This window comes from Mycoplasma todarodis (genome assembly GCF_004335995.1).
In the GTDB taxonomy this organism is placed as follows: Bacteria; Bacillota_I; Bacilli_A; order Mycoplasmatales; family Metamycoplasmataceae; genus Mycoplasma_K; species Mycoplasma_K todarodis.
Genome location: NZ_PSZP01000002.1, coordinates 1 through 57,671 on the forward strand (window position 1 = coordinate 1; position 57,671 = coordinate 57,671).

The window sequence follows — 57,671 nt, forward strand, 5'->3', positions numbered from 1 at the left end:
AATGAAGATATAAGCCAGACAGTGCATATATATACGTATATATCCACCGAGGTACAAGATCAAGAACTAGTACGCTAGGTCTTGGTTTTTTATTTATTCGTTTTAGAAGGTAGATAAAACTATGGCGTTAACAACAATTTAACATAGAGAAAATGATATAAATAAGTTATAGAAGAACTATATAAGGCAATACCAAAACTTAGGAAAGTAATAACTAATGCATCTTTAATAACGATAAATTTCTTGTTGCATATTGCTTTACCAGTCATACTTTATTTTATATTGACAGCAAACATGCAAAAACAAAGTGAGTTATTTATTGCCTTTGGTGTTTGGATGGGAATAGGTGCTTTAGATTTATGTCGTATATTTATTGCATCTAGTTATAAAGGGGTATATGAAGATTACATGATACCTTTATATAAATCTGAAAAAAAGAAATTATTATTAGAAGTAATGAGAACAGGGACTCCACTTCTATATGTTGATGATATTAATTTTCAAAACCTAGTTTAAAAGATTATATTGCTTTATCTATAGGTTATCTAATAAAATAGATATTGATGATTAGTCTTCTTTCCCTTAGTATCTGGTTTTAATTTAAATTACTATTTAGGATGTTATTTCAATACAATAAGAATTCAAACTCGAATGAACAATATATATAATGTTGTGTCTTACAATAGATATTGAATACCTGATGATATAAAAGATTTAGCCGATAGTGCTATAAGAAAAGAAGGATGATTAAACTCTTAAAAGCATAAACAAAACAAGGATATAAGAATGTTAGTATTAACCAGTATTCTTATATCCTTGTTTTTAATAATTCTAATTCTCATCCTTGTCATCATCTTTATCTCTAAAAGGATTCTTGGGATCTTCGAAGAATCATCATAAACCCGAACAAAAGAAACACAAATGAAAGAATAGGAAGACAAATGTGACTATTGGAAAGAAGGGATAATAAGGAAATGATCTGTCTTTACCTTTAAAAATAAATCTTATAAAGAATAAATCTCACACTTCGTTGCTTAACTCTCATATTAAGACTCAAGAACTACCAAAGATTATGGTGTTTTGTTTTAAGGTTATTCCGATAATAAAAGGTATGAATCCAATCAGTAATATTAATATTCATCTTAATATACAGCTTAAAGAATTGCTCTTGATTAAATAAATATTCATTATTTTAAAAACGGTTATTGATATCGGGAAAAAGAAAACTCAAAATCATTTTTGTTGCCCCTCTGCAATTAAGGGTAGTGTTAAATAGAAAAATATTGTTATAAAGGATATGTTGAAGAATATAAAAGTATTCTTTAATCAAGGTTTATAGTTTCACTTCAATTTAGTGAAATAAGCAAAGATCAACGTTGGAATAAGTAAAATCGCACCAGTTACTATTGTTAAAATAAGTCTTAGTGTAAAGTAATTACTATTCCACTCTATTATGTAATCTTGAAGGAAGTAAGAACCAATAGAAAAGATAGTTGCTATTAAATATATAAAACAAGTTAATAGCTTGGAATCTCTTACTTGTTTATTTTTATTTTGATCCGGTTGTATTAACACATCGTAGTCTTCTTCAAACTCTTGCAAATCATTTTCAGTGAAATATGTTTTTTTCATTAGTCCTCCTCCTCCTCCTTGGTTAATCATTTATTTTATACCACTATGCAAAACGATTGATTGTAATTGATAATCATTTTTAGCATATAAAAAGTGAACTCATTTATAAGGTTCACTTTGTTACCCATTCATACAAATTCTTAGTTAGATTCGCTTGCTTCATCATCTTTAGAGACTTCTTCATTTTTCTTAACTCATTCATATAGTTCTTTAACGGAAAATCGTGCGCCCTCTTCTGTAAAGTCTCAGGCAACGTGTTCCCTTACACTGTATCCTTTTATGTTTGCATTAAGTTCACGTATGAGAAATAACAAATAACCATATATAGAAGCTATTTGATTATTAGTTACATAATCAGGAGCTATGGAATCTAGTTCGTTTATAAAAGAATCTAATTCATTAAATGTGTTTAATAAAAGTTTAGAACTATAGTGTTTTAATTTTTTAATTTTTCGTTTGCCATTTACCATTTTGACTTCAACTAGCTCAGAAGTTAGAATTTTAGTTTCTCATAAATATGCTATTTTACTATAATCAATTCTTCCATTGGCTTGAATATCAAATATCTGTTTGTTTGCTATTTTTCTTAATTCTTCTAACTTATCGTTGTTTGTATGATTCCTTTCGTTAATTAGTCTTTCAATTTCTTTAAGCACAGTGCTATAATCTTGAACAACCTCAACTAAATTAGAAAATTTTTCTACTAAAATATCGCTGTAATTAGTTAATTGAATCTGGAAATGAGATTTCCTTTTTACTTTATTTTTTAATCGTCACCCTAACAAAAATACCAACAGCGAAATAATTGCTGCTGCCAAGGAACCTAAAAATGATTGTCAAAATAAATTCATAAATAAATGGTATCAATAATTGCTGTGGAAATAACATCAGCATTATTGGATTTGCTTTTCCAAATAATTATTTTATAAAATTTAGGGTTAGATTATCTATTGGAAAGAATAAAAATATAACTCGAATAAAATTAAACTTTACTACCAACCATAGTTGGTGGTAAAAAAGAACTATGGTTGTGATAATTAATACATGAAAAAAGAAAATACAAATACAGATATAAACGAAGCAGTAATGTTGGAAGAAATCAGGTCTTTACTGGGTTTAACGATAGAAGATTTTGTTTACCAAATGGAATGGCCTAACTCTAAATACTATGATTACATTAAAAACGGAAGGCGTAGACCTGGTGAAACAGAAAGAAAAAAAACTCACCCTACAATCCATAAAATTTTCACGGGAATTAATAAAGCCGTTAACACTTATCCTCTTTGAGAAGAAAACTCAATTGCAATAACCGCTATAGTAGTTAAACACTTAATGAAATGAGAACAAAAAAACTAGTTGAATATTTCATCTAGTTTTTGTTTGTCGTATTTGACATATTTTATATTTAATTGTTCTAATAGACCCTCTTGTATAGAGTCTAATGTTTCAACACCTACATAGATCTTTTTATATTCAAGATTCTCAGCAGTATGGATTACCTTTTTAAACTTATGTTCATAATGAAGTAATTGCCCGATTGCTAAATACAATGCTGGGTAAGATTTTATTTCAATTATTTTAAAAGTTTGTTCTTCTTCATTGAAAGAAGTTAAATCAGCATGAGAATTTTCTTTTCTTAATTGGATCTCATGAGTTCTTGCGTAGGCACCTATTGCGTTCATCATTAATGTGTGATTGTAACCTTTATTTGTATTGGTTGATATTGTAGATTTTTTTGATTCTTTAGGTGGTTTGAATTCTTCTTCTTTTGAAGATTCTTTTTTTGCTTTTCCCAATTCAAAAGATTTTGGTTTATGATTTCTTCTTATTTCTGGTATTTCATTTGTTTCCACAAATTTCTTTCAGGCTTTTATTGCACTTCTACGTCTTTTGATTACATCTTCAGAACTTTCCTTGTCAATTCTCTTTTCTTCTTTTTCAAGGAATTTAATGGTTGCTATTTTTTTGAATTTTTCTTTAGCTTCTTCAACGTTATAAACATAGAATTCTTCTTTTATTTTATACTCGCCAGATCTTGAAGTTTTTCTAAAATCAGCAACACCCAAAGATTGAAGTGCTTGATTATAATATTGCCCTTGCCTTGAAACATATCCTATTGTGTTTGCCGTATCTTTATTTGTGAATCATTCTTCATTAGAATAAGTTACCCAAACTTTGAATAAAATATTTAGATTATTTGCTTGGATTGTAGTGTTATTCATAATTCCTCACAATCACTTCTTCAACTTTTCCTCGACCACCACCATTTGAATTAATGCTTCTTCTAGCCTTAACTATATTTACTTCAAATTCTTCATATAGATTTCTTATAAATCTTGTATTGTTATTTGAAAGCATAAACTTAACACCCATGTCATCAAGTTTTTTACATAACTTAGCCAATTTAATTTGACCTTTACGTCCGAACCCACCTTTTTGATATGCATCAAATCCATTGACACCTTCTTCATAATCATAGGGAGGATCAAAGTATACAAAATCACCGGGTTGAATATCATGTAAGGCTTTAGCGAAATCAGTATTTCTTATTTTTACTAGTTTCTTATTACCTTCTTTTCTACTTAAGTAATTAGATACTTTTTCAATATTAGGATATTCATATGTTTTAACCTTGTCTTTCTTACCAGATGGTACATTGTAGTATCCAGATGAATTAACTCTGTACATACCGTTAAAACCCGCTTTATTAAGATATATAAACCTTGCCGCACGTAATTGTTCTGAAAAATTATTAAAAATCATTCCTCGACCAGTTTCTTCTGATAATCTATCTAAACTTCTTATGTCTTTAAAGAACTCTTCATTATGTGCAGTTTCCATTAGTATTAATAACTCTAATAGTCTAAAGTACTTCTTATGACTATTAAGCATCTTATATGCATGGATCAATTCCTTATTCATATCGTTGATAACAGCTTTACGTGGTTGAAAATCAAATAATAAAGCTCCCCCTCCAATGAAGGGTTCGTAATATGTGCCAATTTCTTCACGTTTTGGCATTAGTTTTCTTAGCTCGGGAAGTAGTTGTCTTTTACCTCCAGCTCATTTAATAAAAGGAACCATGGTTCTATTATATACCAACTATGGTTGGGTAAGAAAAGTAAGTGTTGATTGATCAATAAAAAAAACAAACGTAATCACATTTGTTTAAAAATAGTTTTTGGGATTTAGTATAGAATTTTTTTGTAAAAATTTAACTATAGAATCTGTTCTTTTACCAATCATTTCTATATTTCATATTTGTGGAATGGATTCGAAAGCATCTAACATTTGCTCTTTAAAAAGTTTTGAATCATTAAGTGAATGGGTTTTCTTTTTTGAAAAACTTAAATAGTCTTCACTGTTTAATTTGTCTAAGTAAGATTTGTTAGAAATACCTTTATTTATGGAACCACTAATAATAAAAATATTCCCTATTTTCTTGTTATGTTTTTGTAATAACTCATCATCGCATTCTTTTGTGATTCAATATTGAGTATCTTTTGGCAATAAGTGTTCAACATCTATATTTCCATCTTCTATTAACTCAGTGCTTTCTCTGAATGTATTTTGAGTTTTGAAATTATTGATTAATTTATATAATTGCAAGATGTGTTGACGTTTATCAAAGTCGGTGTTTGTGAGTGGTGAATAAAGTTCTTCTATTTTACCTTGAACATTCCTTAAAGTTCACGACATCAATCTTTTATCTAATGTTTTAAAGATGTTTTCTATATTCAAAGCATTGTTTTCTATGTGATTATTAATATCAAAGATTATCCTTGGTATTTCCCTATCGATCTCTTTTGAAGGTAAATTATTAATGGTGAAGTGTAAAAATGCTTGTTTTTCTAAGTAATTAATGACTTTTGCAAAGACATCTTCATTTACTAGTTCTCTTTTAAATAAATCAGCAAATAATAAAAATAAGGGTTTGTAAATCATTGGTGAAGTAAGAAAAGCTCTTTCTACATCGTGTTTGATTTTTATTTCTTCATAAGTCGCTGTCTTTTGAATGAAATATTCTTTATAGGTGTTGGCATAACTAGAAAGCATATCTAATAATGATTTAGCTTCTAAACCTTCCTTTATTTTTGTTGAATATTCATTGAATAATTCTTTCTTTTTGATGTAGGACTTTTTGTCAATCATCATAACTCACCTGAAAAAATTTGTAATTGTGGCTGAATTTATTTTCTCACCCTCTTTAATATCATCTATGATCGAGTCTCATAAAGCCTCTTTGTTAGAAGTGTTTGATTTAGATAATTCTTTTAAAAATAAATTCTTAATCAAATCTGATTGAGATAATGCCATACCTCTAGAATTTAATTTTTCAAACAAATCAAACGCCATAGATTCATCATCAACTAATACAACACCCAATTCGATTGTCAATAAACCATATAAGGTATAAATTTTATCTGTATTTGTCAATTCATTCACTTCTTTTATTATTTTTTGATAAGTCTTAAAATATCTGGAATTATTATTAATTTTTTGTTCAAATTCTTCAGTAGTTTTAGATTCATGAAGAGCCTCTAGAGCTTCTTTATCCAGTTTGTTGAGCGAACGTATTGAAGGAGATATTTCACCAGTTGTTCCATCAAAAGTTAACGTTCTAGAAAGTAAATTTCAAATTGTTTTGAAGGGGGCTCCTTTTAGAATGTTGGCATCAACATCATTATTAATTATTTCTTGTTGGATATGTTGGAATACTTTTAAAAATATATAAATAGTAGTTAGACGTTGTTGACCATCTATTATTTGAAAAGGTTCATCATTTTGTGTTTTTGTTATTACTATATTACCCAAATAAATACCCGATCTCTGTTGTTCAAGACTATTTTTAGAAAATAAATTAATGTTTCCTCCATTCGCAAGCATATATTGATAGTCATGTTTAAAATTACTAATGAAATCTTTAAGTTCTTCGAAGATAAAATCAATATTTTTGTCCTTCCATTCGTAACGCCTTTGGTAGGTTGGCACTTCTAATTGTCCGAGATTAACTTCCAGTCGTTTATCAGAGTTATTATTTTTACTGTTGAATTCAAAAAGCATCCTTTTATGTATGTCTAATTTTGTCATTTTTATCCCCTATTCTTATTTATTTTAGAAATTAGATCATACATTGTTGATTACACAAAGGATCCATGGTTGAAAAATAATATAAGAAGCATATAATTTGATGAATAAAGAGTAATTCAAGGAGAGTAATAATGAATAAATTGAAAAAAGAAAGGGTTGAATTAAATGGTGAGAATTTTCTTTCTGATTTATGAGGTGTAAATCACGAAGAGATGGAAAAATTTGGAATTTTTAATAGAGATATTATTTTTGATGAACCAAAATATATTAATATTTATAATTTGAAGAAAGGCGAAAATCGTTTCTTCAAGGAATCCTGAGAAAAGTTCGTTCTTAAATTAGCTAAATTATTCAAGAATGCAAAAGAAGGTAAAACACATTGAGCTATCAATTATTTTGAGAATTGCAAGGAAGCAAAAGAGTTGGGGTTGGGTATTGGTTTTTTTGCAAAGGATGGAAAAGGAATAGGTAAAAAAATAGCTAAGCAATTAGTGGGAACTGTTTTAGAATATTTAGAACTTAAGGAAGAAGAATTTAATGATGAAGAAATTTTTTGAATTTTAGGGTGTTTAACCAATAACATAGGGAATGATAGGATGACCGATATAATTTTCCACATTATTAGAGATGAGATTGTTGCATATAACATCTATGCATATAATACTTTAACTGGTAATAATATAGAAGATGAAAATGGGTTACCTGAAAATATACATGGAATAAAACAAATGAGTTTGCCGATCGAGATGCTTTCGGATATCCCTGTTTTTAAGAATTTTCAAGATTTTATTCAGAATATCGGAGTTCTTATGGAAGAAAAGATTCAAGTGGAAACAGAAATCAAAGAAAGTGTTATGAACATCATTGAAATTCAGAAACGAAAAGATGAATTAAATAAACAAAAGAATAAAAATAATGAAAATAGGGAAATTATTAAAATGAAACAAAGTGAAAAGATTGAAATTGCAAAATCAATCAATGAAAAGGTTTTAAGTGAAGCATTATTGTTGCAATCTGAAATTCAACGAGACAATATCGCGAAAAACGAACCTAGACATTTATTAAAGGTTCAAAAAATCCCTAAAAATATTAGTATGAATAATATTATTTCAACAATTGAAAATATTATAGAATCACACACTAATTACAATACTATAGATCAATTTTATAAAAATGAAAAATCATTAAAAAAAGAAGTGCTCATTGCAAAAGAAATAGCAAGAGAGTTACAAAACCACTTTCAATCCTTGGAAGCTAAAATTTATTTGGAACCAGAAATAGGCAGAAACAGGTTTGATCTTATTATTAATTACAATAATAAGGAGTATTTAATTGAGTTCAAAACAATACACAATCAAAAACTTAAAGAAGGTTGGAATAAACAAATGAATCAATATAAAAGAGTTAAAAAACCTTGTGAAGTAGGGTATGTAATTTTTTCTGTTGATTATGATAACCGGTCACAATCAATAATTAATAAAGAAGGAGAAGTAGCAACGCACATTTTGGATAACCCCATTGATGATGCTCATTTTAAAATCATCAATTTTAATAAGTCGAAACCAGCTTCCAAATAATAAAGTTAAGTGAAGACATATCAAATTTAAATATTAAAAAAATATCTAGAAACAAAACTGAGGTGCAATATTTAAAAATACTTATTTGTTCTATTTATGACTACTTTTATTATCAAAATAACATTAGTTTTTTTTGGATATATAAATTAAAGATACATATTCAGAAAGGAGGCGCAATGACATCAGTCACTAATACACCTTCTTTCCTTAACAAAGCTTGCTAAAACAAGTCCTAATTTGAGGAATAAGCCAGACAGTGCATATATATACGTATATATCCACCGAGGTACAAGATCAAGAACTAGTACGCTAGGTCTTGGTTTTTTTATTTATTCGTTTTAAAAGTATTGAACTCCTGCTTGAATCAAACTAGATATATTTATTACCTTGTATCAAAAACATCTTAAAACAGCTTCAAAAGTAATTTTAGTTAGGGTTTAGTGTATTTATACAAGAGGTATATTTTTCTATGTTAAAAAAACAAAGAAAAAATAATGAATGAACTTAACGAATTCAATAAAGATATGAACTGGGGTAAGTCACATACTTCTGTGAACTTAGCGAAGTCAATCACTTTAGAGGATTCAGAAATCTTAGAATTATATCAATGAGGTGCGGAATGTACTGATAAAGAAAACCTAGCTGAAGAAATAGCTAACGTTGCTATATGCCTTCTATTGCTAGCTCAAAACAATGGCGTAGATATGAATGAATCTACCCTAGGTAAAATCAAAAAGAATGCTATTAAGTATCCAAACAAGAAATAAAAAAACGATAATCCGTTTTTTATTATGTTTTTTTAAATTATTAAAAAGGGTTATGTAAATTTCTTTATTGATTTAATACTCTTTTCAAATTCATTTTTGTCAATATTATTATTCCTTATTGAGAATTAAGTCTTTTATAAGAAGTGTGGCTGGCGTATTCTCTTTTTCATAAAGCATCCTTGTAGTCTGAAATAATCCTAACGGATGATAATTCTAAACTACTTTTAGAAGTTTTTATGTATTTTTTAATATTGGCAAAATCAATGGATGTTAATTTATTGTTGTTTAAGTTTATATGGATGGGATGCATATTTTTTATATGGGACATATCTAACTTACCAACAAACAAATTGTTTTTAAAAACTTATACTCGAAATCGTTGGATGTAGCATACTAAAGTGAACTTATCGAATTTATTATCTAAAATAAGGTTTATTTGTACATCTCGCCCTTCGTAGTCCATATATTTAAAAATCTCAGGAGAAAGATAATCCAAATCTAAAGATGATAAATCATAATAAATACCTGGCGCATTATAGCAAGTATATTTCCCGGTGATTATGCCTAACAAAGCATTACCAACTAAATCTAGAAAATCTTGAATGAATTCGGGAACCTCCAAAAGAGGTATTTCTTCTTTAGATTTTAACTCCTCAATCTTCGTGTTTCTAAAATGTATTAAATTATTTACAAAATCGGTAGTTAATTCATGTGAATTGGCACGGTAGGCATTACCTGAAAAAGAAAATTCTTTTTCACTTCTTCTTACCTCTCTTTTTTACCACAAGAAGCAACGGCTATCACTGGTGTAACAATTGTGGTTAATGATATTAAAGACTTAAAAATAAAGCTTCTTTTGAACACGCTATCTCCTTTAATGAATCTATACAAATTATAAATCTTTTATAGAAGAGGTTATGTTATTTAAAAATAGGATGAATAAAAAATAATTTTAGTTTAATAAAGAGATAAGTTAGAGTGAGGTGTGCGTTTTAATTTAAGAAAAAAACAAAAAAAGAATGCTATTAGTATCTAACCCAATTTCTTTCAACTTTTCTTTTTGAGGGTTTCTTAAGGAATTGGTGATTGCTTTTTTGAGATTATTAATATTCTTGATAAAACATTTTATTTATATTTTGTGAGTTCTTTGTTATAAATGGATCTTTTAATAACAAAAGCGTTAAAAAGGAGAGGAGAATAAAATAAATAAGAAAATTATTTTAGGAACTTCTCCACCATTAGCGGCAATAGCAATACCCATGACTGCGGTGATATCTTGTGGTAAAAAAGAAAGTAAGGATGAAGAAAAAGTTATAGTTTTGGATAAACAAGGTGAGAAAACATAGAAAGAATTTGATGGTTGAGTAGGGAAACACCTTAAAAATGATAAATCACAAGAAAAATTAACTCTTAAGTACAAGGGTAAAAAAGTAGTTATTGAAAAAGGTTCTACACTTAAAGAATTGCAACAAAAGTTGGGTAATTTAATTAAGAGTTAGCTACGAAGAAAATAAAAAAAGAGTTTAACAACTCTTTTTTATAAATGAACAATACTAAGATTACAAAAAATATAATAGAAACAGTTTCCTGTTCTTGTTATATTTTTTAAAGAATGAAATATTATTAAGCTTATTTGTTGATTTAACACTCTTCTCAAATCTAAGTTTATTAATATTGTTTTTTATTGATGGTTCGAGCCTCTTATGAGAAGTATGGCGATATCCCATCTACAAAATATCCTTATCGGTTATTTGTTTCAAAAGAAACATGTAGACTATATTTGAAATATTTGAAATCTTGCTATCGTCTGGTGTTGATGATGAAAAGAGGGTATGTTGAGTATCTAAAAATAATGGATACAACTTCTCTTCTTCGATATTGTATAAGCAAACAATCCTCATAAAGTTTTCTTTCCCGTTTCTTATTGGCGTTTTTAAAATTTTCACTTTATTATCATTGATAATATATGGTTCAATAACATCACCTTCATCAAAAGAATTTATAAACTCTATCCTTCTAAAATTTTCACCTTGAAACATATCTTTAATTATATATCTATCAGCAAGTCCATATTTGCGTAAAGTTCAATAAACTTTTTCAACATTAGAGTCAGAATCAATGAAATCCGCATTTCTATTGGAAGAAATATAATCTTCCAATTCTCCGAGTGTTTTTGAACCTAATAATTCAATGTGTTCAAAAATTAATTTTGCATATTTCTTAGCTTCTTCTTTATCTCCAGAAATGAAGTTTGAAAAAGAGATTTCTTCCTCTGAATGGAATGAAGCCCCCTTATCCATTTTAAAACGGATACTTTTAAAGTGAAAATTAAAAAAATCAATCATATTCAATAAAGTATAACATTATATTAAAAGTGAAGTGACCTTATCTTTTAATATAGAAAATGTATTTTCCAATAGGAAGAGATTATTCTTCATTATAAAAATTTTTTCTAGATACCTTTCGATCTCAAAATTATATGAGGAAAGACTTTTAATTATATTTTGCTTTGTGATCATTGGTATGGCCGATCCAGAAGAGTCGGATTTAATCATTTTTTCGATATTCTTTTTATTTGAAAAAATACCATCACCTCTTAAAATATAAATGTTATTTGTAGAATATCACCCTTTTGTTGCGATGTGTGTTGTGAGGGTGCCACGCGTAGTTACTATTAAGGCTGTACCTTCATTATTCTTTTGTTCGCAAAATGAAACAATCTTTGAATTATTGAAGTATCTGAACTTACCCTTATTTTTAGGCAATACCTTACCCTTAGAAGTTTGCAAAGTTATATTATGAGGTGTTTCCCCGGGTGCTGAAATTTTTGAAAGTGCATGTAGTTTACTTCTCATTTCTTTGATAATATTCATAACCCTTTCTATAGGTTCAATAATGTCTATTATTTTTTGTTGTTCTTGAATTGAAGGTAAAGAAACTTCAAATTCTCTTCAATCAGAGATTCTTGTTGCAGGTCTTGTAGAACCAGTGATAATTTTCCTTCACTCCGAATTGCTCTTTAAAAAATAAAAAAGATATTTTTTTATTACTTTTTTTTCATTCACATCTCCAACTAAAAAAGCGGTGTCAACATTTCAAATTGGTTGATCGTACCAAAACATTTCCATGGTACCTTTACGAGGAAGAGTGAATGATGATTTATTGTATTTTGAATTTTCTGTGCTCCCAAATATACCACCCGAACCAACAACAGGTACACTCCCGCTTTTTTCACTTAAAACTTTTGATCCAGATATTATTTTTATAATATTTCCTAGTTTATAAATTCCCATTATCACACCTTTCATTCAAAATTTAATTGTGGGTAACCACATTAATATAAATTATAAAGGAGTAACTATGGAAAAATACTTAAAATATCTAAATAAAAATAATTATTCAAAAGCAACAATCCAAACATATTCAAATGTCTTAAAACAATACGAAATATTTTGAGGTGATATAAGGAAAATTAAAAAAAAGCTTTTCACTTATTTGAAGAGCCCGAATACAATTTGAACGCATTACAATATACTTTGTGCCTTTATGCGCTTTAAAAATGATAAAAGACTCAATAATTTAAAGGAAATAAAATTACCGGCAATTCCCAAAATATATATGCCAGTATTTTCAAAAGAGTTTCTTATGGAAAAAACAAAGGATCAATCAAAATATAAAAACGTTGTTATTCGATTTCTCTTTGAAACTGGTATAAGAGCATCTGAATTACAAAGTATTATTAGAATTAAAGGGGATACCATACTCTTAAAGGGTAAAGGTGCGAAAATAAGGGAGATTTTTCACAATCCGAATACAACGAAGTTTTTTAAAGGATTTAATTTCACTTCAAAAACATTGCGTTTATGAGTTAAAGATGTTCTAGGAAGGGAATATACACCGCACTCTATTAGAAGATCTCACGCAACTCACATGTTACTTAAGGGAGCTAACCCAAAGATGGTAATGCTACAATTAGGACACTCAAAAATAGAGACTACATATCGGTATCTCCATATGTCCAAAAGTCAAAATAGAAAAATATATAACAAGTACTTTTAGTGCTTGGTTTTTTAATGGGAATTTATAAACTTAAAGATTTGGGGGAGTGATCAAGAGGAAGGGGAGTGGTTTCGGAAAATTTTGTTTCTACTGAAAATATGGACGGGCATTGTATTTCTAGTTGAAAAAGCGGCAAAGGAAAGCAATTTATAGAGGAAGATATATTGATGAGTAATATTAGGCCCTATTTTAACAAAGTTTGGTTCGCCACTAGAAAAGGGACCCATTCTGGGGATGTATTGAACTTTAAATTAGTGCGAAATGATTTAATCATTAAAAAATATTTATTCTTTATTATTGCTTCTCCTACTTTTAATGCTTTCTGAAATAATACGTCAAAAGGGACGAAGATGCCCCGTGGCGATAAACAAGCAATGCTAGAATATGAAGTTTCTTTACCTTCAATTCAAGAACAACAAAAAATAATAGACATTATTGAACCTATGGAGTTATTTTATCTTAATAATATAAAGTGCGTAAGCATAGATTCGGTAGAGCATGTGAAAAAAGATCTTAAAAATTTAATAGACATTATCAAACCTATTGAAACTCTTGAAAAGAAAGTTACAAGGATAATTAAATTAACTGATAAAATCCCCGTTAATTTAATGAATCTTTTTGGTGTAATTACAGATGAAAAATATACATATTATAAAGGCTCTCTTCCTTCTAAAGAAATTATAGATCCCAAAACATTGTTTTTAAATGTATCGGCAGCAAATGGTAAATTCAATAGATTTGTTGATAATGAAAAAAATATATTCGCTGGAGATGTCATGTTATCTCTTGATGGGAATACAGGTCTCGTCAATAATTCATTGGAAGGTTTTAATGGTTATTTATATAAAGTTAGTCATGATAGATACTTAAATTGTGAGGTATATTACTCTTTAAAAACCAAAATAAACCAAGATATTATTAAGGCGAATGAAACGGGGACTACCATAAAACATTCATCTAATTCAAAAAATGAAATTAAACACATAGAATATAAATGAGACTCCTTTAAAGGTTTTTATGACGTTAATATAGAAATGAAACAAACCTTGGCAAAACTCCGCAAACTAAAAGAAAAACTTTTAGTAATTTTGATGTAAAAAAAGCACTATTACTTTTTCAAGTTTAGTGCTTTTTGAATACTTTCTTTAACTGAAGGAAGTGTGTTATTGAATTCTTCAAGTAACTCATCTAATTCAATCGATATCTTCTCCACTTCTTTTTTTGCAGCTTCGATATCTATCACCACTTCTTCTACACCTACATATCTGCCAGGAACGAAAGAGTAATTATTTTGTTCTAATTCTTCTTTAGATATTGATTTAGAAAATTCTAAAATTTCTGACTTAATCCCTTTCTGATGTTTTTCATACTCAGAATTAATCTTGTTGATTTCTGGAGTTGTTAATTCCCTCAATTTCTTCGAAAGCATTTTACCAGTCATTTTTGATGCATCAACCATTAAAATATCTTTTGTTTTTTTATCATTATTAAAAATCCAAATACATGCTGGGATACTTACTGTATAGAATAATTTATCCGGTAGTGCAATAATAGCGTCAACCTTATTCTCATCGACAAGTTGTTTTCTTATATTTAATTCTTCTTTTCCAGAAGAAGATAAAGAACCGTTTGCTAATACAACACCTGCTTTACCCTTTGAAGATAATTTAGAAACTATGTGAGATAACCAACCATAGTTTGCATTACCTTTTGGTGGTGTTCCTCATTGTCATCTAGGGTCATCAAGTTTCCGTTCTCAATTCTTAAGATTAAATGGAGGGTTAGCCATGATGTAATCAAATTTTGAAATTGAATGTTGATCTACGGCAAAAGTGTCAGCTGATTTATTACCAAGTACTCCATCACCATTATTATCAATAAGTGGAAAACCGTTTAAAATAAGGTTTAATTTTGCTAATTTCCACGTTACATTATTATACTCTTGACCATACATGGAAACTTCATCTATGTTTCCATCGTGCTCCTCAATGAATCTTTTGGCTTGGATTAGCATCCCTCCTGTACCACAAGCTGGATCATAGATACTTCCCTTTAATGGCTTTATCAAGTTAACTATTAGTCCGACAATAGTTTTAGGAGTATAAAATTCCCCTCCTTTTTGTCCACGATCTTTAAAGAAATGGTTTAAGAAAAACTCATAAATTTTACCTATTATGTCTTCTCCTGAATGTGTGAAGTCTTCTCCTGAAAATATCTTTACAACTTCGCCAAGTCTATTTTGATCAATCCCTTCGCTGTTATAATTTTTATTAAAAATACCAGATAACATGGGATTATCTTTTTCCAACTCAATAAAAGCTTCATCCATTTTCTCTCCAACCTCATTATTTGAAGCAAACTTCATTATGTTGTTTCAATGAGATTTGCTAGAAACTTTAAAAGCATTATATTCTGCATAAAACATTTCTTGAGATAAGTCATTAATCGAAAAACCATCTTCATCCAATTTTTTAATTGCTACGTCATATTTATCTGAAATATATTTTAAGGATAAAATCCCAAGTATTACATGCATATACTCCTCGGCAGACATATTCCCTCTCAATTGATTTGCTGCACTCCATAATTTACTTTCTATTTGCTGTATGTTCATTTATATAATCTCCTTTTTATTTACAAAATAATTACTATTAAAAGAAATTATTTTGGATATTCTATCGATGAGGATTCCGGAAATTCCTTTAGCACCCTTTGGTGGATAGTTATATTTATCTTTCAAAATTTTCATTAATGAAAATTGAATTTTTAATTTTACCTTACTGTTTTTATAGAATTGATCGGTTATATTTTCTTTGACAACGCTCATCAAATCTTTTGCTATAGCTCTTAAAACCTCTGAATTTTGATGTGTTTGCAAGAATTCGTCATCGGAAAGTATGGTAAAAAAAGCTTGTAAATGAGGATCGTTGAATTCGGGAGTTTCTTCGAGTTTGTCAGTTATCTCCTTTGAAAGATTTAATAACATTTCTATAACTCTTTGTAATTTTTCATCTCTTTCTAACTTACTTAAGATATCCCTTAATTTATCTGATATTTTCTTTGCAAATATAGGTCTAAATTTCTTTACTATTGCTATCTTCCCGTTTATAGCGTCAACCAAAAGTTTCTTTGCAACATTTGGATTATTTGATATAAGTTGTTTAGCTTCATCTTCCAATAAAGAAGTTACTTTATTTATATCCTTAGAAATATTTGTTGATTTAATTCTTATTTCTGAAACATCAACATCAATGGATTTTTCTATTGCATCATTTATATTTTCTATAGTTATTTTTAAATCTTCATCATCTCGTGTATTATGGGTTGACATTAGTGAGTTTATTAGCGAAATACATTTAGCAATGGTTGATAAATCATTATTTATAATTGTAAAGGATATTTTTATTAATCTCGATATACCTCGTGCTTTTAAAATGAATTTGTTCTTTTCATCTTGATTCATGGCTAAGATATTTTCTAATGAATCCATTATAAAATGATATTGTTCTTTTTGATTTAATAACGGAAAATGATGGATGTTTTTGATGAATTTTTCATTAACAATATCAATTTCGTCAATTAATTTTATTTTAGCTTTTTTTAAATCATTGGGTATGATATCAACTTCGTCAGCATGTCTGCCAGCATATTGTATCAATGCATCGCTAAGATATTTTCAAATACCCAAGTAATCAACAATTAATCCGGAATTTTTTGAAACATTTCCATCCTCAAAAACCCTATTAACACGAGCGATTGCTTGCATTAAGTTGTGTCATTTGATGATTTTATCAATATATAACACATCTAAATCAGGCACATCAAAACCAGTTAATCATTTATCCACAACGATAGCTATTTTATACTTTGAATTCGCTTTTCTAAATTCAGATGCAACACCTTCTAAGTCGTGTTCTGGTACAACGCAATCATGATATTCTTTCGGGTCCTTGTTATTAATTGTCATAACCAAAATGGTTTCTTCTTCTCTTTTTGGCTCATGCTTTAAAATTTCTCTATAATAAATTAATGCTGCTTTCCTTGAGGAAGCTACAATCATTGCTTTGCCATGGAGTACTTTACCTCTTTTAGACAAATGTAAAAGTATATCCTTCGTTTTAGCGGTAATTACTTTGGGATCCTCTAATATTTTTTTAATTTGAATTGATTTTAAAAGAGTGTTCATTTTTTGTTCGGATTGTATATCATTATCAACTAATGTTTTAGCGTAATTTTGTTGTATATTATCCATCATCTCTACGTAATCTTCATTGAGTTTTAATTCAAGTCTTCTAGATTCATAGAAAATAGGTACGGTAGATTCATCTCTAATAGAATCTTGCATGGAGTATTTATGATTATAGCCACCAAAAACTTCAGTGGTAGCTTTATCGCCCATCAATGGTGTTCCTGTAAAACCAGTTAAAATAGCATTTGGGAAAGCATTTCTCATAAATTTAGCAAAACCAAACTTAACTATAAATTCTTGTGATTTGGTATCTAAGATTCTTGTCCCTTCAATATTATTTTGAGTTCTGTGAGCTTCATCGATTAATATAAAAATATCATCTCTTTTAGAAAGTTCGCCAGTATCTCCTGAGAATTTTTGCACAGTTGTAAAAAATATCCCGAAGTGCTTTTTATCATTCAATTTATTTATAAGATCATTTCTGGATTGTATTTCTTGTGGACTACTTAATAAATATCCTTGAGCATTATTGAATCTAGATAAAAGTTGTTTATTTAAAGAATTTCTATCGGTAATAATTAAGGTGGTGGCATAATTAAAATTTTGTATTATTGCTTTTGTAAGCATCAACATAGTGACTGACTTACCTGAACCTTGTGTATGTCAAACAACTCCCCCCTTATGATCTCCATATTTCATTTTTTTAATAGTATTTTGTACAGCTTCTATTTGATGTTGGGCAGCTATATATTTTACTTCTTTTTTATCATCATAAAATGAAAATATATTAATAAATTTCATTATTACTTCTAAATTAAAAATCTTTTTTAGAGGATTGCAAGTACTGCTCCACTTACCTAAATTAAAGTATCTTTTAAAAGTCGAAGTTAATGAACCATATTTTGAGTTTAGATTATTAGAAATAAAAGAAAAAATATGAAAGGCAAAAAGTTGAGGCGAATGTCATTTTAGTGACTCATTTTGTTGAAACGCTTCTTGTATTCCTTCTTGTGCATTGGGTGCTTTCAATTCACAAATTATTATAGGTAATCCATTTATAAAACAAACAACATCCGGAAATCGAGATTCCCCTTCCGTATTCATCACCTTGAATTGTCTTATAATTCCAAAATAATTCTCGTCTAATTTATCGGAAATAAGTTTAATTGTTATCGTTCTTTTTCTTTCGTTATCATAAATTTTAATACCATTAGAAATAAAATCAAAACCAATTATATTTTGTTCAATAGCTGCACCTGTAATTTTTTTTATTTCAAGAATAGCTTTGGTAGCAAGTTTGTCGTTTATTTTATTGATTGAGATGAGTTTATTTTTCAATAATTCAAAATCAATAACTTCCTTTTTGTTAATTCTTTTAAAATTATAGCTTGTATCTCAGTCTAGGGTGTGTAATTCATGTATTAAATTATCTTCAAATTGTTTTTCGGTCAGTAAGTTTTTCATAGAAATATTATACTTCAAATGTTTGATAATAGAATTAATACACTGTTAACAATTAATGATTAATCAACAAAATAAAAAAACACCTCATTAATATAGTGTTTTTACTTATTGTTTTATTTTTATAAATTAGTCTTTTTATCATCCGTAAGAGAATATCTTCTATCGCAATATAATTTTGGGATAAACCAATAGAGTTAAAACAAAAATACATAGAAGAAAAGATGAAAATAGAACTAGGAATAAAGGGTAATGTTAAAATGTTATTTTCTCATTTCTCAAGGTGAATCTTACAAAGTCTAAACGCATACTGCATTAATTAATTCCCGTATTAATATTCGAGGTTTTCTAAAAATTGTAATTAACTATACGTGTTTTTAATTTTGGACATATTTATAATCAAATAATTTCCACTTCCTTTTATCATTTACTTTATTACCATAAAAGCAATGGGGTTAGCAATAAAAGAAATCAAACACTTGACAACATAACTAAACAAGATATATCATAGAATTTAAAATATTAAATATAACATAATCACTCAAGATAAAAAGATGAATGCAGAAGGCGCTTTCTACACTTTAAAGAATAATAGAACAACACACGCCTTGAATAAGATGTTATTTTATTTCGTGATGCAATATTATCGGTCTAATCTCCAATTTCTAGGTAGGCATATCTTTATTGCATCAATTATTTTTTATAAAAGGTAATATTCCGAAATGAAGAAATATTTTCCTTATAATATTTGCAATATTAAAAATAATATAAAAAAGGAACCTAAAATGAAAAGATTTAATTTTATACAAATAAACGATGATGACTCAATTCAAGTTATTCAGCAAACGAAATCAAAAATACAAGCTGTTGAATTTAACTTAACTGAAATACATAATATGCCAGAAGAAATATTGGACTCAGGTACACCAGGAATTTATATCCTTCTTGGTAATGAAGATTCAAAACCTTATATAGGCGAATCAACCAATATAATCAAAAGGATTACTGGTGGACATATGAAAAACGAAGAAAAAATGGAGTGAATGGAAAGGGTTATAGCAATAACATCCACTGATTCATCTAACCCATTCAATAAAACGCAGATTCAATGAATAGAAAAAGAATTGATAGAGTTATTCAATGAGTCGGGTATTAAAACGTTCAACAAAACTGCTGGTTTTAAACATAATTTAAGCTACGTTGATGTATTAGAATTGAAAGATGATTTAGAAGATATCAAATCAGCCCTAAAGTTGCTTAAATGAGATCTTAACGCCATTAATGAAGAAACAATAACAAGGATTACCTCTAATAAAGAATCATTGGAGGTATATTACAAAACCGCTAATGCATTTGCGGAGGGTATTTATATCAATGGAGCTATCATTGTTAATGAGGGGTCATATGCAGATACAACTAAATTCAATAAAGAACATAAATATTCACAAAACATAATTAATAGACTTCTAGAAAATGATGTTATCGAAATAAAAGATAATATTTTAAAATTTTTGAAAGCGCATCAATTCAAAAATCCTTCTTCTGCAGCATGTATATTTAGAGGGAGTGCTACAAATGGGTGAGTTACATGAAGAATAAAAAAAGATGGAAAGTTATTAACTGAAATTAGGGAAGAAATTTTAAAAGATGTTCCAGAAGTTCCTTATGAAACTATAGTATTAAAAATTAATGATAATCCAGATATGAATTACCACTTAGGTTATTGAAGAATAAGTGAAGAGAGATTGCTTAAAGCTGAAGTTCTTGCTTTTGCCCCAATTGTAGAAGGTAAAAGAACAATAAACAAAGCGTATAAGATCAAGGGTTACACACACATGCCGGAACACAACAATAGAGTTATGTTCAAAGTGCATGAAGAAGACAAGGAATTATTGAAAGATTATGAAGGTCTAGATGTTTCTTATAATAAAGGGGCAAATCCTTGTTTCTTCATATCTAAGAAAGATGAGGATTAAACTATGGAGGTGAAAATAGGAGGGGAAATAAAAATAGTAATGAAATTTATACTTATCAAGCTACAGGTGGATATGGAGTTAATTTGATAATCTTTGGATGCTCAAAATTAAAAGTAGGCACTTCAATAGTTAAACTTTCCGCATCTCACACAGCACCTGGAGTACAGCAACAAAATACTGCAATATTCTTAAAAGTTAACGACCAAAAAGATATCCTTTAATAAGGTCTCTTTTTTATTTGAAATTTTAAATGTAGGACAAAATATTTTGTGCGGAAAATCATAACCTTCTATAAAAAACATCTTTCAAAACCGTAGAAATGTGTAATTCTGCAAAACTCTTTAAGATTTTCGGTTGGTGAATAACACAGGTATTAACAGTTATAAATTCCATGGTTTCAATTCTATTTATGAGTAAATATTCATTGCTTCATAAAACACATAATCCTTAGATGCTTGAATAACTTCAATGGAATAATATCTTTAGTTAATATATCTGTTTAATAAAGTTAAGTAGAAAAGTATAAAAATCAATCACAAAAGAATAATCCACACTTTTGTGATTGATTTTTTGTTATTTGGTCAACATAGATATTATATTTGTGTAAATATTTTTAACAATATCCTTAATGACATCACAAGTAGGCACTACATTATTATAATTATATTGAATAGCTCCATCATAAAAATAACCATATATTGTTGAACCGGTTTCTTTAGTTATCCAACTCCTACCCTTTCCCTTGCTGTAGATGTTAGGATGTATAATAATTTTTCTTATGTTTTTAATAAAGTGTAAATCAGTTGTATCTCATTCATTAAACTTAAGGAAATTATGAAATTGATAACTATTTGAAGAGAATTCGTGCTGTTTATCAAGGAGCTTCTTTATTGTTTCATAACACTCTACAACTATTCCTGCATTTGCATAAAATAAAATTGCGCCACTTTCATCCGAAAAAATCGTTGGGAACCTTGTATATTCAAAAAACTGAGCACGTTCAAATAAGCTATCCGCAATGGTACAAAATGTATTAAAATTTTTATTTTTTGATGTTACCTCTTGGAAAAGTAAGGTTCTTATAGTTTCTGAATCAGTAATCATATATTAATTATTGCACTTTTTTAGAGTTTGATAAAATCTATTTAATGTAATGAATTCATTCCTAAATATATGCACGCATAAAATACTTAATAATTTAACTAAACAAGATATAGAAATAGGAACTCAATTATTAAATAGAACTATTAAAGATAAAAGGATAAGTACAAGAGCTAGTTTCTGTTACTTCAATAAAAAAACATCAAATTAATTGATGTTTTTTTATATTCATATGATTCTACATATTGCAGTGAGGGTCTTTATTTCATCTGATTGTATTAAAGTTTGTTGTGATTTTTGGATAATGGATAGCAACTGAAGTTCTTAATATTGAAGATTTAAAATAATTAGCAACCAATCTAGAATTTCATTTAAACAATAGTGTTTCGGTTGCATTTATTGTTGGTGCTTGAACTATTTTTTGAATAAATAGTTTTATCCAATCACATCACACCCTTTCTAATATTTAAATTTCAATAAAGAGGTTTATTTAAACACAAAAAGGCGCCATTGTTATATTTTCATTTTTGTGATTAATCATTTGGGATGCTTATTTCTAATTTTTGACCCGGGTAGTCAATGTTTATTTTTTTAAAGATCTTAATAACACATTTAATCATTTCATCAATTTTGATTTTATCAGTACCAAGACCCTTTAAAATTTCATCTTTCGGTATGTCAGCAAGTTTTCCTTCGTGAACTCATGAATTACGATTTCGAATTCAAACATCAATAAAAAAGAGTTCTCTTGAAGTGTGATTTGAATAGTGATTCAATAATTTCTTTGCATTTTTATTATCTGAACGTTGGGATTTACTGTGCAATATAGAGTAGATATATATTAATGAATTGGAAATTAATTCGCCAATTAATGTTAAATATTTTGCGTCAACTACATCATAAATTTTTCTTAAGTTTTTGAATCTTTGCATATCTTTGATGAAGTCACCTTCTTCGACGAAATCAGTTGTGGAATATACTGAGATATTTGCAAGTCTGTTAGATTCTAATTTTGTTTCCATTATTCTCACTTGTTTTTCTTGGAAAATCAAAACATCATTTAAAACTTTCTTATACTCTTTTTGTAGGTTGAATTTCTTAATCATAATAAATTATACAATTAGAATCATAGGGGTTTGAAATATTTTTAAAGATGTTATTGCATTAGTTTTTTATATTGTTTAATCACTTTTTAATCTTTATGGCATCTCTAAAATTAATTCGATTTAAATGTTAAAACTTTTTAAAGTGTGTGCTCGGCAATATTGGAGCACGAAAAATAAAACATCTTAAAACAAATTGTGTATTTTTTAAAAAATAAAACATCAAAAATGATGTTTTATTGGTGTAAGGTGTTTTTTGTACTCGATTAAGCCTTTGAAGTGATTTTCGTTTTCGTTTAACCGCAAAAAGCTAATGCTAAAAGCATATAACTCTATAATTACACCTCTGAAATTTGAGAAAGCAATATTTCATTTAAAGTTCCAACCATTTCTCAAACGTCGTCCGGGGAATGTTGACCCTTAAACATTCTGGTTACTTTAAATTTTAAAGGTTCGTTCTTCATGAATTCTTGTCTTATTTCTAAAGAAATTGGACTGTTTGAATTAACAAATTTAGTATCTGAAATAAACTTTTTAATTGATTTTATTAAGTTGGTTATCTCAACAATTTCAGTTTTATTTGAAAGTATTCTTGATAAAAAGAGTGTTTTTAACTCTGCTTTCGTTTTTATTGAAGAACTATTTATAATCTCCTCTTTTTTACTTAGGATATCCTTAAAAAGGATATTGCACCTTCTAACAAAAAGGTTGGAAACTTCCGTTTCTTTGTTGGCGTAACTTATTATTCTTTTGTCGGGAGTGTTTAATCCCAATTTCTTGTTATAGATGCCATGGAACGCAATTAATAGTTTTTCTATTTCACTTCTTTTATTATTGAATGAAATAGCTTCGGAGAATTCTTTGATGGGCATTTCTCTAATGATTCTTACCAGTTTATTATTTGGTAGGGATCTTATAATTTCTCCTGCTTTCAACTTCTCTTGGTTTTGAACCTTTACAAAGTACCTTCTAACACTCTCGTATGTTGTGTGTGTAATGGTGGTTGTGGAAACTTGAAAAATATCAAACAAACTTTTTAAACCCAAAGGTAATTTGGAGTATTTTAGTCTAATGTTTTTATTGGAAAAGTATTTTTTTAGAATATCGTTTGCTTCTTTTGTATTTTCATTTTCAATGAATTGTATATTATCTTTTATTATCTCTCTAGAAATGGTATTGGGCAATATTAATAAATCGTTAACAAAAGCACTTATTGTACTCAAACGTTGCATCCCGTCAACAACCTCTTTTTCCAAAAGATTATCATAAATAATAATTGTTCCAATAGGAAAATTTTTAAAAATCGTTAATATCAACTCATGCTTATATTCATCCTTTCAAATAAAATCCCTTTGATACTCTTCATTGAAAAGAATTAAACCATTTTTATATTGATTTAAAAGCTGGAGTATTGACATCCCCATAATTGTTGTTTCAGCTCTTCTCATTATAAATCCCCCTTGTATGTTATTTTAAATTGATTAGAAGTTATGTTGTAAGTGATGTATTTTTGGTTTTCTTGAAATGTTTTGAAACCAATGCCCCTAGTTTCTGTCAATCTTAAACGTCTCAAAAGATTTACCAACGGTTGATTTAATGTTATGACGGGCAGTGCCCCTCTCTCTATTTGTGATTGCATCATTTGATTTATGTGGAAATTAATGCAAGTAAATTCAAATTCTTTAAATTTTATTCAAAGCACATTCTCTCCATTCATTAGTTTAAAACGACTGTGCGAAAATAAATTAGAAACCATTTCTCTTATTATTTCTGGCACATTTGGATTTTCTTCTATAATAGTTTTTCTGGTTGTTCGATCTTTTGAAATGTTTTTAATATTTGCGTTAGATAAAAGTTTTCTAATACATAACTCTATCAATTCAAAAATTGGACCAGTATGTTTAACTCCGTTGATGTCGACACTTAAATTAGAGTCATCCGAAACAAAATTTGCTAAGGTGGTTGTAATCTTATCTTTCTTTGTCATTACACATACAGAACCTTCTAAGAATTCAATAATTGATTCATCAATTCCTTTATTTGCTAAAAATTCTTCAAGTTTTGAGAAATTAGAAATATCGTATTTATTTTTAGTGGGTGTTAACAATTCTATCTCTTTATCAGTAATAATCTTTTTGTATTGCCCTTCTTTTATTATCGAAGTAGTTGAACCGCTTCTATTGTAAATTTTACCCTTATATAAAAGTAAGGTTTTATTTGATATGGCATTTATTGCAACGCCTCCATTGCTTAAGTTTTCTATGGAATGTTCAATGCCATTCTCTTGGAATATTGCGATAAATAAGTCCTGGATTTCCGAGGGGTCCTTTGGTTTATAATCATCATTTAAAGTACCATCATCATTTACCCCAATATATAAGGTTACTTCAGTTCCAAGTTCTGCACTATTCAACATTGCGAATAGTTCCTTTTTATATTGCGATTGAAAATCCCTTTTATATTCAATTGTTTGGCCTTCAGGTTTTTTAATTTTAATCATATTTAAATTATAGCATTTTTTGTTGAATCCACATTTTTAATAGCATTTTTCCTTATTTTTTGTTGAATCCACATTTTATATTCAGTTTTCAAATATTAAAACTAAAAAAAGATTTTTTTGTTGAATCCACATTTTTAATGGCATTTTTCCTTATTTTTTGTTGAATCCACATAAAAAAGTTTTTAAATCACATTTTATGACAATAAAACAATACCCAACTAAATAATGCATAAGGATCTCAATTATTAAATAGAACTTTTTAGGATAAAAAGATAATTACGAGAGTTGGTCTCTGTTATTTTAATTTAAAGTTATAAAGAAAAAACTTGCTTTAATCAATTACGTAAGGTAGATAAAACTAATCATGAACATTAAATAATTTAAAAATAAAACAATACCTCGATGGGTATTGTTTGGTTGTTCTAATTTTGAATTTTGGTTTTAATTAATCCATTAATTCCTAATCCGTCAATAGCAATGTAATTAACTGATGGAAAAGTATCGAACTTTTGATTTAATTCTTTATGTTTGGCATTACTTTATTTATAGGATTTATAAAATTCTCAAATAAATTTCCACTTGTGATTTTTGTTGCTTTTTTAGCCTTAAAGCTTTTTAATGTTCTTTTTAAATTAAGTTTAAGGAAATGAGAACCATAAAGAGCACTTGCATCATCTGCTAAATAACCAGATAAAGATGTCGCATTAGGAACGATGATGTGCTCAATGGGCATGCTTGAATAGTGATCAAATATATTGGTAAGTCCATATGTATAACGTTTTTCATTGGTTCTTGTTAATTCATGAAGGTTTCAGTTTCCTTCGTATTCATCTATGAAAGTTTTTGTTTTCTTGTCGTATCAAACTTCATAGGTATCACCTATACGCTCATATCCGTTGTGAATCATTTCCTTCTCATGAGCCCTATTTTCAGCTTGTTTCTTTTCAGCTTCAGCTCTTCGTTGATTATCTCACTCAACATTCTTTTTGACTTCGGCATCACTAATGTGTTGAATTGTTAATTTTATAGATTTTGAAGTTGGGTTAGTGGCACCTTTTGTAACTAATGTTATTTCTATAGTGATTAAACCAGTAGAATCTCCTGTGGTGATAAGTGATATTGTCATAAATGAAGCATCGAAGTCATCATTTAATGATCATTGAACATTAATTTTTTCTTCTAAATCAATTAAGGAATCGATCTTGATTTCTGATGCTTTTTTCAAGGTATCCAGTTCAATATTTTTATTTGGATCGTTTATAAAATCTTCAACTTTCTTTTTAAGGTTCTTATAGACTGAATCTTGTAAATAATCTCTTTCTTCTGCTAAGTTTGCTTTTTCTTTTGCAATACGTTCTTTTTCAGCTTTTTGTTCAGCTTCCTTGGCTTTTCTTTCTTTTTCTTCTTTGATTTTTCTTAGTTCAGCAGCATGCTTTTTATTTTCTTGTCTTTGCTTTTCTCGTTTTAATTGTTCTTTTTCCGATGAGTTATTGTCACCACATGATATAGCGATCATAGGTGTTGCTACAACAACTGATGCAAGTACTCCCATAGAAATTTTTTTGGCTTTTTTCATTCTTCTCCCTTGGATTCTCTTTCGAATCTTTATTAACAAAATTTTATCACACAATGGAGCACGATTAATTCTTTGGGGTAATTGAAGGTTGGGTGAACATTGTGAAAAACAAAAAACGGGATTCCCGTTTTTAATTATCTAAATTTATATTCAGCTTCTTTTTTCATGTTTGCATTATTTTGTTTATCTTTATCAATGTCAAAGATATCTTTGATCATAGAAGTTGCATCAACATTCTCTTCTTTGGCTTTGGTTTTAAAAATATCTAATTTAGCAAAACCAAGGTGAGATTGAATCATGTCTTCTCTTACTTTAATTAGTTTCATTCATGCATCTTTTGCTTTTGCTTTTTCTAATACTTGATAAGAGTCTTCTATTTCTTGATAAGTTTCACTTAAGTCATAACGATCTGAATTTTCAACTGTTCATAAAGATTGGTCAATATCTCTCTTTATGTTATCCAGTTCCGCTTTTCGTATGTTCATTTTAGTTGCATATGTTACGTATTGTGTAAACTCTAAACGACTCTTGAACTCCTTGGTAACATCTATTTTTTGTTTTATAGTTGTTCCATCTTTCTTTTTGAAAGTTAATTCATATTTAAAAGAATTAATAGAGTTAAATAGATTTGGCATAATATCTTCAACTAATTGCCTAACAGATAATCCAAGGTTATCTAAATTATCTAGATCATTTTTATACTCTTCAATTAACTTTGCTCCTTCGGAAGGATTGTCCAATATAATGAATGCATTCTTAAGGGTGGTTGTCTCTAATTTGTTGTAAATGAAATCGTATTCATTTGTACCGTAGTCCATCATGATTTTTTCATTCTTTTGATTTAAGTTAATTGGAATAACTACATCTCCCTTTTTATTTGATGGGTGTTTTTCAATTTTGGCATTTCAAAACAAACCTTTAATTAATTTGTGTGTAGAATTCTTGATGTTTGTTTCAACTTTCTTTGTTTTATCTTCATTGCTATCACCACAAGAAACAACAGTTACTAATGGTGCAACCGTTGTTGTTAAAAGTGTTAAAGCTCCAAAACCAATCTTTTTTGTTATTTTCATTTGCTTCTCCTTTGAATTTATAAAATTATACCCTTCAATGTTGAAGGTTTAATGTTATGTTTCTGAATTAGTTGGAATAAACACATTGGTTGATTTGTTTTTTTAAATAATAATTTTATTGCATAGTATTAAAATGTATATAATTCTAAAATACGAAGTAATAGCATAAAAAAATAAAAGGTAAAAATACAAAGGTAAACATGAGAAAAAAAGATATTATTGAAAATTTGACTCAAGAAAATAACAAATTAAAGAATAAGTTGATTGAAGTCGAAGAAAAGAATAAAGCGCTACAAAGTATTGTTGAAAATACAAATAACGATATTTTGGAAGAAGAAAAACAAAGTATACTTTCAGAAATTCAAAATATGGAAGAAATTTTAGAGGTTAAAAGAAGGGAAATGTCATTCATTGAAGGAATCAGTGATGATGTTGAATTTGGTATTTATAATCCGAAAGTTGATTTCATTCATAACAACTATATAGAAGAATGAGATAAACAAAGGAAAGACTTAAGCGTATTGTCAAAATCACAAGAAATTATTGTAATTAATACACCTATGAAATTGGGTGGAAATGAACGTAAAGGTATTAAATTACAAAAAGATTTAACTAAGTTGGGTATTATCCATTTAAACAATATTGCAAATATACAATTCAAAAGTACAACACAAGGTAATTACGAAAAGCAGTTAATCAAATTTGATAAAGAATTCGACAAGGTTAATAAAATATTATCTCCATTAAATGTTGAAATCTCAGAAGAGTTTAAGCTTGAAATACTTAACTCATTTAAAATGGTTATAAAAATGAATCTTCAAAAAGAAAATGACAGAGAAGAAGCAAGACAAGAAAGAGAAAGAATTCAAGAAGAGAAGAAAGTTCAACGTGAAATTGAACGAGAAAAAGAAAAAATCAACAAGGAAGTTGAAAAATACGAGTTGAGAATTGCTGAAATTTATAAACAAAGCTCAAAAGAATCTTCTGATAAGGATGCGGAGATTGAAGCTCTAAAACAAAAAATAGCAGAATTAAATAATGAAGAAGAGGAATTACAAGAACGTTTAGCGCAGACTGGTGCTGGATATGTGTACATAATTTCAAATATAGGGTCATTTGGTGAAGAGGTTTATAAAATAGGTGTAACTAGACGTCTTGAACCTGAAGTAAGGATTAGGGAGCTTTCATCAGCATCAGTTCCTTTCCCATTTGATAAACATGCATTAATCTGATCGGAACAAGCGTTTAAACTAGAAACTGCATTACATAAATACTTTACAAACGAACGTGTTAATAAAGTTAATACAAGAAAAGAATTCTTTAGAACATCGCTTGAAGACATTAAAATAGCAACAAATAAAATTACTGATACTTCAGTGAAATGAATTGATGAACCTGAAGCTATACAATATAGATTAACACTTGAAGAGGAGGTTGAATAATGAACTTTTTTGTAATTGCAATAATTCTCATAGTTATTTTTATTATTTTGAGTGGTGGAGTTTTTGGTTATATGCAATATGCTAAATCAAAAAGAATAAAAGAAAACACAGAAAGAATCCAAAAGTTAATAAATAAAGTTTATAAAGAGTTGTCTGATGAAGGTGTGAGTTCAATTAAAAAAGATAGCCTGGCAGAATACTTTTTACCGAAAAATGAAATACTATATGATGAAACGATTTTAACTATAAAAAAACACAAAATATTAGCAAGCGGTAACACAAAAACAACAATAGAAGGAAGTGGTAGATTACTTGTTAGTGATAAAGCATTGACAATTGAAACACTAGATTTAAAAAGCGGAAAAAGAAGATATCTATATAAAAACATTATGGAATATTTACCAAATATATTTCCAAGTGAATACGGTAATAGACTTGAATTCAACTACAACCAAAAAAATAGAATTGTAATCGAAGTTGATGAACAACAATTAAAAGTTATTGTTAAAGCATTTTTCTTAAAAAATAATCCTATGAAAGAAGAAACTTCAATTTCGTTTTAATGAATTTTTTAAACATTGATAAAACACAAATCATTTTAGGGGTTTTGTTCTTTATATTTTTATTTGCTTTGGCAGCTGTTGGTATTTATTGGAATTATAAAAAACAACAAGAAAGAATTAGACTTCAAAATGAAGAGGAACAAAGAAGAAAATTGGCTCTTCAAAAAAGAAAAGAAGATTTCGAATTCTTGATACAAGAAACAAAAAAAGAAATTGATCAAGAAGGTATAAATACCATTCAAAAAGATAATTATGACTCATTATTCTTACCAAAAAATGAAACTCTTTTATTTAAAACCAAAGGAACTTTCATAAAGAGAAAAATATTGGCAAGCGGAAGAGAAAAAACAACATTAGAAGGTGAAGGCGTTGTGTGAGTTACTAATAAAGCAATAGTTGTTGAAACTAATAATTTAATAAGTGGTAAAAGAAGATATCTATATAAAAACTTTTTAACTACAAAAGTAGAAACATTCGTAGATGAAAATAGATGTTTTGTAATATTTGAATATAATAATGATGATATTTGAATTGATGCCATTGAGGCTGAAGTTTTAAAGGCGATTCTTTTAGCTAACTACGTTATTGAAAATCCTATTGAGAATTCAAGCGCAATAACATTCTAAAATACTCAAAAGAGTATTTTTTATTTTATTAGAGTTAATTAAGCGCTCAAAAATAAAACATCCAATAATTTAACTAAACAAGATATAGAAATGGAATCTTAATTATTAAATAGAACAGAACTATTAAAGATAAAAAGATAAGTACAAGAGCAGTTTCTGTTACTTTAACCAAAAATAGAACTTAGATTTGGTAGTATTTTATACTCCGACTATTCTGCGTATTCCAGTAAAAAACATCATTTAATTAAATGATAGATGTTGCATACCGAATGAATGGAAAAAAGTAGATACACAAAAGCACCAGTTAAAGTTGGTGCTTTTGTGTATCTACTTTTAAATTTATCGCATCATTTGAGTGGTGTTCTATTTTGGAGGATTATTTTTTAATTATTAATAATCGAGATTTTACTTTATGAGTTGCGCCCTCTCAATTAAAATTAATGACATATTCAACATTATCACTAGCAAAATAATCAGTAACTTTAGAATTTAATAAGTCAAATTGCGCTTTTAATTTTCAAGACTCTCAAGGATTCTCTTCATTGATGAGTATTAAGAAAAACCTATTAGAAGCATCAAATCTCCCCGCTCCTTGTTCTTCATATAATCATTGCATTAATTCACTAGGATCCATTGAAACTTCTTTTGCTAACTTTTCCCTAAAATTTAAGATATCATTCATAATTTCAGTTCTTTTCTGGTTATTGTCTGAAATTAAGATTTTATCCCAAATTAACTGAACTACTTGTAAGGATTTTAAATTAGTTATATCCACTAGATTATTATTGTGTTTATTCCATTTTCTTAAAATTGATTCTTCTGATTTTAAACCCTTTTCTCTTCTCTTTTCATTTACAAATTTGTTGGGCAGCATTGTAACCTTTAAATCATAAGGTGTTTTATCAACAAAAAAATCTATTGATTTTATACGACCTATTGCCGGAGTTATAATTGGCTGAGTATTGAATATATTCTCAATAAAAATTGTTGTTCAATTATTATATCAAGATGATATTGCATAATTTTTTGCTTTTTCCTGTATTTCGACGAAATGTGATTCAAATTTTGAGAAGCTAGAATCTTTTTTGACAAAATTATTAACGATGTCTTTATCTAAATTGTTATCGAAGATACCTGATCATTGATAACTTTCTAATCTTCCTAAATCTTCCTTAAGTTTCTCAAGAGTTCAATCATTTAAATCAATACCTTTGTTAAATTGTTTTTCTATAAAATCATCTATTTCATTTTGTGAAATATCTGAAGAAAAAATTAATTGAGCTAATTCTCTTTGTCTTATTCCTTTTTTAACCTCAATCCTTTTGATATTTTGTATTAATGCCATCAAGTTTTGTTTTCTACTAAAAGATCTTATTTTGAGTCACCTATGCCCCAACTCAGTCTCATTGATTTCATTGAGTTTACTCTTTTTAAATAAAGATTCATATTCTTCGTATTTTTGGTTATAATTTTTTTTCATTCTATACCTCCGGGAATTTTTTTGTTCATCCAGGTAATTTTTGGATATTGTCCGGCAATTCCTGTTTTGTTTTTGAGAAGAATAAAATATAATCATATTTCATAGCTCCACTCCTATTTCTTTGGACTAAAGAATTAGATGAATAAATACACTTGGCACTTCCTAAAAAAAAGAATTTATTATTTTTTAAAAAATCCCACTCATTTTTATTTTTTGAATTGTAAAAGATTGTCAATATACCTCTTTCGGATAATTTTTTATAAGAAATTTCCATAAATTCATGCATATCCAAGTTAAAATTAGCTATTGTTTTCAGTCGCTCTTTTGAGGATGAAACTACTATCTCTTTGTTGAAATTGGGTTTAAAACCTAATATTGAATTCCAAAAATCAGATAATTCCAGATAAGGTATCCTATTCCCATGGGGTGGATCTGTGATAATTAAGTCAAGTGTGTTAGAACCAAGCTTTTTCATTTCATCAAGACAAGAACCCAACTTTAAATTAAGGGTATTTTGTGAATTTGTTTCCTTTTTTGTTTTCAAAATTTTATATAATTTTTTAATTTTTTTATCAAAAAGCTTTAAAACATTTATTTCAAAATGTTTTTTAGGGACTCATAATCCAATTGCTCAAGAACCCACTTGTTCAGCAAAAGTTCCATCCCCCTTTTTCTTATTTAATACAAAAACCATTTTAGACATTTGTCCAGATGAAGAAGTTAAACATAATTTTAATGCGCGCTTAATCTCTGGGTCATCAATCATGTTTATCTTGTTTAATAATGTTTCAATATTAATGAGAGCTCTATCAGAAAAAAGATGTTGATTTTTAAAGTGGGATCTCACATTAATTTTATTGTTGTTAAAAAAAGTGAAGTCTCTTAATTCAATGTTTTTCGCGATGTATTTTGTTGATTTTATAACATCATCTTTTGTAGGTTTGAAAATTCTTTTGTTTTTTCCTATACCAACTCAATATCTTAATAATTTATCATTTTCCCAAATAAAATGAGTTGCTAAACCATGGGACATTGTATATGTTGCGTTAATTTCTTTTTCAACTTCTTGCAATACGTAATTGGAATATTCTAAAAATTTTTCTGCTGCTGGCAAATTATTTAAGAAAGTAGCATATTCTATAGAAAAAGGATTTATATCATAGCCTATAAAATTTCGCTTTAAATCAATTGCGGTTTTACTAATGAGTCCTGCGCCCAAAAATGGATCAATAACTAAGTCATTTTCTTTGGTTAAATTTTTGATAAGAAATTCATTTAAATCCCTGGGTTTCTTTCCTCAATATTTATGGAAAGCATTTAATTTTTTATATGTTTCAAGTTTAGTATTCATAAAATAAATTATACACAAATGTCTTTGTTTCTAACTAGAACTTAGCTTAGTTTTTTTAATAAATATGAATGAAGCAATATTTTTACAAGGCTTCAAAATTAAGGGAATCACATATGCCAACCTTCAAGTAAGATGTATATATTTTTAACTTTGTCAAAAAGTGCATAAATTAGAAAAACTAGGAGTAAGAAAGTATTGAATTAATGCCTATGGCAATACCTAATATACAAGAAAATGTTATACCTCCTACGTCAACTAAAAAAGATATAGAAATAAGACCCAAATTAATAAAAAGAATTATTGAAAATAAGGAGATAAGTGTAAGAACAAATTGTTTCTACTTCAATAAATATTTTTCGATATTGATATACTGATAACACCAAAAAAATGACCAATGAGAATAAAAAGTTATTTTATAAAGCTCTGCTATATAATTACTTCATGGAAAAATACAATGAAAACGAACATGCTCTAGTTGATATAGATAGAGTATTGGAAAATAAACCAGAATATAAAAAGATGTTAAACAACTTACTAGGTATAGGAACTAGGGATAATGCGACTTTTACTTCAAGCAGAACAAATAATTTTGATCTTGAATCACTATTGACTGAAAGTGATTATAAAAAGGTTTTTGAAGGTAAGACTTTTACAGTGGAAATCAAAAGCATTAAAGATAATTTAACCATTCAAGCATTAGAAAAAACAACGAACTCGGAAGAGTTTATTGAGGTTGCTGACTCTCAAGGTGAATTAATCTCAATAGCTAACAGGAAATTATTGGAAAAAAATTTTGAAACCAATAAAGAAAAGCTTATTCTCAAAATTAAAAAAGCGAAAAACAAAAAGGTTGCAAAATGAAAACTATTCAGAAATAAATATTTAGATAAACAAGTTCAAGAGAACTCTTGACCTCTATATGTTGGATCAATGTTTGTTAAAGTAAGGACTTATTCTTCAAAAAATTATGCACCATTATTATTGAAGAAGGTTTCAATAGAAATAACACCGACTAATAAAATTCAAATCAAAGCAATGGATGATTTTGTTTACATAAATCAAAAGTTACTTTTCTTACTACAAAATGAGTATAAGTTTAGTCTTCCCAAATTGGATGAAGAGACAAAATATTCTTTAAAGGAAGCAAGTGACATATATAAAGAATCATTGAAAGATATCATTGAGGAAACTATAGAATTTCCAGGTAAATTTGAATTTTGCGCAAAAGGTGATGTTGTAAATCAAGATCTACAATATGCGCCGGGAATCCTTTTATCTATCCTCTCTCCCGCTGGTGGTGGACTTAGGGATAAGCTTTTACAATTAATTGCTGACGATCAATTGGATGAAATTCTAGATATAGATGAGTTAAAAGATTTTAAAAGTGAAGTTATGCAAAAGTTAGAAGAAGGAGAATCAATTTTTAGGATTAATCAAACTGATTTTTCACAAGAGAAAGCTATTGTTGGTTCCTTAAAAGAAAATTCAATTATATGAGGACCTCCCGGAACTGGTAAATCTCAAGTTATTTCCAACATCGTTGCTAACATACTTGCTAAAGACGAAAGTGCTTTAATTACTTCAGAGAAAAAGGCGGCATTAGATGTTATTCAATCACGTATGGGTAAATTATCTAAATTTATGTTCTTTGGTCTAACTGATAAGAATACAAATAAAGAATTATTCTATAAACCTTTCAAAGAGTTTGCGACTATAACAAGACAAGCAACCTATGTTGATGAAAAAGACTCTTCAACACTAATGAACAATGAATCGTGAAAAATGCTAAAACTTAAAAATCACCTAAAAGATGAAGATATCACAAGTATAAGCAAGGTTTGAAACGAATTATCAATAGAACAAAAAGAACCTGAATTATTAATTAAAAATCAAGATTTGATTCATAACAATAAGGACATCTTAATTGCGCTTGAACAAGGTAAAGATATTGAAGAAAATTTAAATCAAATGAAAATTAAGAAAAAAGGATTACTTTTTAAAAGATATAGTAAAAATGTTCGTGGAATTATCAAACTTTATAAACAATATAACTACAACGCAAATATTTTAAATGCTATAGCTAATGTTCAAAATATTGAAATATTAAATAACATAGATGAATACAAAATCATTGAAAAAGGTTATCAAAACTCTAGGAGTAATTTTAAATCTGATGAAGATTACTTAGAAGCTTTACTAGCGTATAAATTTAGAGAAAAAATGTTGATTCTTGAAAAAGAAAGTCCGGAAAAGAAAAAGGCGGTTAAATCATTCTTGAGAGCATGTGATTCAGCATGGAGCAGACCTTATAGATTTGTTAATAAACATAAGAACATTATTCATGAAATTTATAATGTATTTGTTTCAACACCTCAAACATTAGCATCTATCATCGACATGGACAGAAGGTATCACTATGCTATTTTTGATGAAGCATCTCAAATGCATGTTGAAAAAGGGATTCCATATATTTCAATGGCGGATATTTCTATCATTGCTGGTGATAACCAACAAATGCGTCCAACTAGTTGAATGGTAACGAGGGATAATTCTATTCAAGAAGAGGAAACTGAAGTAGATGCAGAATCAATCCTTGATTTAGCATATAGAAAAGGTTTAACATCTAGGGAATATATGTTGACTAAGAATTATCGTTCAAAATCATCCGATCTAATGATGTTCTCATCAAAAGAGTTTTATAAAGGTGAACTTGATGTTATCGATAACAAAGACTTTATTAATGAAGAATCTATTGAAGTTTATGATGTCAATGGTAAATGGGAAACAAGAGCGAATGAACTCGAAGCTAAAAGTGCTTTAAATTATTTATTAGAAGTTCAAGATGAATACAAATCAATCATTTTATTAACATTAAACTCATCACAAAAACAATTTGTTGAATCAATGATTTATAACGTTCCTGAATATTCTGAAATACCAGAACTTTTAAAAGAAGGTAAAGTTTATTTAAGAAACTTAGAAAATATACAAGGTGATGAAGCAGATCTTGTTATTGTTTCTGTAGCATATGACAAACACGCTAGACTAGGATCAACATACGTCGCAAGACCGGAAGGTAAGAATGCTTTAAATGTAGCTATTTCAAGAGCTGTTGAGAAGATGGTGGTATTCAAGTCTATTAAACCCGAAGAAGTCAATCTAAGCGGCAACAATGACTCCATGAGAATATTCAAAGAGTGATTGGTATATCTTGAACTTCAAAAGTCAAACAGAAGAACATATTTATTGGATTCAAATAAAGAATCAGAACAATTTGACTCAGAGTTTGAAGAAGATGTTTATGATTACTTAATTAACAACTTAGAGATTCCAAAAAGTTGTTTCATAGAAACTCAATTTTCTATTGGTTCTTATAAAGTTGACATAGTTATTAAAGATAGTGAAACTGGCGAATTCAAATTAGGCATTGAGGTTGATGGATATAGGTATCATTCTGGATTTGAAAAAATGACAAAAGATATCGAAAGACAAAGATTTATTGAAGCTAAGGGATACCCTATATATAGAATTACAGAATTGAACTGAAAAACAAGTAAAGATATAGAAGTAGAAAATATCAAAACTATAATCGTTAATATTCACTAATTAATTTAAATTTAATCCACGTGGTTGGAAATTGAAGTATTTATAATTTTATGAAATATGCACCAAAATTAAATGTGAATCAGCACCCTTTAAAAAGAGTGTTATAATTTATATACGATAAGTAAATTGAGGAATAAGGTAAAAATGGTTGAAGATAACAAAAACGAACGAAAATATTCAGGGAATAAACCATCAATAACTGACGATAAATTCGGAAGAGGAACGAACACAAACTAATTTTCATACAAGGCTTTTTGTCTTGTATTTTTATTTTTCAATTATACAAAGGAGGAAAAAATGGAATGTAAAAAATGCGAGAATACTAAATGTAAATATGTGGGTAAGAAAACTGCCAAGAAACAAAGAAAGGAAATTTGAGATATCTTAAAACAATTAAATAAAAAACTTAAAGAAAATAACAGGAAGGGATTCATGTCAAGACTTGTAGGTAGTTCAAGAAGAAATATGGTGTTTCGTCATGGTAATTCAATGTATGATACCGATATTCAATTAGAATTTTTAAGTCCAACTGCCAAAAAATTAGAACCGGAATTTAAAGATGAGTTGAATGAGATGATAAAAGAAATAATCCCTGAAACGTGAACAACTAAAATATCAACATCAGTTATAACTATAAATAAGTGCGACGATGAAGGTAAACTGGTGCATTTCTTTGATTTGGCAATATTGAGAAAAAAAGATGATACAAGACAAATCCTCAGGGGTAAATCTTCAGATAAAACTAAAGAAGATTATTTCAAATGGGAAGCATTATCTAAATACAATAAAGCTTACGACAAGTTTAAAGAGGCTTCTAAAGATCAAATACAAGAAATCAAACAAAGATACCTTGAAAGGAAATGTGAGAATAGAGGTGTAAAAAAAGATGATCTCAATCATAGATCATCATCTCAATTCTTTGTGGAAGTCGTTAATGAGGTTATGGATTAACTATTTTAATAGGTGGGAAAGGATATTTTCAAAAATTGCATCAAACTTCAGTTTATCAACTGAGGTTTTATTTGAAAGCTTTTTATAAGAATATTCTTGGTAATTAATAATGTATTTTCTTAATTTTGTAGAGTATGAACCTAATGTAATTTTATCCAATGAATAAATTATAGTTTTAAGACTTAAAGATTTATTATTTAAAATGAGTTTCTTATCTGAAAATAGAACATTGTTGTGTGAGATGTAATTTCTCAAGCAAACCATCTCATTCAAAATATTGGTCAACTCTTTTTTTGTCATTGCAAATTCGTCATCAGAAAAAATAAGTTCTATACGTTTTGGATCCATTAAACAAATCAAACCAACGAGAGTTCCGAACGTCATCTCATCTATGGTTGAATCAAGTGGTGCGCCCTTCTTTCTTTTTAATTTCCCTTGCACAAAATTCAAACTATTTTCTTTATATGTATATATTGAAAAATCATCAATATCTTCATAAATTTCTTTGGTTAATAACTCTTTGATGCCAATATTGTTGAATGTAAAATAATACTTTACTCAGGAAGATATTTGAATCTCTATTGGTTTTAAAATTTCTGATAATTGACGCCTAATCACTACATCAGCTTTATATAACTGTTCAACAAGTTCACAAGAAGTGTCTAGGTTACGTGATTTTAATCACTTGATGATGGAAATATATCTTGAACTGTGTTTATTTGAAAGATGGTAATTACTTATGCAATTTTCTTTCATTATTAAACCTTCATTTTGCATTTTTCTTATCTCTTGTTTGTATTGTTCTTCGGTTAACTTCATACATTAATTATAACAAGAGAAACAAACACTGAGTAACTCGCTATCTCAAATGCAATACAATGAGCGAAGTATTTTTTTTCGGGATGAAAAAGTATTGAATAAATCGCTAAAATGATGATTATAAAGTAACTTGAGGTGAATGTTGATCACCACACTATTATTGAATGTGAAAAAAACAAATGAATGGAAAGGTGATTAAGATTTTTTTACTGGTGATGAAAAAATACACCTACTTAATAAATAAATTATGCAATGAATAAAAGCAAGATTTATACCCGCACCAAAATAAAAGATTAGATATTTTTTCGACATATAATAAAGAACTTTTTTAGTGACCCCCCCTTTTTATACACCTTATGAGGGTGTTGTTTTTATGGGGTGTTGACGCCCAATCCATTTTCATCAAAAAGAAAAGCAATGATTAAATATTTTTTTATATAATTTAATTATTGAGTAATCGTGAATAAAAAAGCAACAACAAGGAAGCCAAAATGAAAAATCATAGTAGAAAAAATGGTGAAGAAAGAAAAAGCCAGACGCTCAACAAAGAACAAACTTTAAGAGAGAAGTTGGCCATAAAAGTTCGCAGAGTTAAAGCATCTAAAAACAAAGATTCTAAAATAAAAACCCAGAAAAAAAATCATATTGGTGAAAATAAAGAACAAACACCAAATAAAGAACAAACTTTAAGTAAAAAAACAGAACAAAAAGCCCACAAGGGTAAAGCAATTGATAACAAGGAACGAAAAAAATCAACGAGAAATTTTAAAAGGGATAATAACGAAAAACAAGAAATTTCAAATGAAAACCCCTCAAAGTTAAAGGGTGCACTACATAATATTTTCACAAAGTTAAAGAATGTGCTGCTCAATATTTTTACGAGACTAAAAAGTATACTGCTTAATGTTTTTGAAAAATGCGCAAAACGTTTTAATGAATATAAGAATAATTTTAATAATCGTGAAAAAAATATCCAAGCAAACAGCAACGAGGAAGTTAAACACACCCTTGAATTAATAGATATAGAACAAACATTTAAAAAAAATAGAATATTAAAAAAATGTAATTTTAAAGTAAGTAAAGGATCGTTTCATGCTTTAATCGGTGAAAATGGTGCAGGGAAGACAACGCTGATTAAAACCATAATAGGCGGATATCCAAATTACAATGGAAAAATCTTATTTAATGAACAAGATATAAAGAAAAATATAACTCAAAAGGATATTTTATCGTATGTCCCTGAAGTGGCGCTTTTCCCGAATGGTATGAATACATTCAAGTACTTATTATGAATCGCCACACTCAAAGGGATTGAAAAAAATGAAGCGATCGAAAATATCGAAAGATTAATGGAAAGTTTTAACCTAACGGAGTTTGGCAATACAAACCCCAACAAGTTATCTTCAGGTCAAAAGAAAAGGATATTTTTAGTTAAGATAATCCTAGAAAAACCTGAATTAGTTATATTAGATGAGCCTGCTGCTAACTTAGATCCTACCGCACGTTATTTATTTTTTGAAGAATTAAAGCGTTTGAACGATGAAGGTGTAACTATTTTAATAACCTCTCATATAGTTGCGGAGATATCGAAATATGTAGATGAGGTAACTATGGTTAAAAAAGGTGAAATTGCTTATACTGGTCAAATAAAGAAAGGTCAACTTGAAGCCAAATTCAAGGAAATTATTCTTGATAGCCACAGTTTATTAAAAGGTGGGTGATAAGATGTCAAAAATTTATTTAAAAATGTATTTACATTCGCTGATTAGAAGTAAGTTAAACATAATATTATTTTCTGTAATAACGATTTCAGGAATAATATTAAATTCAATTATCGGTGGGAATCAATCGCTAAATTATTCATTTGTTTTTGCGTTACCAAGTTTTGTATGGATGATTTCTGCGTCTTTAATGTTTTCGGTTGAGTTTTATTTAAAAACAAAAGTTAATGGTACAGAACTAATTTTTGCAAGTAAATCAATAAAAAGAGAAAAAAATGTTATTTTAAGAACAGTGGTTATGTTTGTTGTTATATTTATTTCAAACTCATTGCTCTCGTTCGTTATTTTTATACCGGCAATGATTAGGACGCATGAAGTTGGGATGTACATGACCTTATGAATAATAATTGTATTTGCATCTATTTTGATTATTTTCTTTTGCATTACCTTCTTTTCACTTATTTGTTCTCATTTTTCAACCATAACAGCAATGTTGTTGGTTTCTATTTCAGCTATTGGTTTAATAGCTGGTTCGCTTGTAACAAGGATTTTAATGAATCCCGAAAACCACAACAAATTATACTGAGATAAAGATAACAAGATGAATTATGCAAAAATGTTGCGTGTTAATAAGAATGGTAAAGTAGAAAAAGAATATAAAGTCTTTTCCAAAGGAGAAAACAATTTCCATAATAAATTATTGGGTGACGATACTTTGAACAAAACCAATGAATTAAACTCTTGACTTAATCCCTCAGAGTGAATAATTAATCCGGTTTCATCGCTTTTTGGTAAATCTTACAAGATAAAGGATGAGAATTACACATTAGCATCGCAAGATAGTTATAAGTTTTCATTATTAAAGATTAAGAATAATTTAAAGGGTGATATAAGTCAAATACCGATAAATTCAAAAGATACATGAGCTTTTGTTAGTGAAGGTGATTTCAACCCATTCTTAGAAGAAAAGGCTGCGTTAATTAAGGAGTTAGCAAGAATTTCTAAAGAATTTTTAAAAGAATTCAATGAAAATTCTTTATCAAAAGGGGACACTTTAACAGTGTGGTTGAAAAAGCTAAAGAGTGACACCATTTGAAACAATCTTAATCTTTCAAAAGATGAAAAAGAAATTTTGAAATTTTGAACTGGAATAAATAAAAAAAGTCATTTAAATATGTATATCCTTAATTATTATGATTTGTTATCTAATAAAATGGATAACTTTGAAAATAAATTAAAGGAAGAAGGTGTGCCACAATCACATATAGAAATGTTTAGTTTCATATTCAAGGGTGGAATCGCTAAAAAGAATATATTTGCATTAAATGCATTAACTAAAGTGGGTGAAATCAATAAGGAGTTTCCTTTCTTAACTTATACGGATTTATCCGCACCTGCGAATATCCAAAACATCCATGATTTAAAAAAATTAATTCACTTTAACAAGGGTACACAAACTTTTAGGATAGCACTTCAAAATGATGTTTATGAAGATATTGAGTTGAGTTTAATAGATAGAGGACTTTCTAAAATAAAACAACAAAAAGATTGAGAAGAATATATCGATCACAATAATGAATTGGGCAATTTAGAAAATTTATATAATAAATTAAAAAGAAATTTAATGAATCAACAAAAGAATATTAGGGAAATACATTTCTTTAATAATAAATTAGATATTTATAGAATGGAAGGGTATTACTCAATTGAGAGTACCACTTTCAGTGAAACTTACAGCATTACTCCCTTAATATTATTGATGTTAAGTATGGGGTTATTTGTGTTGTTATTAAAAACATATAAAAGAAAAATTATAAGGTAGGTAGAGATATGAAAAAGAAAATATTAATAAGTTCAGCTGCAACAATTGCCACAATCGCAACAGCGTCTTCGGCTATTATTTCGTGTGGTTCTAATCAATCGGCGGAATATACTTTTGAAGGTAAGAAATTTAGCAATAAAAAAGATTTAATTGAATATGCAAGAAGTAGGGTTGTTGAAGTTGATTCTCAAAGTAATGGTGAAAACCTTTGAAAATTAATGAATGCCGGTGCTAATAAATATTTTACTTCCCCAACAGAAGCGAGAAATTTTATTTTCAAAAATAAAATTACCACAAAAAAAGTTTTCATACCAAATAAATACAAATTTGGATATAAGGATAAAGCACATAAATTTTTAAATGATGATGAGATCGCCTCTTTCTCTAGTGGAGAAGAAGGAACTTATTATGCATTTAGAATCAGTGGGAATAAATGAATACTTTCAGAACAATTAGCAAAAAAAGATAAAAAAGTAGGTAATCAAAATTATAATGAGTTAATTTTTAAAAAAGCAAAAGAAAGAGCAATAAACTCCTTTTTACAAATTCATCAAATTTATAAATATGATAATCTTTACTTCCCTAATAAAGATACACTGAGGGAATACTTAAATAAAAAGCCTAATTTCAGCGGGAAATCTTTAGAAACACAAAAGAATACAGTACTTTCAATCGGTGGAGATGGAGCTCACTCGAGACCATTTAAATTTAAAGTTGAAAAAGGCAAGAAAGTTAGAGATGGAGAATACAACGACGCTGCTGACTTTATAAAAGATCACGCAACAACAAAAGTTCAAGTTGGATCAAAATGATATTCAGTTGACGAAATTTCAACTGGAAATGATGATATTTTATTAAAAAATATATTGGAAAATGTTGATTACGTAAAAATAGGTCAAACAAAACAAAGATATATCGGAGACATTGAGAAAGGTGTTAGTGGTACATTTGCTGGTAATTATGTCATTTCAAGTAATGGGCAAGTTTCTAGAATGAAAAAATCTAGTGAGTGAAAAGGAACTAACCAAACATTCGATGTAAAAGATTTAAAAAATAATACCATAATCAGGACGCTTGATGCTGCATCAGATATAGCATTTTATGTACCTGGAGACAAAAACAAGAATATCCTAAATGCAATTGCATTGCCAAGTGCCAATATTCATGTTTCAGAAAAAGAACAAATGGATTTTCAAAATTTCAGATTTATTTTGAATAGATATAAAACTGAAATGTCAAAAAAATTAGGAGATGCCCTTTGAGAAGTTAATGAAAATATGTCACAGGGTAAACGTTATAGTTCATTCAAAGCAATTTCGTACTTAAGAACATGAACTCTTGATAAAGTGATTAGAAATGGTATTCAAGATCCTAATCTAATTAATTTAATAAATAAATTCTTCAATAAGGGTATTAAATTATTGGATTACAAACTAAAAGAATTAGTTGTTCCTATCATGGGTTATGAAGATGCAATGCATGTTGACTTAACAAAAATAATTGATTTTGAACAAGATAAGAGATTGTTTATTGATCCAGAAATCATGGTTACCAATTTCTATAAAGGGAGATTTACACCCCCTAATAGCACAAAAGAAGAATTCAATCCATATTTAATTTCATTCATGAAATCATTACAAGTATATTTTGCTGTTGAAGGCTATAAGATGGAAGAAACTAACAATATTAAAAAAGAGGTAGAAAAACAAAAATCATTAAAGGAAAATGATTCAAGTCATGAAATAACTTTCGTCCCTTCATATTCATTTAACTATCATAGTTCTTCATCAAAATCATTGAAATCATTGAAAAAAATAATCAATAATGATTGAGATGTTAGTTCTAACTTTAGAGTTGATGAAACTATTAAAGAAAATTTAAAGAATCATATGGAAAAATACTTGGAACGTACAGCAAAAAGTTTCATCATTCCAAATAAAATTATTGCAAAAGAAATTTTTGATATTGAAAATTTCTCTTGAAATACTAAAGAATTAATTAAAAATATGAATGATGTTAGTTCCCTTCCAGAGAAAGAAAGGTTAGAAATAGCTAAGAATGATGGTGAACTTATGATGGCCATATATAGTGAATCAAATGTTGATGAACTCTTCTCAAAAAGATTGAAGAATAATGGTTATGCACCAATGGCGGATATCCACACATCCCTCAATAAATTTGGAATGTATAAAAGAAGGGATAATATAAGTGAATTTGTTGCTGATGTAGAAGAAGTATTTGATAAACATCATCATGAAATATTTGAAGTGCTAAATAAGATTAGAAAAAATCAAGCAATAGTAAATGCCATTTCTAATGAAATTAATTCAAACAACAATTGATTGAGTAAACCAAACTATGATCAAACTGCTGTGGATGTTGCAAAAGGAATTCGTTCGGTGCAGGAACTCATTAAAACATTGGGCGAAGCTGCACACATGGTTTCAAAGATTTCAAAAGTAACAAAATTCCTAAAACTAGCTAGTTTTACTGCTGGACCTTGAGGAATGGTGGCAAGTGTTATCATAGATGTTGCTTTAGAAATTATCACAGGGATAATCGGTGAAGAAAAAGTTGATGGGTACGTATTTAAATATGGAGATGGTGCTAGTGATAGGATAATTTGAACTGGTGGAAAACATACTGAACATAATATTTTTGGGATCAAATGAGAAACTGGTAAAATCGATACGTCAGATTTAAAAGTGATTGATGTTGTTGAGTTAACTAAAGATTATGAATCAGGATTTTTCTACAAGGGTGATTTTTACAAGAATGATATAGATGTAGCTAAAGTATGACTGAAAAACCTAAAAGAAAACGCGAAACAAAATAACCTTAGAAAAATGAAGGGTTTAAAATTAGGATTTAGTTTTGGTGATAATAAAATAATAAAAGATAACCTAGATTCACTAGCAGAAGAGATAATTAATACTTCTAAAGAAGAATCCTTTGTTAATGTTGGTGGTGTTCTACATAAAGACAACGCTACCTTAAGAGCACAACATGTTTTAAAAATTATGCAAGAGATACAACCAATTTGAGTAGCTCAGCTACCAACGCTAATTGATAATAAAATGAATAAGCCGCATTATGAGAATGCAAAATACTCAATGCCAATCTCAAAAGCCATCAAACTTTATAATAAACAAAATGACAAAAATCTAGTTTCTCACAATAGGTATTTAATGATAGATCCGAATAATGAAAGGGATGCATCAGGTAAAGTTAAAAAAATGACGCTTAAAGAAGCACAAAGTAGATTTGTTAAAATGTTCGATGATCAATTTATTGAACATAAACAAGTTTCATTGCAAGAATCTATGAGTGATAAGTCATTCGATGAATTGTCAAATGGATTTATAAAGAAAGAAATCTATGAAGCGAAATCCAATAGTGGAAAAGTGGAAGTATTTCTAGATATTAATGATGCAATTGATTGACTAATAAGTGTATCTAATTATTCTAAAATACCTGCAAAAGGTAAGAAAAGTATTTTTATATACAAAGATAGAGAATTCTTATCTTTAACAGAATTCATTGAATTTATACTAAAAAATCAATCAAAATTGAAGGGAGATAAATATGAAGCGCAACAAATTTACAACTAAGAAAAGTAAGAAGGTATTCACTTTCTTATCATTGATGGGGATGAGCGTAGTCCCAATTATAGCAGCGACATCTTTGGCAGCACCTGTAGCAGAACAAAATGCTCATCAAAAAATATTATTTGACGGTCATTTATTTGATGATTATGAACAAGCTTTAAATTACTTCATTTCTCAAAAAACTGGAATAATAAACAAAGAACTTAAATATGGTGATGTGAGTCGAGCTATGGTTAATCTGAATACTGGTGAATTAAACGGAGAACAATTAGGGACCGTTGGTAAAGATAATGCATCCGTTGTTTATAAAACTGCATTCGGAAGAGGGGAAAGGGTATATGGTAAGGCATTGCGGTCATATGTTAATCCAATATTCACTCAAGCGAGATTTACTTATCCTGGAACAGATAAAACATTTGTTAAAAGAGAAGATGCACAAGCAGAATTAGATTCTAACGTATATTCTGATCATGTATTTTACTACAAAATAGTTAATAATCTTTTCGAAAAGAAATTAAACCAAAAGAATATCACAGCTGTAAATGCTTTATTTAACAAAGGGGAAATCCTTTTAAATCCTTTTAATAAGTCCCAAATAAATGAACTTAAAAAGTACTTAACTCAAAGTGAGATTATTAATAAAATGGGTGAAGTATTCGCAAATAAATGAACTACCAATAAAAAAACTGATGAGAATAATGGGTTTAACATAGGGATATATGCAAGAAAAAATAAGGAAGCCAATTTTGAAGAATTTACTTATACTGAAAATAACGACATAAGTAAAGAAATATACAATAAAATAGAAAAAGATTACAACACTAATATGGGAAGTGCTAAAAATACCGAATTCAGCGTTAATCATGATTTTATTACGAACTCAGATGATGGGTTTTGAACTAGTTGGGATGTAGATCATACCAACTTCGATTTCTCATTCACAGATGTTAAAAAGAGTAATCGCTCAATAGATGATCATGGTGAAACTAGCGAAGAAAAAAAAGTTTCTTTCAATAAAGAAGATGCAAACCATTCTTTTGATGGGTCGGGATTACACTTGAAAATGAAATATAAACAAGATGGGGACGATGAAAATACCACCTTGGATATAAGTGGTGTCAAAAGAGAAGAAAGTAAATATAATTCTAAAAATGATAAACAACTTCTAAGAATGCCTTTTATGCCTCAAGGATTCGAAGAAAAAATAGAGGCATCGCATAAATCAAGATTTAATTGAAAAAGTGAAATAAGTAATTTATCAGTTGAATCTGTCTCAGGTAAATGAGATCATGAAAATTTCCATGGTCACGGCGCAGGTATAATGACTCACCATAAAAGGCATACCTTTCAAATGAAGAAGGTAAATCTTTCTTACGACATAACTAAAGTGTACAAAGATAAAAATATTGATATTTCCAAAAAAACAAACTCATTAAATTATTTAACGCAAAGTTACGGACAAACAAACATTAAACAAGTTATCAAATATAATGGGATACCTCTTTTTGAAATAAATAAAAACGAAAATGGAGAATATACACTTAAGAATATTTCCAATGAAAAAGAATATCATTCTGGAAAAATTATAAAAGCTTCAAATGAAAGTGTTTGAACAAAATATTCTCAAAAAACAACAATTGAAAATGCTTTTTCAGAATTCAATAAGATAAAGGTCAATAATAAAATTAATTCTAATGATGTCTCTTTATTGAACATGGGAGATGGTCAAAATAAGAAAAATGATAACCAAGAGAAAGTTTCAATTGGTTTATATTGAGGTGGTAAGTTCTTTTATAGTAAGAAACAATACTTTTCATATATTATATCCGATGAGGTTAATGTGATAGATGCTAAGCTAAGTGGTTCGATTATTCAAGAGGGTGATATCGCATTTACTGAAGGTCAATTAGATAATCAAGAAAAAAAGAATAAACCTATTGTTACTTCTGTTTTTGTGATGTTTTCTATCGATGGGAAACCATTGATCGACGATGAATCTATTATTGATAATTCTAGGTATGACTCAATTCAACTGATGAATAGAAATATGGAATACAATAAAGATAGAACAACAATTGATAGAGAACATATTTTTGTTCAAAAACCCGGAGGGAAATGGAAGATAGTTTCTAATGAAATACATTCTATTTACTCTGTAAAATTAAAAACCAAGAAATATTTTGCAACATATCAAAATGTTAGAGATTATTTATTGGATTTCATTAAAATTAACTCAAATAAAGTTAATGTTTAATTTAAAGTTAAAACAATGCAATAATAAATTTACTCTTGAATATTGTTATAATTTATAAATAAAATACATGGAGGTATTATGAAAAAGATGAAGAAGATTGTTATGGGTACATTGGGGGCTTGTGCAGTTATCGCAACACCAATAGCTACAGTTATTTCTTGTGGCTCTTCAGACAAAAGTGAATATGTAACTTCAAAGACTTTAAATGAGTTTAGCACAGTTATAAATAAGGCTTCTGTTGAGAAAGATGGATGAGGTCAAAAAGGTAAGGAATACAGAATTGATAAAAAAGGTGAAAATGGCGAAAGAAACTACATTTTAACTGACAAATTTGTTGATTATTTAGTGGAAAGATTGAATCATTCTCATTTAACTGAAGAATATAAAGTTGTGCATCTTGATTTAAGATACTTTGGTTTAGATGGTCTGGGAGATTATTTTTGAAGTAAATTGAAGGATGTCGAAGTAAATAAAACTGAATATAATTTCAAAGAAGAAAAAATGTATGGTTCTTCAGGAATCATATTAAACGTAATGCACAATCCATTTGTTGACAAGATTAATAGATGAAATCTTGAGGAAAGTGAAAAGATAAGAAGAGACATACAACAAATTAAAGCATTAAAGGTTTTCATTCATAAAAAAGATGACTCTCGTTCTGAACGAAGCACTAATCATCTTATTTATTTTTTCACCGAGGAACAAGGACGGAAAAGTGATAAAGTTTGAACACTTGGGTCGAAATTAGCAAAGACAATTTTTGAATAGAAAGGCGTTTAAGCGTCTTTTTTTTGCAATCTTTTTTTGCAATCTTTTTTTCAAAGAGATGGTGGGTAAAGTTTGGCAGCTGTCAACATCAAGTAATTTGTACATTATAGAATTTAGATAAATTTGAAGGATTTTTCAGGAGTATAATTTAAGTGTGAGAATAATTAAAAAATACATTGAAGGATGGAAAGTTAAGTTATTCATTTTCTTAGCTGCATTTTCATTATTCTTAATTTCAATTGGTTATTTAGTTACTGATTTAAAAGGATCTAATAATAGGGTTTGATTTTGATTGCAAATAAGCTCCGCAATCATCACTGTGTTTGATTTTGTATGCGTAATTGTGTTCTTCGCTAATAAGTTGCTTAAAATACGCAATAACAAAAGGTTGGAGGAGAACTTCAAGAAAGAAACACATAAATATTTCAAGAATAAACTATTCTACTTTGGATATTGATTCTTCGCTATAACATTTATATTTCTTATCTCTTTATACTTTATGTTTTCAGCATATGATAAATCATTGCTTAGAACGGTTCAAAATACATTAAAAGAATATCCAAGTATTTTTGTGCAAACAATCCTTATATTTCTTTTGATATCTATTGATTGATTATTTTCATTCGGTATTTCTAAAAAGATAAAGTCGCATTTGAATATGCTTAATGTATTAACTAATATACTAATAATATTGGCATTCCTTATATTCAATACATATAGAGTATTAAGCGCCTTCATTGATAAGTCTGTATTTAGTTTTACCGTATTAATAATTGAATTTGCAATACTTTCATTTGTTGGTTTCTGAAGTAAAATAAGGAAGAAAAAACCAAAAGCAAAGAAAGAATAAAATAGCTTGAGTAACTCTAATAATTGAAAATAAGAATGATTATTAATTAGAACTATTGGAGATAAAAAGATAAGTAAAAGAGTTAGTTTTTGTTACTTAAATTCAAATCCATAAAAAACTTATTTTAATTAATTTATCCAAAGCGAATAAAACTATAATGAATATTTTTAAAATGTTATTGAATATTCAACAATAAATAAAGACAAGCTCTCTATTTTTAAAATCGCCTAAATTTGTTCTTTCTTTTTTAATAAGCGCACTACTCACTCACACTTATAAAGTATTGAAGCTATTATTTAGTTTATAAAATTCTTTGCACATCCACCTCAGTCCCATAAGCGGAAAGTTATTAAGTTTTAAATTAAAATATATATAAAACAATATCTTGATGGGTATTGTTTGGTTCGCTAACTTCAGTATTGAATCAAGTGATAAAGTACCTAATGGAATTACAATACTCATAAATGCAAAAGGATGGTGGTTTAGGACCTTTCTTTTTACAATTAAGATATGTAAAAAATCCTGGAAGTGTATTTATGCCGCTTAAAATCAATAACCAAACTATCAATGATGAACAAACTTTGTCATTGTTGTATCATCGGATGGGTACTCAATTGCCTAGATTTTCTTACAATAAAAAATGTTTGGTTTGGAAATGATGTTGTAAAATTATTTCATGAAAATACAAGAATATATTATGGAATACAATGAAATTATAAATTGCATGCAAAAGAAGAAGTTTGAAAATATCTCTATGGAACGAGGCAATTATTTTTTTATAGCAAGGAAGATGATTGAAGCTATGTTCAAAGAATATCGCGAAAAGGAAGGGATAAAGTTTAAGAAGATAACAAAATTTTTGGAAAAGTCAAACCTCAGAAAACAAAAATTTAATTGGATGAAATTAAACAACATTTGTCATGATCAAGAAGATGAAGAAGTTATTATTAATATACACAACCACAACCATGCCTTAGTAAGTTTGGCTGATTTTCTTGGTTATAAGTTAAAGCAAACACAGTCAAATGAAATCTTCAAAAACTTGGAATGACAATATAAAGCGGAAAAAAAGAATGAATACCCAGCCTTAATAGAAAGGAAGCAAGATGGATATTATATAGTTTCTCATAGGGATCGTGGGTATGAACAAAAAAATAAATATATGATAATATCAGATATCGAACTATCAGTTGGAATTCACTATAAAATATCTACCAAGATAGAAGAATTATTTGTCAATGGAGAACCAACTAATATAATCCTGGAAAAAATAACGGACGCTGAAGCCTTGCCGTTGAAAAATACTTACATCGAACCCAATTTATTAGAAGTTATAAATAAAATAGTTCAAAAGCACCATATGTCTCCCTTGGACTTTGTAATTGCTTTCCCGGATTCGAGCTATTCTGAAGAATTAAGAGGTATATTTATTAAAGACACTAGAAATTCCTTCCTTTGAAATATAGTTTGTTTGAAGTATTTTGATAAAGTGGTGATTAATGATAATTACAAATTAAGTCCATTAAATTTTGAATTTTGAACAAAAAATCCTAGAGGGAAAGGTATTTCGTTATTTGAGAAAAAGAAATTAAAAGAAATATTATTAAAAGATAAAACAACTAGAAATTTTACTAGGATCAAAAACGCTGAATTTGAGCAAGAATTAAAAAAACGAGGTAAATACCTTAAAGAGGGAAAATTTGACATTAATGAATTTCCTGATAATTATAAATTTTCTCCTAATTATCCTGAGAAAAAAGTTGTTGAATACAAAGGATATATTACACTTCAAGAAATCGCGAATTTAATCAAACTATTTGAAAAAACAATGCAAAATGATGAAATTGAATTTAAAATAGATAAAAAGATTATTTACTGAGATAAAAAAAGAGTCCCAAATAAAGAGCAACTAGCATCAATCAATAATGCATTAAGAAACTCCCGGACATTAATAATTGGTCCTGCGGGGACAGGTAAGACAAAAACGGCAGCAACTATAATAAACTCATTTATAAGCGCAAAAGAAACTTATATGTTTTTGGCACCGACACACAAAGCTAAGTCCGTAGTTGAAGAGATGGGTATTAATGATATTGAGCAAATTGCAAACGAAACAATTCAAAAAGTTATCCACAATCCTCACCTTTTAGAATTTAAGGAGAATGTAATTATTGATGAGATAAGTATGGTTAATGATAATGATTGAATTGGTATTCTTGACATAATCAAGGATAAAAAAAGAATTATATTAATGGGAGACTCTAAACAACTGCCACCTTTGCATTCCATTGGTATCACTAAATTATTTGATGAATTGGAATTTATGGATGAAATCAAGAATGAACTAATTACAAATATGAGACAAGAAAAACAAGAAGATAGAAAAGAGGTGGATAGTCTAAGGGGCAATCATGGATTTATTCATCCTGAAAACTATTTTGAGGATTATTATGATTTTAAGGATGCTTTAAGAATAGTGAAAGAATATGAGAAAAATGAATTTAAAATTATAACTCCGTTAAACTCGGGTCTGTTTGGGACAAAAGCTTTAAATTTATTTTTGGGAAATACAATCAAGGATATTAAACCTGGAGATAAATTCATGATAAGCGAAACGATAAAAGGTATTAAATTTCTCTTCCAAAATTTAGAGTTAAAGGTGGAAAAATTTTCTAATGGAATCATTACCTTTGCAAAAAGATTTAAGCAAAACGTGCTTTTTGAGGGCCAAAAAGAAAATTTCTTTTTCTTAAATAACAAATTACATTATAAAATTGGCAAAGAAGAAGATATGCCCTTCATAGGTTCAAAAGTTATAACGGTGCATGCATCTCAAGGTAGCACTTATGACAATGTTTTACTTGTTTTACCTCCAAATTATGAAATTTCTCAAGAAATGCTATATACTGCATCAACTCGTTTTAAGAAAAAATTTAAAATATTAGTTTGTAAAGATTTTAATATTGATAAGTATTCTGAGTCAACAAGTAAAACCCCAATAGAAAACTCTAAAAAACAAACCAATATATAATTAAACTAGAGCTTAATTGAAAAATGACTTATTGGTCATTTTTTTTAAACATTGATAAAATTATTTTATGGATATATTAGTTAAAGCAGGGTTAAAAAATGAATATGAAATTAAAGATAGGAAATTTTCAAAAGAAATATATAACTCTTTTGGATTTGAGAAATACAATGGTGAATACACGCAAGTGATGATGGATATGTTTGGCGATTTTTGAAAAATGACAAGAAAAATAAAAGATTCATTTGATATTGATTTGCGCACGGAAGTCATCATGGAAATCTTTTGAACTTTAAGGCACTTGGCATCACAACTTCAATCAATAGAAAGTCTAACCTTATCTCTACCTGTGTTTAGACTTTTCATGGACAACATTGTGAGATATTATGCTTTTGAAAATAACAAGGACTTTAATGAAGAAGAAGTAAAAAACTTTGATAAAAAGAAAAACAAAAGACTTCAAAAAGTATGCAAGTACAATGAATTATTTTCTGAAAAAATAATGAATGAATACCATGCTTCAGGAGCAGAAAATCATTTCGGTTCTCTTTTCAATAGGAATATGGGTTATGAACAAACAAAAGTGAGAAATTTAAATACGCTCAATTCCTTCAAGGTGATCTTGCAAGAAACAATAAGCATAATGGCCGATATTATTGTAAGAATTGCAAAAGATATAGGGAGAGAACAACTAGCTTTATTTGAGCACATCTCACTTATATATTTTAGGATGGGGTGCAGAATCATGGAAATGGAGGTGGGATATGTATAGTGGGATGGAAGTTAATTTTGCAAAGATTCCATATACAAGAATGCTTAGCGAAGCTATTGAAGATGTTGTAGAATATAATCTTTTTTGAATATTTTGAAGAACAGGAGCATGGTTAACCGTTCCGAAACAAAAACGTATAGTTGATTCCCTTTTGGCAATAGAGGTTAAAAAACTGATTGAATATTTTTCATTGATAGTAATGTTAGAAAAAGATAAAAATAGTTACGAAGAAAAGGTTTCTGTATCATACAACAATCTTTTGTATACAATGAAACAAAAAGTGGTGAATCAAATCGGAACAACAGAAGGAGCAATGGTTATAGAAGAATACTTAGAGAAAACAGAAAATAAAAAAATAGAGTATAAACCATTAGGGTTAAATAAAATGGTCGAAAAATATGCAAAAAAATATAGGGATTTATATGAAAAATTGAACTACATACAACATCATTCTTTAATCCCTTCCGCTCAAACTGCATATATTAAAGAAGAAATATTTTCCAAAACAAAAATTATGATGCATGAAGTTCACGAAATTACCAAAAGACTATATATTAAAGATGAAAGTAAATCAAAGAGTTTTGATGAACTGTTCAAAATCATTACAAAATATACGGGTTAACTTGTTCATTGTCTTTTTCTTTGTTTCATGCTTTATAAAAATCTCTCGGTGGAAGCACACCTGATAAAGAACGCAAGAAGAAACAAAATGAATAATGAATAAAGAAAAATAGACCATCAATCAAAGATATTGAAAGAATATTTTTATAATGCGATAAAAATACCATTAGACATGGTGTTTTTTATTTATGAAAATAATTCAAGGGAAGGTGAATATTTTTTATGCTAAAAAAGTTTTTTGAAGACATGGTGCATAGGTCTGTATCAAATTATCAGCTATCAAATTCATAGATACTATATAATTAATTCATTATGTTAGAAACTTTAAAAGCAAAACACAAATTAAACAAATGATTTTACTTTATACCCATTATAGGAACGATCATATATTCAGTTATGTTTGAGTTTGCTCTCAACACAATTATATTCGATGGTAAAAAGCAATTTAAAATAGTTAAAAAGTATAAGTCAATATTTGGATTAATATCATTCCTTATAGCTATCGCATTTCTTGCTACATTCTTTTCATTAAGAAATAAACATGGTTACGGCGCTTACCCTTGATTCTTTTGAGTTGGTTTAGGATTTGGTTTATCCCAAAACTTAGCACCTATAATTCCTTGATTTTTATACAAAAAAGGAATTGAGTCATTTGAAAATAAACACCCTGATGGAATTGTTACTATTAAAACAGATGATTCAGAAGAAGGTAAAATAATCAAAGAAATAAAAATAGTTAAAGAAATAGAAATTAGAGAAGAAGTAGAAATAAAAAAAGAAAAAATCGAACAATAATAAAAGATACCTCTCGGTATTTTTTTATTTCCCAATCATTCGTGGCCGAGCAATTATTTTTTATTCTAAATTGTAAAAAACCCTAAAACAGTGACTTATTCTTGAAATTTTATTGTTTTTAACATTGTTCGCAACAACACTGAAAAATGATAAATACTATAATTTACAACGTTAATTAAAAAGAAAAATAACATACGAATAAAAGTTTATGAATAACTTTACAAGGGGAGAAAAAATGAAAGAGAAAAACAATGTTGCGGCCGGAATCCTGAGTGCCACAGGAGTAGTATCTATCGCATCTGTTGGGGTCATAACTGCAATGGTTGTAAGAAATCATGAAGACACCAAGAGAGTGGAAACAAAACATCATAACTTAAAGAAAGAAAATCGAATTTTTGCCAATGTTAAATTGCCAAAAAAAGATGGAATGACCTTCAAAGATGTTAGAGGGATTGAAAGTAAAATCAATCAAATAATTTCTGGATATGTACGCCTATCAAAAGGTAAATACATACCGGTTGAAAAAATCAAAATTGTCAAGGGACTCAAACTTAAGAAAAAAGACATTATTCCAGTTAATAAAGTCAAAGATTTCATTGAGAAGAATCTTAGTAAAACAGTTACTGAAAAATGACAAAGTAAAGCTGAGTTGGATTTTAAAGTAATTAGAAAATTGAGGAATAAGTATGAAGAAACCAAAAATAAGATTGATGAGATCAAGGGTGAACTTATACGAAACAACAATGAATTAGCCAAAGCAAAATTGAAACAAAAAGAAACTAAAGATGCATTGGATAAAGCAAAGGCTAAAGTTGAAAAAATCCAAAAGGACTTAAATCAAAAAACAACCGAGATAAACAAAAACAAATTAAAAGATTCACAATTAAGAAAAGACTTAAAGGATGCAAGGGATGAGCTTGAAAGGAATAAGAAGAAAATAGAGGATTTGGATAAAGATATTTCTGATAGAAATTCTAAAAATATTGAGTTGAATAAAAAGATAAATGATTTATTAAAAACTAAAGAAAAACTAGAAAAAGATTTAAAAGATATTAATAAAGAAATAACTAATAGCAAAAATGAGAAAGCAAAACTAGTTGAAGATTTAAAAAAGGCTCAAAAAGATTTAAAAGATGCCAGTGATGGTGATGAACTTCTAAAAAAAGAAATTAAATCAGCACGAGAACAAGTACCTATTTTGAATAAAAAACTTGCAGATGCAAAAGAAGCCTTGAGAAAAGCAACTGAAGATGCTAAAACGGCTAAGGATAGACTTGATTCAGCAAATGCAAAAACAACGGGTCTAAATAAAAAACTTGCAGATGCTAAAGGTGTTAAAAAGGTGGTTGACGATAAAATAAAAGCAAACACAACACAAATTACTGACCTTCAAAACCAATTGAAAGAATTAAACAAGCAATTGCAATTACTATTAGCTAAAAGAGATGAGTTAGCAAGACAAAAAGAAGAATTATTAAAATTAATCGATTCTCTTACTTCTCAAAAAGAACATTTAGAAGATCAAAAGAAACTTATTAATGTGGACATCACCAAAGATGTTAACTCCATTGTTGCAATTGATAATGCAATAAACGATGAAAATGAAAAACTTTCAAAAAATCAAATGAGATTAAAAGAAATACCGGGAGAGAATGACAGGAATGAAAAAAATATTTTAAGATTGCAAAAGAATATAAATGATTTGAATGCAGCTGACGATAAAAGGGTTAGTGATACAAGGAAAGAATATGCAAGAATTACAGGTGTACTTTCATGGGCACAAATTACATTAAGGAGTAGAGAACAAGATTTAGCGAATTTAAAGATAAGTGGTGATACGGAAGCTATAAAGAAAGTGGCACAAGCTATTGTTGAAAGAAAAGAACTGATTAAAACAACATTAGCCGAAAAGGCTGTTGCACAAGAAAAGCTAACAAATGCTGAAGATCAAAAGAAACAACACAAGACTCAAATCGACAAATGGAAACAAGACATACAAAATAGAATAAATAAACGACTTGAATTAAAACGCGAGAAAACAAGGATTGAAAATGAAAATAGTGTCATTTCAACAAACGTCCAAAACTTGTCAGATAATAAGCAAACAAAAGAAACTAACTTAATTAATCTACGGAATCAAAAGCAAGGAATAATCATAAAAATAAATGCAATAAATGCAAGATTAAAATTACTGGGTAATCAATCTAATGATTCAGAGATTATTTCTAATGAAAATAAAATAAAGGCCATATTATTAAAAATAAAAGAACTAACAAAAGAATTGGAAAAATTAGTAAGAAGCAACTCGAAGTTAGAAGTGGGGAATGCAACTAACAAGACAAATGTAGATGAAGCGCAAAAAGCAGTTGATGACAACAATGATTTAATTACAGAAGCAACAAAAGATAAAAAAGATGCAGATAAAAAAGTTGGAAATGCAAAGACTGCCGTTGATGAAGCACAAAAAGCAGTTGATGATAATAAGAAAA

The 57,671-nt window shown here is 28.3% G+C and carries 42 protein-coding genes (1 of these 42 running past the window's edge); 23 read left to right on the plus strand and 19 right to left on the minus strand.

The features are described from left to right. Positions 1–119 precede the first annotated feature (119 nt). Positions 120–269 carry a hypothetical protein gene (locus C4B25_RS04690; protein ID WP_168380645.1) on the minus strand — a complete coding sequence of 50 codons (150 nt, stop codon included), beginning with the start codon at positions 267–269 and terminating at the stop codon, positions 120–122. A gap of 67 nt (positions 270–336) precedes the next feature. On the opposite strand from C4B25_RS04690, the gene C4B25_RS00295 reads away from it, so the two are divergent. After that, on the plus strand, positions 337–516 hold the full coding sequence (locus C4B25_RS00295; protein WP_168380646.1) for a hypothetical protein: 180 nt from the start codon (positions 337–339) through the stop codon (positions 514–516). A 315-nt stretch (positions 517–831) separates the two neighbouring features. Here the strand turns inward: C4B25_RS00295 and C4B25_RS00300 are convergent, their stop codons facing one another. Both C4B25_RS00300 and C4B25_RS00305 read right to left on the minus strand, forming a co-directional pair. Beyond that, the gene (locus tag C4B25_RS00300) at positions 832–1,632 is read right to left on the minus strand and encodes a hypothetical protein (protein ID WP_131613076.1); all 801 of its coding nucleotides are present in this window, start codon (positions 1,630–1,632) and stop codon (positions 832–834) included. Positions 1,633–1,772: 140 nt separating this feature from the next. Further along, positions 1,773–2,483: a hypothetical protein gene (locus tag C4B25_RS00305; RefSeq protein ID WP_131613077.1), complete on the minus strand. Its 711-nt coding sequence runs from the start codon at positions 2,481–2,483 to the stop codon at positions 1,773–1,775. 193 nt (positions 2,484–2,676) lie between these two features. Between C4B25_RS00305 and C4B25_RS00310 the strand changes: the two genes are divergently transcribed. Continuing rightward, positions 2,677–2,988, plus strand: a complete 312-nt coding sequence (locus tag C4B25_RS00310; protein WP_131613078.1) for a hypothetical protein — start codon at positions 2,677–2,679, stop codon at positions 2,986–2,988. Here C4B25_RS00310 and C4B25_RS00315 read toward each other — a convergent pair. From C4B25_RS00315 to C4B25_RS00325, 3 genes are all read right to left on the minus strand, one after another. After that, positions 2,985–3,854, minus strand: coding sequence for a hypothetical protein (locus tag C4B25_RS00315; RefSeq protein ID WP_131613079.1), 870 nt, complete (start codon positions 3,852–3,854; stop codon positions 2,985–2,987). The genes C4B25_RS00310 and C4B25_RS00315 overlap by 4 nt on opposite strands. Further along, complete coding sequence (locus tag C4B25_RS00320; RefSeq protein WP_131613080.1) at positions 3,847–4,716, minus strand: DNA adenine methylase; 870 nt, start codon at positions 4,714–4,716, stop codon at positions 3,847–3,849. The genes C4B25_RS00315 and C4B25_RS00320 overlap by 8 nt, the downstream gene beginning before the upstream one ends. Positions 4,717–4,800: 84 nt before the next feature. Further along, complete coding sequence (locus tag C4B25_RS00325) at positions 4,801–6,723, minus strand: DUF262 domain-containing protein (RefSeq protein WP_131613081.1); 1,923 nt, start codon at positions 6,721–6,723, stop codon at positions 4,801–4,803. Positions 6,724–6,854: 131 nt separating this feature from the next. On the opposite strand from C4B25_RS00325, the gene C4B25_RS00330 reads away from it, so the two are divergent. Further along, positions 6,855–8,300: a hypothetical protein gene (locus tag C4B25_RS00330; protein WP_131613082.1), complete on the plus strand. Its 1,446-nt coding sequence runs from the start codon at positions 6,855–6,857 to the stop codon at positions 8,298–8,300. A 494-nt stretch (positions 8,301–8,794) separates the two neighbouring features. Then, positions 8,795–9,067: a MazG-like family protein gene (locus C4B25_RS00335; protein ID WP_131613083.1), complete on the plus strand. Its 273-nt coding sequence runs from the start codon at positions 8,795–8,797 to the stop codon at positions 9,065–9,067. Between the two features lie 1,727 nt (positions 9,068–10,794). Here C4B25_RS00335 and C4B25_RS00345 read toward each other — a convergent pair. Together C4B25_RS00345 and C4B25_RS00350 are read right to left on the minus strand one after the other, a co-directional pair. Beyond that, a complete protein-coding gene (locus C4B25_RS00345; RefSeq protein ID WP_131613085.1) occupies positions 10,795–11,367 on the minus strand; it encodes a hypothetical protein in 573 nt (190 codons plus the stop codon). 63 nt (positions 11,368–11,430) lie between these two features. After that, positions 11,431–12,360, minus strand: a complete 930-nt coding sequence (locus tag C4B25_RS00350; protein ID WP_131613086.1) for a restriction endonuclease subunit S — start codon at positions 12,358–12,360, stop codon at positions 11,431–11,433. A 67-nt stretch (positions 12,361–12,427) separates the two neighbouring features. On the opposite strand from C4B25_RS00350, the gene C4B25_RS00355 reads away from it, so the two are divergent. After that, positions 12,428–13,126, plus strand: coding sequence for a tyrosine-type recombinase/integrase (locus C4B25_RS00355; RefSeq protein WP_131613087.1), 699 nt, complete (start codon positions 12,428–12,430; stop codon positions 13,124–13,126). 65 nt (positions 13,127–13,191) lie between these two features. After that, entirely contained in the window at positions 13,192–14,223 is a 1,032-nt protein-coding gene (locus tag C4B25_RS00360) for a restriction endonuclease subunit S (RefSeq protein ID WP_131613088.1), read from the plus strand. Positions 14,224–14,234: 11 nt separating this feature from the next. Here the strand turns inward: C4B25_RS00360 and C4B25_RS00365 are convergent, their stop codons facing one another. Both C4B25_RS00365 and C4B25_RS00370 read right to left on the minus strand, forming a co-directional pair. Continuing rightward, positions 14,235–15,740, minus strand: a complete 1,506-nt coding sequence (locus C4B25_RS00365) for a type I restriction-modification system subunit M (RefSeq protein WP_131613089.1) — start codon at positions 15,738–15,740, stop codon at positions 14,235–14,237. Then, on the minus strand, positions 15,741–18,797 hold the full coding sequence (locus C4B25_RS00370; protein ID WP_168380647.1) for a type I restriction endonuclease subunit R: 3,057 nt from the start codon (positions 18,795–18,797) through the stop codon (positions 15,741–15,743). A gap of 764 nt (positions 18,798–19,561) precedes the next feature. On the opposite strand from C4B25_RS00370, the gene C4B25_RS00375 reads away from it, so the two are divergent. Continuing rightward, positions 19,562–20,752 carry a DUF4357 domain-containing protein gene (locus C4B25_RS00375; RefSeq protein ID WP_168380648.1) on the plus strand — a complete coding sequence of 397 codons (1,191 nt, stop codon included), beginning with the start codon at positions 19,562–19,564 and terminating at the stop codon, positions 20,750–20,752. Between the two features lie 573 nt (positions 20,753–21,325). On the opposite strand, the gene C4B25_RS00380 is transcribed toward C4B25_RS00375, so the two are convergent. The 6 genes from C4B25_RS00380 to C4B25_RS00405 form a co-directional block, all read right to left on the minus strand. Next, complete coding sequence (locus C4B25_RS00380; protein ID WP_131613092.1) at positions 21,326–21,856, minus strand: hypothetical protein; 531 nt, start codon at positions 21,854–21,856, stop codon at positions 21,326–21,328. 530 nt (positions 21,857–22,386) lie between these two features. Then, on the minus strand, positions 22,387–22,959 hold the full coding sequence (locus C4B25_RS00385) for a hypothetical protein (protein WP_131613093.1): 573 nt from the start codon (positions 22,957–22,959) through the stop codon (positions 22,387–22,389). 335 nt (positions 22,960–23,294) lie between these two features. Continuing rightward, complete coding sequence (locus C4B25_RS00390) at positions 23,295–24,404, minus strand: DUF262 domain-containing protein (RefSeq protein ID WP_131613094.1); 1,110 nt, start codon at positions 24,402–24,404, stop codon at positions 23,295–23,297. Further along, positions 24,404–25,456, minus strand: coding sequence for an RNA-binding domain-containing protein (locus tag C4B25_RS00395; protein ID WP_131613095.1), 1,053 nt, complete (start codon positions 25,454–25,456; stop codon positions 24,404–24,406). The genes C4B25_RS00390 and C4B25_RS00395 overlap by 1 nt, the downstream gene beginning before the upstream one ends. Positions 25,457–25,970: 514 nt before the next feature. Next, the gene (locus C4B25_RS00400; RefSeq protein WP_131613096.1) at positions 25,971–27,032 is read right to left on the minus strand and encodes a hypothetical protein; all 1,062 of its coding nucleotides are present in this window, start codon (positions 27,030–27,032) and stop codon (positions 25,971–25,973) included. Positions 27,033–27,166: 134 nt separating this feature from the next. After that, positions 27,167–28,105 carry a hypothetical protein gene (locus tag C4B25_RS00405; RefSeq protein WP_131613097.1) on the minus strand — a complete coding sequence of 313 codons (939 nt, stop codon included), beginning with the start codon at positions 28,103–28,105 and terminating at the stop codon, positions 27,167–27,169. Positions 28,106–28,305: 200 nt separating this feature from the next. On the opposite strand from C4B25_RS00405, the gene C4B25_RS00410 reads away from it, so the two are divergent. From C4B25_RS00410 to C4B25_RS00420, 3 genes are read left to right on the plus strand one after another with little or no spacing between them, the layout of a single operon-like run. Then, positions 28,306–29,547, plus strand: a complete 1,242-nt coding sequence (locus C4B25_RS00410) for a GIY-YIG nuclease family protein (protein ID WP_131613098.1) — start codon at positions 28,306–28,308, stop codon at positions 29,545–29,547. Beyond that, positions 29,547–30,110 carry a hypothetical protein gene (locus C4B25_RS00415; RefSeq protein WP_131613099.1) on the plus strand — a complete coding sequence of 188 codons (564 nt, stop codon included), beginning with the start codon at positions 29,547–29,549 and terminating at the stop codon, positions 30,108–30,110. The genes C4B25_RS00410 and C4B25_RS00415 overlap by 1 nt, the downstream gene beginning before the upstream one ends. Then, positions 30,110–30,736: a hypothetical protein gene (locus tag C4B25_RS00420; RefSeq protein WP_131613100.1), complete on the plus strand. Its 627-nt coding sequence runs from the start codon at positions 30,110–30,112 to the stop codon at positions 30,734–30,736. The genes C4B25_RS00415 and C4B25_RS00420 overlap by 1 nt, the downstream gene beginning before the upstream one ends. Positions 30,737–31,112: 376 nt before the next feature. On the opposite strand, the gene C4B25_RS00425 is transcribed toward C4B25_RS00420, so the two are convergent. Both C4B25_RS00425 and C4B25_RS00430 read right to left on the minus strand, forming a co-directional pair. After that, complete coding sequence (locus C4B25_RS00425; protein WP_131613101.1) at positions 31,113–32,216, minus strand: hypothetical protein; 1,104 nt, start codon at positions 32,214–32,216, stop codon at positions 31,113–31,115. Position 32,217: 1 nt separating this feature from the next. After that, positions 32,218–33,567 carry a DNA methyltransferase gene (locus C4B25_RS00430; RefSeq protein ID WP_131613102.1) on the minus strand — a complete coding sequence of 450 codons (1,350 nt, stop codon included), beginning with the start codon at positions 33,565–33,567 and terminating at the stop codon, positions 32,218–32,220. 441 nt (positions 33,568–34,008) lie between these two features. On the opposite strand from C4B25_RS00430, the gene C4B25_RS00435 reads away from it, so the two are divergent. Both C4B25_RS00435 and C4B25_RS00440 read left to right on the plus strand, forming a co-directional pair. Continuing rightward, a complete protein-coding gene (locus C4B25_RS00435; RefSeq protein WP_168380649.1) occupies positions 34,009–37,173 on the plus strand; it encodes an AAA domain-containing protein in 3,165 nt (1,054 codons plus the stop codon). Between the two features lie 297 nt (positions 37,174–37,470). Beyond that, positions 37,471–38,124 carry a hypothetical protein gene (locus C4B25_RS00440; RefSeq protein WP_131613104.1) on the plus strand — a complete coding sequence of 218 codons (654 nt, stop codon included), beginning with the start codon at positions 37,471–37,473 and terminating at the stop codon, positions 38,122–38,124. Here C4B25_RS00440 and C4B25_RS00445 read toward each other — a convergent pair whose 3' ends face one another. Continuing rightward, the gene (locus tag C4B25_RS00445) at positions 38,125–38,943 is read right to left on the minus strand and encodes an Abi family protein (protein WP_131613105.1); all 819 of its coding nucleotides are present in this window, start codon (positions 38,941–38,943) and stop codon (positions 38,125–38,127) included. 491 nt (positions 38,944–39,434) lie between these two features. Between C4B25_RS00445 and C4B25_RS00450 the strand changes: the two genes are divergently transcribed. The 11 genes from C4B25_RS00450 to C4B25_RS00500 all read left to right on the plus strand — a co-directional run. Then, entirely contained in the window at positions 39,435–40,667 is a 1,233-nt protein-coding gene (locus C4B25_RS00450; RefSeq protein ID WP_131613106.1) for an ABC transporter ATP-binding protein, read from the plus strand. A 1-nt stretch (position 40,668) separates the two neighbouring features. After that, complete coding sequence (locus C4B25_RS00455) at positions 40,669–42,486, plus strand: MFS transporter (protein WP_131613107.1); 1,818 nt, start codon at positions 40,669–40,671, stop codon at positions 42,484–42,486. A gap of 8 nt (positions 42,487–42,494) precedes the next feature. Beyond that, complete coding sequence (locus C4B25_RS00460) at positions 42,495–46,097, plus strand: hypothetical protein (protein ID WP_131613108.1); 3,603 nt, start codon at positions 42,495–42,497, stop codon at positions 46,095–46,097. After that, on the plus strand, positions 46,072–48,348 hold the full coding sequence (locus C4B25_RS00465; RefSeq protein WP_131613109.1) for a hypothetical protein: 2,277 nt from the start codon (positions 46,072–46,074) through the stop codon (positions 48,346–48,348). The genes C4B25_RS00460 and C4B25_RS00465 overlap by 26 nt, the downstream gene beginning before the upstream one ends. A 78-nt stretch (positions 48,349–48,426) precedes the next feature. Then, on the plus strand, positions 48,427–49,116 hold the full coding sequence (locus tag C4B25_RS00470) for a hypothetical protein (protein WP_131613110.1): 690 nt from the start codon (positions 48,427–48,429) through the stop codon (positions 49,114–49,116). Positions 49,117–49,270: 154 nt separating this feature from the next. Then, the gene (locus C4B25_RS00475) at positions 49,271–49,966 is read left to right on the plus strand and encodes a hypothetical protein (protein WP_131613111.1); all 696 of its coding nucleotides are present in this window, start codon (positions 49,271–49,273) and stop codon (positions 49,964–49,966) included. Between the two features lie 676 nt (positions 49,967–50,642). Next, entirely contained in the window at positions 50,643–52,997 is a 2,355-nt protein-coding gene (locus C4B25_RS00480; protein WP_131613112.1) for an ATP-dependent DNA helicase, read from the plus strand. A gap of 67 nt (positions 52,998–53,064) precedes the next feature. Further along, complete coding sequence (locus C4B25_RS00485; protein WP_131613113.1) at positions 53,065–53,766, plus strand: hypothetical protein; 702 nt, start codon at positions 53,065–53,067, stop codon at positions 53,764–53,766. Beyond that, a complete protein-coding gene (locus C4B25_RS00490) occupies positions 53,759–54,388 on the plus strand; it encodes a hypothetical protein (protein WP_131613114.1) in 630 nt (209 codons plus the stop codon). Before C4B25_RS00485 ends, C4B25_RS00490 begins: the two co-directional genes overlap by 8 nt. 311 nt (positions 54,389–54,699) lie before the next feature. Beyond that, positions 54,700–55,182, plus strand: a complete 483-nt coding sequence (locus tag C4B25_RS00495) for a hypothetical protein (protein ID WP_131613115.1) — start codon at positions 54,700–54,702, stop codon at positions 55,180–55,182. A gap of 235 nt (positions 55,183–55,417) precedes the next feature. Beyond that, positions 55,418–57,671, plus strand: the 5' portion of a protein-coding gene (locus tag C4B25_RS00500) for a coiled-coil domain-containing protein (protein WP_131613116.1). It continues 911 nt past the right edge of the window; only the first 2,254 of its 3,165 coding nucleotides appear in the window; it begins with the start codon at positions 55,418–55,420; the stop codon falls past the right edge of the window.